Annotated in this window: 58 protein-coding genes and 1 pseudogene (1 of these 59 cut by a window edge); 27 read left to right on the top strand and 32 right to left on the bottom strand. The window is 65.9% G+C overall.

Annotated features, from left to right (window positions below; all coding sequences use genetic code 11):
• Positions 1-369: 369 nt before the first annotated feature.
• Entirely contained in the window at positions 370-981 is a 612-nt protein-coding gene (locus ABEI27_RS02660) for a PspA-associated protein PspAB (protein ID WP_375797864.1), read from the bottom strand.
• On the bottom strand, positions 981-1,850 hold the full coding sequence (gene htpX / locus ABEI27_RS02665; protein ID WP_375797865.1) for a zinc metalloprotease HtpX: 870 nt from the start codon (positions 1,848-1,850) through the stop codon (positions 981-983). The genes ABEI27_RS02660 and htpX overlap by 1 nt, the downstream gene beginning before the upstream one ends.
• A gap of 111 nt (positions 1,851-1,961) precedes the next feature.
• On the opposite strand from htpX, the gene ABEI27_RS02670 reads away from it, so the two are divergent.
• A complete protein-coding gene (locus ABEI27_RS02670; RefSeq protein WP_375797866.1) occupies positions 1,962-3,086 on the top strand; it encodes a 60S ribosomal export protein NMD3 in 1,125 nt (374 codons plus the stop codon).
• Between the two features lie 24 nt (positions 3,087-3,110).
• Here the strand turns inward: ABEI27_RS02670 and ABEI27_RS02675 are convergent, their stop codons facing one another.
• From ABEI27_RS02675 to ABEI27_RS02685, 3 genes are all read right to left on the bottom strand, one after another.
• Positions 3,111-3,299 (bottom strand): UPF0175 family protein, encoded by a 189-nt coding sequence (locus ABEI27_RS02675; RefSeq protein ID WP_375797867.1) that lies wholly within the window; start codon positions 3,297-3,299, stop codon positions 3,111-3,113.
• Positions 3,300-3,678: 379 nt separating this feature from the next.
• On the bottom strand, positions 3,679-4,083 hold the full coding sequence (locus ABEI27_RS02680; protein WP_375797868.1) for a sterol desaturase: 405 nt from the start codon (positions 4,081-4,083) through the stop codon (positions 3,679-3,681).
• Positions 4,084-4,131: 48 nt separating this feature from the next.
• Positions 4,132-5,994 carry a helicase C-terminal domain-containing protein gene (locus ABEI27_RS02685; RefSeq protein WP_375797869.1) on the bottom strand — a complete coding sequence of 621 codons (1,863 nt, stop codon included), beginning with the start codon at positions 5,992-5,994 and terminating at the stop codon, positions 4,132-4,134.
• A 160-nt stretch (positions 5,995-6,154) separates the two neighbouring features.
• On the opposite strand from ABEI27_RS02685, the pseudogene ABEI27_RS02690 reads away from it, so the two are divergent.
• Positions 6,155-6,235, top strand: a pseudogene (locus ABEI27_RS02690) (hypothetical protein); the annotation flags it as partial.
• A gap of 252 nt (positions 6,236-6,487) precedes the next feature.
• On the opposite strand, the gene ABEI27_RS02695 reads toward ABEI27_RS02690, so the two are convergent.
• Entirely contained in the window at positions 6,488-6,691 is a 204-nt protein-coding gene (locus tag ABEI27_RS02695; RefSeq protein WP_375797937.1) for a hypothetical protein, read from the bottom strand.
• Between the two features lie 102 nt (positions 6,692-6,793).
• Between ABEI27_RS02695 and ABEI27_RS02700 the strand changes: the two genes are divergently transcribed.
• Together ABEI27_RS02700 and ABEI27_RS02705 are read left to right on the top strand one after the other, a co-directional pair.
• Positions 6,794-7,054: a hypothetical protein gene (locus ABEI27_RS02700; RefSeq protein ID WP_375797944.1), complete on the top strand. Its 261-nt coding sequence runs from the start codon at positions 6,794-6,796 to the stop codon at positions 7,052-7,054.
• 6 nt (positions 7,055-7,060) lie between these two features.
• Positions 7,061-7,942 carry a YkgJ family cysteine cluster protein gene (locus ABEI27_RS02705; protein WP_375797870.1) on the top strand — a complete coding sequence of 294 codons (882 nt, stop codon included), beginning with the start codon at positions 7,061-7,063 and terminating at the stop codon, positions 7,940-7,942.
• Between the two features lie 117 nt (positions 7,943-8,059).
• Here ABEI27_RS02705 and ABEI27_RS02710 read toward each other — a convergent pair whose 3' ends face one another.
• The 5 genes from ABEI27_RS02710 to ABEI27_RS02730 form a co-directional block, all read right to left on the bottom strand.
• Positions 8,060-9,130: a PhoU domain-containing protein gene (locus ABEI27_RS02710; protein WP_375797871.1), complete on the bottom strand. Its 1,071-nt coding sequence runs from the start codon at positions 9,128-9,130 to the stop codon at positions 8,060-8,062.
• A gap of 15 nt (positions 9,131-9,145) precedes the next feature.
• Positions 9,146-9,592: a hypothetical protein gene (locus ABEI27_RS02715; protein ID WP_375797872.1), complete on the bottom strand. Its 447-nt coding sequence runs from the start codon at positions 9,590-9,592 to the stop codon at positions 9,146-9,148.
• A gap of 2 nt (positions 9,593-9,594) precedes the next feature.
• On the bottom strand, positions 9,595-10,386 hold the full coding sequence (locus tag ABEI27_RS02720) for an energy-coupling factor transporter transmembrane component T family protein (RefSeq protein ID WP_375797873.1): 792 nt from the start codon (positions 10,384-10,386) through the stop codon (positions 9,595-9,597).
• Complete coding sequence (locus ABEI27_RS02725) at positions 10,383-12,185, bottom strand: ABC transporter ATP-binding protein (RefSeq protein ID WP_375797874.1); 1,803 nt, start codon at positions 12,183-12,185, stop codon at positions 10,383-10,385. The genes ABEI27_RS02720 and ABEI27_RS02725 overlap by 4 nt, the downstream gene beginning before the upstream one ends.
• 67 nt (positions 12,186-12,252) lie before the next feature.
• Positions 12,253-12,843, bottom strand: coding sequence for a hypothetical protein (locus ABEI27_RS02730; protein WP_375797875.1), 591 nt, complete (start codon positions 12,841-12,843; stop codon positions 12,253-12,255).
• Positions 12,844-13,047: 204 nt separating this feature from the next.
• On the opposite strand from ABEI27_RS02730, the gene ABEI27_RS02735 reads away from it, so the two are divergent.
• The 3 genes from ABEI27_RS02735 (at position 13,048) to ABEI27_RS02745 (ending at position 15,070) form a co-directional block, all read left to right on the top strand.
• Positions 13,048-13,185, top strand: coding sequence for a hypothetical protein (locus ABEI27_RS02735; protein ID WP_375797876.1), 138 nt, complete (start codon positions 13,048-13,050; stop codon positions 13,183-13,185).
• A 239-nt stretch (positions 13,186-13,424) separates the two neighbouring features.
• Positions 13,425-14,357: an NAD(P)H-binding protein gene (locus ABEI27_RS02740; protein ID WP_375797877.1), complete on the top strand. Its 933-nt coding sequence runs from the start codon at positions 13,425-13,427 to the stop codon at positions 14,355-14,357.
• Between the two features lie 14 nt (positions 14,358-14,371).
• Positions 14,372-15,070, top strand: a complete 699-nt coding sequence (locus ABEI27_RS02745; protein WP_375797938.1) for a hypothetical protein — start codon at positions 14,372-14,374, stop codon at positions 15,068-15,070.
• Positions 15,071-15,088: 18 nt separating this feature from the next.
• Here ABEI27_RS02745 and ABEI27_RS02750 read toward each other — a convergent pair whose 3' ends face one another.
• A complete protein-coding gene (locus ABEI27_RS02750) occupies positions 15,089-15,259 on the bottom strand; it encodes a DUF5786 family protein (protein WP_375797878.1) in 171 nt (56 codons plus the stop codon).
• A 117-nt stretch (positions 15,260-15,376) separates the two neighbouring features.
• Between ABEI27_RS02750 and ABEI27_RS02755 the strand changes: the two genes are divergently transcribed.
• Complete coding sequence (locus ABEI27_RS02755) at positions 15,377-16,366, top strand: DUF5784 family protein (RefSeq protein ID WP_375797879.1); 990 nt, start codon at positions 15,377-15,379, stop codon at positions 16,364-16,366.
• 38 nt (positions 16,367-16,404) lie between these two features.
• Here ABEI27_RS02755 and ABEI27_RS02760 read toward each other — a convergent pair whose 3' ends face one another.
• Complete coding sequence (locus ABEI27_RS02760; protein WP_375797880.1) at positions 16,405-16,689, bottom strand: DUF2795 domain-containing protein; 285 nt, start codon at positions 16,687-16,689, stop codon at positions 16,405-16,407.
• Positions 16,690-16,846: 157 nt separating this feature from the next.
• On the opposite strand from ABEI27_RS02760, the gene ABEI27_RS02765 reads away from it, so the two are divergent.
• The gene (locus ABEI27_RS02765) at positions 16,847-17,677 is read left to right on the top strand and encodes a PHP domain-containing protein (protein ID WP_375797881.1); all 831 of its coding nucleotides are present in this window, start codon (positions 16,847-16,849) and stop codon (positions 17,675-17,677) included.
• A 65-nt stretch (positions 17,678-17,742) separates the two neighbouring features.
• Positions 17,743-17,907: a DUF6757 family protein gene (locus ABEI27_RS02770; RefSeq protein ID WP_175454563.1), complete on the top strand. Its 165-nt coding sequence runs from the start codon at positions 17,743-17,745 to the stop codon at positions 17,905-17,907.
• A 214-nt stretch (positions 17,908-18,121) separates the two neighbouring features.
• On the opposite strand, the gene thsA is transcribed toward ABEI27_RS02770, so the two are convergent.
• Complete coding sequence (thsA, locus tag ABEI27_RS02775) at positions 18,122-19,780, bottom strand: thermosome subunit alpha (RefSeq protein ID WP_375797939.1); 1,659 nt, start codon at positions 19,778-19,780, stop codon at positions 18,122-18,124.
• A gap of 205 nt (positions 19,781-19,985) precedes the next feature.
• Between thsA and ABEI27_RS02780 the strand changes: the two genes are divergently transcribed.
• Complete coding sequence (locus tag ABEI27_RS02780; RefSeq protein ID WP_375797882.1) at positions 19,986-20,759, top strand: DICT sensory domain-containing protein; 774 nt, start codon at positions 19,986-19,988, stop codon at positions 20,757-20,759.
• Between the two features lie 17 nt (positions 20,760-20,776).
• On the opposite strand, the gene ABEI27_RS02785 is transcribed toward ABEI27_RS02780, so the two are convergent.
• The 3 genes from ABEI27_RS02785 to eif1A form a co-directional block, all read right to left on the bottom strand.
• Positions 20,777-21,319, bottom strand: a complete 543-nt coding sequence (locus tag ABEI27_RS02785; protein ID WP_375797883.1) for a pre-rRNA-processing protein PNO1 — start codon at positions 21,317-21,319, stop codon at positions 20,777-20,779.
• A gap of 62 nt (positions 21,320-21,381) precedes the next feature.
• Entirely contained in the window at positions 21,382-22,314 is a 933-nt protein-coding gene (gene rio1, locus ABEI27_RS02790; RefSeq protein ID WP_375797884.1) for a serine/threonine-protein kinase Rio1, read from the bottom strand.
• A 43-nt stretch (positions 22,315-22,357) separates the two neighbouring features.
• On the bottom strand, positions 22,358-22,648 hold the full coding sequence (gene eif1A / locus ABEI27_RS02795) for a translation initiation factor eIF-1A (RefSeq protein WP_089765603.1): 291 nt from the start codon (positions 22,646-22,648) through the stop codon (positions 22,358-22,360).
• Positions 22,649-22,781: 133 nt separating this feature from the next.
• Here eif1A and ABEI27_RS02800 point away from each other — a divergent pair, with 133 nt between their 5' ends.
• The 3 genes from ABEI27_RS02800 (at position 22,782) to ABEI27_RS02810 (ending at position 26,423) form a co-directional block, all read left to right on the top strand.
• Positions 22,782-24,089 carry an amidohydrolase gene (locus tag ABEI27_RS02800; protein ID WP_375797885.1) on the top strand — a complete coding sequence of 436 codons (1,308 nt, stop codon included), beginning with the start codon at positions 22,782-22,784 and terminating at the stop codon, positions 24,087-24,089.
• Between the two features lie 3 nt (positions 24,090-24,092).
• Positions 24,093-24,689, top strand: a complete 597-nt coding sequence (locus tag ABEI27_RS02805) for a DUF192 domain-containing protein (protein WP_375797886.1) — start codon at positions 24,093-24,095, stop codon at positions 24,687-24,689.
• A 450-nt stretch (positions 24,690-25,139) separates the two neighbouring features.
• Positions 25,140-26,423: an adenosylhomocysteinase gene (locus ABEI27_RS02810; RefSeq protein ID WP_375797887.1), complete on the top strand. Its 1,284-nt coding sequence runs from the start codon at positions 25,140-25,142 to the stop codon at positions 26,421-26,423.
• A gap of 36 nt (positions 26,424-26,459) precedes the next feature.
• Here ABEI27_RS02810 and ABEI27_RS02815 read toward each other — a convergent pair whose 3' ends face one another.
• A complete protein-coding gene (locus ABEI27_RS02815; protein ID WP_375797888.1) occupies positions 26,460-26,882 on the bottom strand; it encodes a GtrA family protein in 423 nt (140 codons plus the stop codon).
• 2 nt (positions 26,883-26,884) lie between these two features.
• Positions 26,885-28,345, bottom strand: a complete 1,461-nt coding sequence (locus tag ABEI27_RS02820) for a sulfatase (protein WP_375797889.1) — start codon at positions 28,343-28,345, stop codon at positions 26,885-26,887.
• Between the two features lie 156 nt (positions 28,346-28,501).
• Here ABEI27_RS02820 and hjc point away from each other — a divergent pair, with 156 nt between their 5' ends.
• Together hjc and ABEI27_RS02830 are read left to right on the top strand one after the other, a co-directional pair.
• A complete protein-coding gene (gene hjc / locus ABEI27_RS02825; protein WP_375797890.1) occupies positions 28,502-28,936 on the top strand; it encodes a Holliday junction resolvase Hjc in 435 nt (144 codons plus the stop codon).
• Positions 28,937-29,018: 82 nt separating this feature from the next.
• Complete coding sequence (locus tag ABEI27_RS02830; protein ID WP_375797891.1) at positions 29,019-29,213, top strand: hypothetical protein; 195 nt, start codon at positions 29,019-29,021, stop codon at positions 29,211-29,213.
• 26 nt (positions 29,214-29,239) lie between these two features.
• Here ABEI27_RS02830 and ABEI27_RS02835 read toward each other — a convergent pair whose 3' ends face one another.
• Entirely contained in the window at positions 29,240-30,427 is a 1,188-nt protein-coding gene (locus ABEI27_RS02835; RefSeq protein WP_375797940.1) for a DNA primase, read from the bottom strand.
• Positions 30,428-30,533: 106 nt separating this feature from the next.
• Here ABEI27_RS02835 and ABEI27_RS02840 point away from each other — a divergent pair, with 106 nt between their 5' ends.
• Positions 30,534-31,124, top strand: a complete 591-nt coding sequence (locus tag ABEI27_RS02840; RefSeq protein WP_375797941.1) for a hypothetical protein — start codon at positions 30,534-30,536, stop codon at positions 31,122-31,124.
• Between the two features lie 31 nt (positions 31,125-31,155).
• Here the strand turns inward: ABEI27_RS02840 and ABEI27_RS02845 are convergent, their stop codons facing one another.
• Both ABEI27_RS02845 and ABEI27_RS02850 read right to left on the bottom strand, forming a co-directional pair.
• Positions 31,156-31,899 carry a DNA polymerase sliding clamp gene (locus ABEI27_RS02845; RefSeq protein ID WP_375797892.1) on the bottom strand — a complete coding sequence of 248 codons (744 nt, stop codon included), beginning with the start codon at positions 31,897-31,899 and terminating at the stop codon, positions 31,156-31,158.
• 128 nt (positions 31,900-32,027) lie between these two features.
• Positions 32,028-34,232: a DUF3488 and DUF4129 domain-containing transglutaminase family protein gene (locus ABEI27_RS02850; RefSeq protein WP_375797893.1), complete on the bottom strand. Its 2,205-nt coding sequence runs from the start codon at positions 34,230-34,232 to the stop codon at positions 32,028-32,030.
• A gap of 459 nt (positions 34,233-34,691) precedes the next feature.
• On the opposite strand from ABEI27_RS02850, the gene ABEI27_RS02855 reads away from it, so the two are divergent.
• A complete protein-coding gene (locus tag ABEI27_RS02855) occupies positions 34,692-35,468 on the top strand; it encodes a 23S rRNA (uridine(2552)-2'-O)-methyltransferase (protein ID WP_375797894.1) in 777 nt (258 codons plus the stop codon).
• A 79-nt stretch (positions 35,469-35,547) separates the two neighbouring features.
• Here ABEI27_RS02855 and ABEI27_RS02860 read toward each other — a convergent pair whose 3' ends face one another.
• From ABEI27_RS02860 to ABEI27_RS02870, 3 genes are all read right to left on the bottom strand, one after another.
• Positions 35,548-36,261, bottom strand: coding sequence for a queuosine precursor transporter (locus ABEI27_RS02860; RefSeq protein ID WP_375797895.1), 714 nt, complete (start codon positions 36,259-36,261; stop codon positions 35,548-35,550).
• Positions 36,254-36,430, bottom strand: a complete 177-nt coding sequence (locus ABEI27_RS02865; RefSeq protein WP_375797896.1) for a ribbon-helix-helix domain-containing protein — start codon at positions 36,428-36,430, stop codon at positions 36,254-36,256. The genes ABEI27_RS02860 and ABEI27_RS02865 overlap by 8 nt, the downstream gene beginning before the upstream one ends.
• Positions 36,431-36,550: 120 nt before the next feature.
• Complete coding sequence (locus ABEI27_RS02870) at positions 36,551-38,788, bottom strand: twin-arginine translocase subunit TatC (RefSeq protein ID WP_375797897.1); 2,238 nt, start codon at positions 38,786-38,788, stop codon at positions 36,551-36,553.
• Between the two features lie 156 nt (positions 38,789-38,944).
• Here ABEI27_RS02870 and ABEI27_RS02875 point away from each other — a divergent pair, with 156 nt between their 5' ends.
• Entirely contained in the window at positions 38,945-40,459 is a 1,515-nt protein-coding gene (locus tag ABEI27_RS02875; RefSeq protein WP_375797898.1) for a twin-arginine translocase subunit TatC, read from the top strand.
• Between the two features lie 150 nt (positions 40,460-40,609).
• Here the strand turns inward: ABEI27_RS02875 and larE are convergent, their stop codons facing one another.
• Positions 40,610-41,527, bottom strand: coding sequence for an ATP-dependent sacrificial sulfur transferase LarE (gene larE, locus ABEI27_RS02880; RefSeq protein ID WP_375797899.1), 918 nt, complete (start codon positions 41,525-41,527; stop codon positions 40,610-40,612).
• A 113-nt stretch (positions 41,528-41,640) separates the two neighbouring features.
• Between larE and ABEI27_RS02885 the strand changes: the two genes are divergently transcribed.
• Together ABEI27_RS02885 and ABEI27_RS02890 are read left to right on the top strand one after the other, a co-directional pair.
• Complete coding sequence (locus ABEI27_RS02885; protein WP_375797900.1) at positions 41,641-43,653, top strand: MutS-related protein; 2,013 nt, start codon at positions 41,641-41,643, stop codon at positions 43,651-43,653.
• A 62-nt stretch (positions 43,654-43,715) separates the two neighbouring features.
• A complete protein-coding gene (locus ABEI27_RS02890) occupies positions 43,716-45,311 on the top strand; it encodes a stage II sporulation protein M (protein ID WP_375797901.1) in 1,596 nt (531 codons plus the stop codon).
• Positions 45,312-45,364: 53 nt separating this feature from the next.
• Here the strand turns inward: ABEI27_RS02890 and ABEI27_RS02895 are convergent, their stop codons facing one another.
• A complete protein-coding gene (locus ABEI27_RS02895; RefSeq protein WP_375797902.1) occupies positions 45,365-46,231 on the bottom strand; it encodes a sulfurtransferase in 867 nt (288 codons plus the stop codon).
• A 253-nt stretch (positions 46,232-46,484) separates the two neighbouring features.
• On the opposite strand from ABEI27_RS02895, the gene ABEI27_RS02900 reads away from it, so the two are divergent.
• Entirely contained in the window at positions 46,485-47,273 is a 789-nt protein-coding gene (locus ABEI27_RS02900; protein ID WP_375797903.1) for a sulfurtransferase, read from the top strand.
• A gap of 52 nt (positions 47,274-47,325) precedes the next feature.
• A complete protein-coding gene (locus ABEI27_RS02905; protein WP_375797904.1) occupies positions 47,326-48,117 on the top strand; it encodes a hypothetical protein in 792 nt (263 codons plus the stop codon).
• Between the two features lie 2 nt (positions 48,118-48,119).
• On the opposite strand, the gene hisB is transcribed toward ABEI27_RS02905, so the two are convergent.
• Complete coding sequence (gene hisB / locus ABEI27_RS02910) at positions 48,120-48,737, bottom strand: imidazoleglycerol-phosphate dehydratase HisB (RefSeq protein WP_375797905.1); 618 nt, start codon at positions 48,735-48,737, stop codon at positions 48,120-48,122.
• A gap of 173 nt (positions 48,738-48,910) precedes the next feature.
• Between hisB and hisG the strand changes: the two genes are divergently transcribed.
• A complete protein-coding gene (gene hisG / locus ABEI27_RS02915; protein ID WP_375797906.1) occupies positions 48,911-49,756 on the top strand; it encodes an ATP phosphoribosyltransferase in 846 nt (281 codons plus the stop codon).
• A 29-nt stretch (positions 49,757-49,785) separates the two neighbouring features.
• On the opposite strand, the gene ABEI27_RS02920 is transcribed toward hisG, so the two are convergent.
• Together ABEI27_RS02920 and ABEI27_RS02925 are read right to left on the bottom strand one after the other, a co-directional pair.
• The gene (locus tag ABEI27_RS02920; protein ID WP_375797907.1) at positions 49,786-50,169 is read right to left on the bottom strand and encodes a hypothetical protein; all 384 of its coding nucleotides are present in this window, start codon (positions 50,167-50,169) and stop codon (positions 49,786-49,788) included.
• A 15-nt stretch (positions 50,170-50,184) separates the two neighbouring features.
• On the bottom strand, positions 50,185-50,748 hold the full coding sequence (locus ABEI27_RS02925) for a TATA-box-binding protein (protein ID WP_375797908.1): 564 nt from the start codon (positions 50,746-50,748) through the stop codon (positions 50,185-50,187).
• A gap of 194 nt (positions 50,749-50,942) precedes the next feature.
• Here ABEI27_RS02925 and ABEI27_RS02930 point away from each other — a divergent pair, with 194 nt between their 5' ends.
• The 3 genes from ABEI27_RS02930 to ABEI27_RS02940 all read left to right on the top strand — a co-directional run bounded on the left by ABEI27_RS02930 (position 50,943) and on the right by ABEI27_RS02940 (position 53,299).
• Positions 50,943-51,926, top strand: coding sequence for a THUMP domain-containing protein (locus ABEI27_RS02930; RefSeq protein WP_375797942.1), 984 nt, complete (start codon positions 50,943-50,945; stop codon positions 51,924-51,926).
• A 215-nt stretch (positions 51,927-52,141) separates the two neighbouring features.
• Complete coding sequence (locus ABEI27_RS02935; protein WP_375797909.1) at positions 52,142-52,630, top strand: universal stress protein; 489 nt, start codon at positions 52,142-52,144, stop codon at positions 52,628-52,630.
• A 225-nt stretch (positions 52,631-52,855) separates the two neighbouring features.
• Positions 52,856-53,299, top strand: a complete 444-nt coding sequence (locus tag ABEI27_RS02940) for a DUF6653 family protein (protein ID WP_375797910.1) — start codon at positions 52,856-52,858, stop codon at positions 53,297-53,299.
• Between the two features lie 63 nt (positions 53,300-53,362).
• On the opposite strand, the gene ABEI27_RS02945 is transcribed toward ABEI27_RS02940, so the two are convergent.
• Together ABEI27_RS02945 and ABEI27_RS02950 are read right to left on the bottom strand one after the other, a co-directional pair.
• Positions 53,363-53,968, bottom strand: a complete 606-nt coding sequence (locus tag ABEI27_RS02945) for a protein sorting system archaetidylserine decarboxylase (protein WP_375797911.1) — start codon at positions 53,966-53,968, stop codon at positions 53,363-53,365.
• Positions 53,969-53,971: 3 nt separating this feature from the next.
• On the bottom strand, positions 53,972-54,735 hold the 3' portion of the coding sequence (locus ABEI27_RS02950; RefSeq protein ID WP_375797912.1) for an AAA family ATPase. The gene runs 331 nt beyond the window's last position; 764 of the gene's 1,095 nt are visible here — the last part of the coding sequence; its start codon lies off the right edge, out of view — the gene reads right to left on this strand; it ends in the stop codon at positions 53,972-53,974.

The raw sequence follows: 54,735 nt of genomic DNA on the forward strand, positions 1-54,735 counted from the left end.
GTCTCGCTCACGACGTTCGGCTCCGTCGCGGATCCGCGGAGCCTGACGTGTGGTGGATTAACTAGTGCGTCTTCGGGTGGAGTAACTCCGGGCCCCTCGCGAGAGGACCGAGAAACACCGGAACTGGAGGTACCGCTACCACACCCGGCAAGCGCAGTCAGGCCCAGCGCGGCCGCCACAGACGCGACGAGCCGACGTCTGGTTGCCCGCTGTGTGTTGGAGGGCATCGTTACGGTGTTCCTCGTCCACCGGTATATAGACCGCGAACGGTCAAGGGGCCATTTCAGCGTTCGACGAGCGCGCTACGGGTAGACAGGTGAGCGACTGCAGCGTTCATCCCAAGAGAGGACGCACGCGCGACCGCAGCACTCACTCCCAAGGGTGGCCGCCGCTGCGGTCGGGCCACATCGGGTACCAGTAGGACTCGTCGTCTTCGAGCGTTAGTTCGCCGTCGAGAACGGATTCGAGTTTGAACTCGAGTTGTTGGTTTCGATCCTTGCCCCGCTCGGGCGCGAAGGGATAGTACGCCCCGCGACGGAACGAGTAGATCCAGTACGCGCGGTCGCCGTCGCTCGGCCGCTCGAAGCCGAACACGGCCGCGAGCAGTCGGGAGCCGTAGCCCCGCTCGACGAACTCGTCGGCCGCGAAGTGGATCGACGTCACGAGATCCTCGGGGTCGTTGTCGCGGAGGACGACCCACTCCCAACCGTGGCTGTCCTCACGGACGTCGAACTCGGTCCCCGTCTCCTCTTCGCCGGCACGGAGGATGGCTTCGACTTCCCCGACGGTTTCCTCGAAGTCCGTGCTGTCGACGCCGGAGAAGCAGAGCGCCGCCGCGCCGATCGGGTTGAGGCCGAGGTCGGCCTCCATCGTAACGTAGGCGGTGCTCATCCCGAAGAGGTCCTCGGGGTCGGCATCACGCGTCGCGTCGGCTTCGGCGCTCGTGCCGATGACGGCCCGGATCGTATCGAGGAGTCCCATCAGCGAGTCTCCATCTCACGTTCGAGTTCGCGGAGGCGCTCGACGCGCGTTTCGGTGGCAGGGTGGGTGCTGAACAGCTTCCCGATGAAGTCGCTCTTCAGCGGGACGATGAAGAACGCGTTCATCTCCGACTGCTCGCGGAGGTCGTCGTCGGGTACGCGATCCATCCGGCCGTCAATCGAGAGCAGCGCCGACGCCAGCGCCGAGGGCTTGCCGGTAATGAGCGCACCGCCGCGGTCGGCGGCGAACTCGCGGTACCGCGAGAGCGCTCGGATCAGGAAGAACGAGATGATCCAGACGAGTAGCGAGGCGACGATAGCGACGATGATGCCGCCGCCGCCCTGGCGCTCGCGGCCGCCGCCGAACCAGAAGCCCATCCGGACGATCATAAACGCGACCGTCGAAAGGAACGACGCGATCGTCATCACCATAACGTCGCGGTTCTTCACGTGCGCGAGTTCGTGCGCGATGACTCCTTCAAGCTCGTCGCGATCGAGCGTCTGGAGAAGTCCCGTCGTCACGCAGACGGTTGCGTTCGTCTGCGAACGACCGGCGGCGAAGGCATTCGGAACCCGCGAGTCGGCGACGGCTACCGTCGGCTTCGGCAGGTCGGCCTGCTGGCTGAGCCGCGAGATCGTCGCGTGAAGTTCCGGATACTCCTCCTCTGTGACCTCCGATGCGCCCATACTGTACAGCGCAAGCTTGTCGCTGAAGAGGAACTGTGCGAGAACAAACACGCCCATCAGCGGGAGGAAGACGAACGAGTTCGTCCACCACAGCGCTCCCACGAACGCGATGTAGAGAGCGAAAAGGAGGAACATCGTCAGGACCATTCGGCTCCTGAGTCCCCAGTCTGCTTTCCATTCCATACTGGCCCTATGGTCTCGCGAGTATAAACGATGTTGCAGACGGGTCGCCAGTGGGGGGGTGCGTGCCGTCGCTTCGTCGCGCTTAACCGCCTCGGTCGTCTACTGAGATCGATGAGTTCGGGAGATTTCTGCCCGCGGTGTGGGGATCCGGTGCCGGCGCGCGAGGAACCGCTCCCCGGCGAACCCCGCGAGCGCGACGCCGTCCTCTGTGACGACTGTTACTTCGAGGATTTCGACCTCGTCGACGCCCCCGAGCGGATCGAGGTCCGCGTCTGCTCGCAGTGTGGGGCGGTCCACCAGGGCAACCGCTGGGTGGACGTCGGCGCGCGCGACTACACCGACGTCGCAGTCGAGCAGGTAACGGAGGCACTGGGGGTCCACCTGAAGGCGGAGGACGTCCGCTGGGGCGTCGAACCCGAACAGGTCGACGAGAACACCATCCGGATGCACTGCACTTTCGCCGGGGTCGTCCGCAACACCTACCGCGAGGAGCAGGTGACGGTGCCGGTCTTGATCTCCCGGCAGACCTGCGACCGCTGCGGGCGGATCGCCGGCGGCTACTACGCCAGCATCGTCCAGGTCCGCGCCGAGGATCGAACCCCGTCGGGCGAGGAGGAATCGCGCGCGGTGGAGATCGCCGAGGCGTACATCGCCGAGCGGGAAGCGACCGGCGACCGCAACGCCTTCATCTCCGAAATCGAGGAGAAAGACGACGGAACAGACATCAAGATATCGACGAATCAGATGGGGGCCGGGATCGCAAAGCGGATTATCCGCGAACTCGGCGGCGGCGTCGAAGAGTACCCGACGCTCGTGACCGAGGACAGCGACGGTAACGAGGTCTATCGGGTCACCTACGCCGTCCGTCTCCCGAAGTTCACGCCCGGCGACGTGATCGAACCAGCCGACGAGGACCCCGTGCTGGTCAGAAGCGTTCGCGGGAACCTGAAAGGCGTCTTACTCACGACGGGTGAACCCTACGAGGCGTCGTTCGAAGACGGCGAGACGCCCGACGCCCGGCGTCTCGGGACGGTCGAAGACGCCGAGAAGACGACTGTCGTCGCAATCGAAGACGAGTACGCGGTTCAGGTTCTCGACCCCGAGACCTACGAGTCGAAGACGATTGCGCGGCCGTCGTACGTCGACAGCGGGGCCGAAATGGTGCCCGTGCTTAAGAGTCGGGCAGGTCTGCACGTTCTCCCCGGCGACGCAGTCGAGACTGACGGGTCGACGTAGCGACGAAAGGGACCGACCGGGCGTTCAGTCGGCGTGCGTCGGTCGGTCGGCGGTTTCCGACCGAAATTGATTCTCACGAACCGTGATCCCGTGGCGCTCGAGCGCCGTTACGAACGCGTCCGGCGAGCGACCCGCGTGGGCCGCGGCCTGTGAGAGGGTCAGTGTGCCGTTCTGGTACAGGGTCATCGCCGTCTTCAGCCCGTGAGTATACATTGCGGTTCGACTACTAAAATGCGGTTAGAGGTGTTAAATATTCTGTGAGAAAGTGTATCATATACGTAGAGATATTCGACAGAAAATAATATATTAGTATTTTATTCTAATCCAATACCTTCCTATAAATATGTATTAATGTTCATTATGTATTCGTTTCGCAATTCTTGCGATTCCCGTGTACTTCCACAGTCCGCATCTGTCGCTCCGTCGCCGGCCAGCGAAAGAATTGAATCAGTGGGGTTGCTACCCTGAGTATGGATCGTCAGCAGATTCTCGCTATTATCCTCGTCGTTCTGATGATCGGATCGTCGGTCGCCTACGGGGCAGTACTACTGTTCTGAGACCGATCGAGCGTCTCGGATCCAGCGAGTAACAGTCAGTTGTCCCCCGCGTCCGGGATCGGATCGGTCGCCGACGGATCGAGTTCTGTCCGTTCGAAGACGGCGAGCGTCCCCGCCGTGCACGCGGTGAAGCCGACACCGAGCACGAGGAGGCCGAGCGCGAAGCGGAGTTCGTCCGTGACCGGCAGCATCGGCGCGACACCGAGGAGAGCCGCGAAGGTGAGCACGCCGACGGCGAGTCCCGTCCAGCGCTTGTCGACCCACTCCTCACCGGTGATGTACGTCGGATACCGGTGTCGAACGAAGAGGGTCACGCCGACGGTCCAGCACAGTCCGGTCGTAAACGCGACGCTAAAGCGACCGGTGAGGCGAGCGAGCCCGGCGGCGACGCCGATGCCGACGAGCAGCGACTCGAGTGCATCACGGGGGCGCTGCCGCATACGTCTGCCACCGTCGGGACGTAATTAACTGTTGCAGCTACGCCCCCACTATTTGTCGCCCCAAACGTCCGACAGCGGGTGGTCCGAGTCGCTGTCGTCGCCGTCGTCGCAGCCGGTGGATCGCCCTCCGGACGACCGAGTGGAACCGCCGGATCGTGACGTCGACCGGGTGGCCGTCGATCCCGCGTCGCCGCCCCTCCCGTTCGAGTCCCGGCCGTCGGAACGGCGCTCCCTCCCTCCAGAACGTCCCGCGTTCGTCCGGCCACTGGCCGCGCTCTGGTCGAACCCGGGGAGGTCCGGCGTGGAGAGTCGATCGACCTGGTCGCAGAACCACGGCGGCATCGCGTCGCGCGTCCGCTCGAACAGGTCGAGCAGCGACGAGTCGGCGAGGTACGTCGCGCCGTAGTCGTCGGGCGCGCGGACCACCCGCCCGCACGCCTGAATCACCGTCCGGAGGGCGGCGCGCCGGTACCACGACCACTGGCCCTTCTCCAGTCGGCGGGCGACGCGCGAGTCGTTGGTGTTGAGATACGGGGCCTTGCAGACGACCTGCCACCGACAGAGATCGCCCGAGAGGTCGAGCGCCTCCTCCATCTTCACCGAGAGGAAGACGTCGGGATCGTCGGTGGTCTTCCAGGATTCGAGCGTGGCGTCGCGGTCCTCGCGGTCGTGAGTACGGACGCGACCGCCGAGGCCGAACCGGGCGAGTCGCGTCCGGAGTTCGGACTGGATCGCGTAGGAGTGACAGTGGATCAGCCCTTTTTGCTCGGGGTGCTTCGCCATAATCCGGACGAGCGCGCGGGCGACCTTCGGCAGCGTCTCGTCACGTTCGTCGTAGGTCATCTTCCCCTGGGTCACGTCGTACAGCGGGCGGTTCTCGACCGGGAAGGTGTGCCCAACGTCGACCAGGGCGACGTTCGTGGGGTCCAGACCCACGCCGCGGCAGAACGCGGCCTTGTCGAGGATCGTCGCCGACAGCAGCGCGAACTTGTTACCGCGGTCCCAGACCGTGTGATGGAGGTATCTGGCCGGATCCAGCGGCTTGATCGTGAGTGCGCCGCCCTCGCCGTCCGGCTGGTCGACGACCCAGGTGGTCGGGCTCTCGGGGTTCCGGTAGTCCTCGACGAACCACTGTAATTCCGAGCGGAGTTCCTGGAGGCGGTCGCGGCGGGCAGCCTCCGCTGGCGTCAGTTCTGCCTGCCCGAAGAGTTCGTCCGTCGCACGCTCACAGACCCCTGTGAGCGTCTCAGCGAAGCGGACCGTTCGCTCCAGCGGGTCGCCGTTGGCGGCGACATCCGGGACGCCCACGTCGTCCCAGACAGGCACCGTCTGGGGGTTCAGATCGACCGTCGCGTACATCTCAGCCCACGCCGCGAGCCCGTGTGCCTCGTCGATCACCACCACGTCCCGCTTGCGGAACACGTCGGAGCCCGCGGTCTGCATAAAGTACGCCAGCGTCATCGCGGCGATCCGTCGGTTCGACGCGATCGCACGGTCGGAGAAGTACGGACACCGGTGGCGGACCGAGCAGTCGAACCCAGACTGCCGAGCGCACGGCGCGCGGTCGACCGGCGTGTCGGTCTCACCGTTCAGGATGCAGGTGTAGTTCGACTTCCCTCTGATGACGTTGAGGTCGTCGAGCAGCGGGTCCTCGGCGACGTCGTCGAGTTGGGAGACCTGCGGCGTCGTGTAGTAGGCGCCAGTCGCCTGGGCGGGCGTGACCTCGTCGGTGGTCGCGGCCGCGCCGGCCACAGAGCGCGCGAGGAGTGACTTGCCGCTCCCGGTCGGCGCGCGCACAAGGACGACGTCGTTTCCGGCCGAGAAGGCGTCGCGGATGTCCGCGAGCGCTTGTTCCTGTGCGCCGCGAAAACTCGGGGCCGGAAACGAGTCGGGGATCCGATCGGGGTCCACACCGATCCTGTGCCGTACTCGGATAAAAATCTTCAGACGCGAGCGGTTCTGACCGGTGCCCGGCAGGTAGTGTTCGTCTGTCGAGAAGCACGTACGCCGTTTGTCCATCGCTGCGTTCACCTCGCTAGTGGAGATGCCAGAGATGACCGTCTCTGAGGTAATGCGCGACGAAGTCGTGATAGCTTCCCCGGACGCGTCGGCTACCGACATCGCGTCGATGATGGGCGAGAACGGCGTCGGGAGCGTCGTCGTGGTCGAGGGCGAAGAGCCGGTCGGGATTGTGACTGACCGCGACGTCGCGGTCCGGGTCGCCGCGGACGGACTCGGTCCCGACGAGATGACGGCCGAGCGGCTAGTGAGTACGGACCTCGTGACGACCTCGCGGTGCTGCTGGCCGGCGAACTCGACAACCTCGCCGGCGTCATCGGTGCCGAAGCGCCACCCGACTGACCGGTGGGCCGCTGCCGACTCGGCGGCGACCCCCACCGCCGTTTCACAGCGACTCGACGTCCTCGGTCGTCACGTCTCGATCCTCCGGCAAGCGATCGATGCAGTCGAAACAGAGAAAGTACTCCCCGCCGTCGGCGAGTTCGAGCGTCATCCCGCCGGTGGTGTCGGTCTCGAACGACCAGAAGTCGCCGATGCCGCCGGCGATCCGGACGGACCGGCCGCAAGCCTCGCACGGTTCGCTCGTCATACTGGAACGAGGGCCCGGAGGGACAAACGTACTCCGGCGCCAACGTCGTCTGACGGGTTACCCCCACATTCTATTTCCCCGGGCGTTGATTTTTCACGTACGATGACAACTCCCGCCGAAGATGCGGTCACCAGCGGCGAGAACCGACACAGGGAGACACCGAGGAGGGAGGCCGTCTCGACCCCGGAGGGTGAAGGCGAGCGGCCCGTCGCAGAGACGTCGGTGGCGGCGACGCCGATCCGGGATGTCGTCGAACGCTCCGCCGAGGCGGACGTGATCGTGATGCGCGAGGGGACGGATTCGGTCGTGAGTGTGCTTCTCGGTGCCGACGCATCGGGCCCGACACACACTCCGGAGGGGTGAGCGCCGATGGAACTGAACTGCGAGGGCTGTGCGGGTTGTTGCCTCGATTGGCGATCGATCGCCGAAGCGCCGCTGGACCACGAGCATCGCGGCCCCGGCGAACCGCTCGACGACGTCTACAACTTCGTCCCGCTGACCCGCGATGAAGTCGCCCAGTTCGTCGAGCGGGGCCTCGGTGACGTCCTCAGGCCGCGACTCTGGCGCGTCGACGAGGACACGTTGGGGGTCGTCGTCGACGGCGTCCGCCTCGCGGCGATCGACGGCCGACCGGCGTTCTTCGTCGGACTCCGGAAGACCCCCAAGCCGGTGGCCCCCTTCGGGACCGAGGAACGCTGGCTCGACACCTGTGCCTTTCTCGACCCCGAGACGCTCCAGTGTCGGATTCACGGCGGGGATCTGTACCCCGACGAGTGCGCGACCTACCCCAGCCGAAACCTCGATCTCGACGTCGAAACGGAGTGCGAGCGCGTCGAACGCGAGTTCGGCGGCGACCGCCTCCTCAACGACGAACCTGAGGGAGACAACGGGCCGCTGCTCGGTCCACAGGCGATCGGTGCGAAGGTGTTCGCATACCCCCAGCCCGAAGAACTCTCCGGCATCGTCGCCCGGCTCTCGAACGACGGCCTCACCGCCACCGACCGGGCCGCGTTCGTCGGCGTCGCCGCGGGCTCCCGACCGGGCTCGCTCGCGGTCGACGAGGACCGCGCCGCGGCCGCCACCGCCGACGTCCTCGACGCCGACTCGTGGGTCGGCCGCGCGATCGAGGCGTGGGCCGACGCCGCGAGCGAGGTCGGAGCGCGCGCGTCCGATCCGCCGTCGGGCGACGACGTCGAGGTCGCCCGCGGCGCGCCGGAGACGCCCGGCTGGGACGCGCTCGACGAGTCCTGAACGCCGGGCTCGCGGGCGGAATGCGAGCACGGAGCCCAGACGCTGCTGACCGCTCCCGACGGAGGCGTCACCGACGCGGACGCTCACGGCCCGTGAGCGAGCAGATCGGGTCGGGAACTAGTCTTCGGCGGATGGGTTCGCATCCGGCCGGTCGAGGCGCCCCACCGTGTCTCCGCCCCAGTCCAGCGAGATCCCGTCTCCGCGCCGAATGGCCCGCTGTAACCCCAGCTCCGCGATGTTACCACCGTGTTCGGCGGTCCGCTGGATGCTGTAGAGGATCCGCGCGAGCCGATACTCGCCCGTCGCGTCCCTGAACAGGCGCCGGTCTAACTCCGCTATCTCTTCGCGGACTCGCGCCCGGCGCTGGAGCGCCCCGCGTACCCGCTCGGTCCCCACGTCGTCGACGATTCCACTCACTGCGTCTCCGACGATGTTCCGCGATCGCTCTGCGAGCCGCCGGAGCTCGGAGACGCGATCGCTCGCCGGAATCTGATCGGCCTCGCGAGCGATCCGACCGATGCGCTCTGCGTGGTCGGCGACGCGCTCTAGGTTTCGAGCCGTAGACCAGAGGTCGAACAGCTCCGGGCGCGTCGATCCGAGCGAGTCCACTTCGCTGAGTCGGGAGAGTGCCAGTACGAACGAGCGCTCGGTCAGCGCGAACAGCCGGTCCGCTTGATCGTCGCGATCGGCGAGGTCGTGGGTCGTCGTGTCGTCGGCCACAGCAGCCATCGCCTCCTCGTGCATCGACGTGGTGAGGAACGAGAGCTGTCGTACCAACTGCGGTACCGAAATCTCCTCGGAATCGAGGAGCACCCGGATCGATATCTCCCCGTCGGTCGCGCTGGTAACGGTCGCTCCCGACAGGACGCCAACCGCCTCGTTGGCGGCGGTTCGCTGCGAGCTATCGAATGCGTCCCGCGCCGTGAGCGTTATGTCGGTGTAGCCCGCGGTGTAGGCCGCCCACAGGGACTGTCGGACGCTGTCGGGATCGGCACCGCGGAGTTCGACCGTGACCTCTCCGGTCGGGTCCACCTCCCGGTCTCGCGTCTGCACGACGAGCACCCCATCGAGATGCGTATGAAGGTCGACGACGTCTCCCTGGCTGATGCCCTCTGCCTGTGCCCACTCCCGGGGCAGCGAGACGGTGAACGTCCCGCCGCTGACTTTCTGAATCTTCCGTGTTTCCATAGCGTCTCGTCGGTGCTATTTCGCTTTTACCTCGCTCTCGGGGAGGTACTTCGACTGTGCTGCCATATGCAACAACCCGAAGCCGACACCGGCAACGGCCATCGACCAGAAGTACGCGCCGTCACCGGAGCCGAACCGCGTGTGCGCGAAGTTCACCAGCAGTCCGACGACGATCACCGCGAGCAGCGACCACGTCGCCGACAGTATCAGTTGGTCTCGCGACGGGATCGGAAGGTCTCGGTAGTGGACGATCTTCCCGGCGGTGTTGAGGACGAACGCGACGGTGACGATCCCGGCGCCGCTCCACGCGAGTACCGACAGCTCGATCAGGTGTCCGACGGCGAGACACGCCAGGCCCCCGAACAGGAGCAACTGGCTCCGGCCCTCTGCCGTGCTCGGATCGATCATTCCAACCGAATCTTCGTCGGTCGAAGTCGTGACGGATTCAGTGTTGTCGGTCATACTCAGGGAGTGGGCGAGGGCAGGACGGGAACGGTGATGAGTCCGAAATTGGCGGCGAGGGTCCCGCCGAGGACGACCACTCCGGCTCCGAACAGGAGGGCGTCGCCGGCGTCGAACTGCAGTTCGTGACGGAGCTCGCGGTCCCTGTTCGAGAACGAGTACCCCCGCATCGTCAGCACTGACATCATCGTATTGGAGCGCTGGAGCACCGACATGAACATCGGTACCGCCAGACTCGGGGCGTTCAGCGCGAACTTGATCGGGTTCTTCGTCTCGATCGGGAGGCCCTTCACCTTCATGCCGTCTATGATGCGGAACAGGTCGCTGATCGTGATGTAGAACAGCAGCAGGACGTACTCGAGCGTGAAGCAGACGAGCTCCGGCACGCCCAGCCCGCGGAGCCCGTCGGTGATCTCGGTCAACTCCATCGTCGTGAACAGGCTCGCGCTGATCAACAGCGCGGCCTGCCAGGAGAGCGCGAGCTTCAGTCCGAAATCGAAGTTGCCGCCGAACGCGCTCCCGCCCGTCACCATCCGCTGTATGGCCGGGAACGCGAGTATCCCGAGGACGTTCGGGATCTGGAGGGCCAGGAGGGCACCGATCCAGAGCGGCGGGACTCTCGCAGCGACCGCCAACCCGAGGCCGACGACCACCATCGCCAGCATCCACTCCCAGGTCGGTGCGGCGTACAGGTACAGCAGCATCAACACGAACACGGCGAGCTTCGCCCGCGGATCGCGGCGGTGGAACCACGTGTCGACGTCGTTGTAAATGACCGGGACCCGCCGCTTCATTGCGACACCTCCAGCTTCGGGCCGAACGCCGCGATGAATTCGTCGGCGGTGAGCGCGTCGACGCCGACCCGCCGGGCGAGCTGGGCCGCCCTGGGCGGGCGCATGTAGTGACTCGCCAACCACTCCCAGTTGTCGGCGGCGAACACCTCGTGGGTCGGCCCCTGTACCGCCACGCTTCCCTCGTTGAGGACGGTGACCGTGTCGGCGATCTCGCAGACGAAGTCCATGTCGTGGTCGATGACGACGATCCCCTTCCCCTGACTGCGCAGTCGCTCGATCGCCCGCGTCACGTGCCTGCGGGCGGTCGCATCGACGCCCGCGACGGGTTCGTCGAGCACTAACACGTCCGGGTCCGGGGCGAGCGCGGTCGCCATCGTCACCTGTCGGCGCACGCCACGAGGCAGGAACATCGGATCCTCCCGGAGGATGTCCTCGGAGATGCCGACGATGTCGCACACCTCCGAGACTCGCTCCTCGATGAAGGCCTCATCGTAGCGCTCACGCTTCGAGAGGCCCAGCAGGCCCCTCCGTTCGTACCGACGCTTCTCGAGCGGGAAGCGGATCTCCTGCTCGACGGTCTGTTCGGACAGCTGCTCGTCCGGGTTCTGGAGCGCGATCCCGACCGATTCCGCGATCTCGCGTGCAGTCCGGCCGTCGGTGGATTCGCCGTTGACGTGCATACGGCCCTCGTCGGGCTCGAACAGCCCCACGAGCAGCTTGGTGAACGTGGTCTTTCCGGCGCCGTTGCCCCCGATAACCGCGTGTACCTCGCCCTCGCGAACGGAGAACGCGACGTCCTCTACGGCAACCGACTCCGAGGAGTACTGATACCACACGTCGTCCGCGCGGAGCAGCGGCTCCCCGAGTTCGGAGGCGGTCTCTCCCTCGACCGCGCCGTCGTGCTCCATCCCGTCCGTCCCGATGAGGGGCTCCCCGAAGCCCGCCGATTCGGCGGAAGCGCTCTCCGAACCACTATCGCTCTGGGGCAGATCGGAGTCGTGCGTCTCGAGGGCGGTGAGGAACTCTCCCGGGGTGAGAGGCGACCCGGAGAGGCCGATCTCACGAGCGATGCGAGTACACACGGGCGGGGCCACTCCGATCCCTTCGAGGAGGTCGATGTCCCGGAGGAGGTCGTCGGCGGGACCGAACGCGATCTGCTCGCCCCCCTCGAGGACGAGCAGCTGATCGGCGATCCCCACGAGCGCGTCGGGATCGTTCTCCGTCACGACCAGGGTCTTGTCGCCCTTGAGCGACGCGATGAGGTTCGCGACGTCGTCCCGGCCCTCGGGGTCGAGCATGTCCGTGGCCGTGTCGAAGATCATCACCTCGGGATCTGTCGCGAGGGCGGCGGCGATGGCGAGCCGCTGTTGTTGGCCGCCCGAGAGTTCCCACGTGAACTTCGTCTCCTCGACGTCGCCCAGCCGGACGTCGTCGAGCAGGCCGCGCGCGCGCTCGATCGCCGCCGACCGGGAGACCCCGCGGTTCACCAGCGGCGCGATCACCTCGTCGATGACGTGGACCTGCGTGAGCTGTGCGGAGTAGTCTTCGAACACCATCGCGACCGTGTTGTCCGTCGCCTCGCGGGGATCCCGGCCGGCGACGGTGAGGGATCCCTCGGTGCTCCCGCCGGTGTTTTGCGGCGCAAAACTCGCGAGCGCCATCGCGAGCGTCGTCTTGCCTCCCTCGACCGGCCCGACGACGCCCAGGACCTCGCCATCGTCGATCTCGAAGGAGAGATCTGTCAGCGCCGGCTCGTCGCGGGTCGGATACGCGAACGTGAACGCCTCAGCTCGGATCATCGTCCCTCGCACTGTCTGTCTGGTTCGTGGGCATACGGTGTATGAATGAAAGACGGGGGGACCGCGGTTACTCGGACTGCTGTGCCGCCGGCGCGAGCACCCGTTCCATCCGGCCCTGGAGCGCGCTGACGACCGGAATCAGGGGAATCGCGCCGAGGATGACCCCGTGCGTGAGGGTGTTGCCGGCGAGTGACGTCAGGTACACCGAGAGGGCGTCACCGGAGATGAGGACCAGGCTCAGCCCCTCGATGGCGAACTGGATGAACCCGCCGAGCACCGCGCCGATGGCGAGCTTGACCGTGTCGCTCGGGTCCTTCATAAAGTAGCCGGCGATGGTGAACCCGACGATGTAGCCCGCCCAGCCGAACGGCTCGTCCGGTTCGAGGCCCTCGAAGAAGTCGAGGATGCCCTCCGCCATCGTCGCGCCGACGGCCGCGGTGATGGTCGGCGTGCCCCACGGCACGAACACGATGACCGTGTACACGACGAAGAACGCCTTCCAGTCGATGTCCGGCGGAATCTCTCCGAGGCCCTCACCGATTGCCAGTGCCCCTGCGAACAGTACGGCTGTGAGCCCCGCGATCACCACGAGGTTCGTCAGATCGACGTCGGTCGTGAAGGAGGACGACTTCCCCCTTTCTGCGGTTTCCTGCGACATCACGCCCAACTCTCGGGCGGTATGAAAAGAAGACTGCTATGAGGCGTATGTTTGGCTGGATATCGGGCATAATCGGAACTACTCGAACATACCTTTGTGTTGTAATATAGGGCGATATATACTCTACATACCGAACCGACGGTGCCCGCCTCGGGTCCGACTGCCGGCGATGCGTTCTTTACATAGTGGTGTATAGCCATATATATGATACCCGAATTCGTCGTTTCCGCGATCCTCGCCGTCCTCGTCTTCGGCGGCCTCGCGTTCCACGATGCGATCGCCGACCGCGTTGCAGCCGTCTCCGTGGGCCCCGACGTGGTCGAACCCGACGATCTGGACTGACGGCGATCGCCGTGGTCCCTCGCCGGTGAACCCCGCGAACGGGACGTCGCCGGAGTTACCACAACCGTCGCGGCTGTCCGCCGCGTCTCGGGGTCGGAGCCCCGCGTTCCGCGTCCGACCCGACACGTCGTCGTTCGACGCCCGAGCGCCCGGAGACGTCGAGGCGGCGCTCCGAACCGCGCTCGGGTCCGGTGCTCCCCGGCGAGAACCGTTAACAGCCTCGGGACCTTTCGGCCGCTATGGACGTTCTCGTAACGGGTGCGACGGGCTTTGTCGGCAGCCGTCTTGTCCCCGCGCTCCTCAATGCCGGCCACGACGTGACGACGCTCGTCCGCGACGCCAGCGGTTACGACGCGCCCGACGACGTTCGCGTCGTCGAGGGCGATCTGTTAGAGCCGGGTAGTTTCGACGCCGCACTGAACGTCGAAGCAGCGTACTATCTGGTTCACTCGATGCGTTCGGGAGCCGACTTCGAGGAGCGGGATCGGCGGGCCGCGGAGAACTTCTCGGAGGCGGCCGCCGAGCACGGCGTCGAACGCGTCGTCTACCTCGGTGGTCTCGGCGAGGAGCGCGACAGACTCTCAGAGCACCTCCGCTCGCGCCGCGAGGTCGAGTCGATCCTGGAAGCGGGGGCCTACGACCTCACGACGCTCCGGGCGGCCATCCTGATTGGATCGGGATCGGCCAGTTTCGAGATGATCCGGCAACTGTCCTCGCGGCTGCCGGTGATGGTGACGCCCCGCTGGGTCGACACCAAGTGTCAGCCCATCTTCGTCGACGACGCCATCGAGTATCTCGTCGGCGTCCTCTCGGTTCCCGAGACGGCGGGCGAGACCTACGAGATCGGCGGCCCTGACGTACTGACGTACCGGGAGATCCTGCTTCAGGTGGGGGCTAAACGCGGCCGACGCCCGAGCGTCGTGCCCGTACCGGTGCTCTCGACGCGGCTCTCATCGCTGTGGGTCGGCTTCGTCACCGACGTGCCGACGTCCGTCGCACGTCCATTGATCGACGGACTCCGGAACCCTGTCGTCGTCCGCGACGACCGCATCGAATCGATTATCCACGTCGAGCTGACTCCGTTCGACGAGGCCGTCGATATGGCGCTCGCCGGTGACGGCGGATCGCCGCGCTCGGGTGAATCATCGACGGCCCGGGCGGGCGGTCGCTGATGGCCCGCTCGAACATCAAAGGATCCGAACCGTACGGCGAGACGTGGGTGTATGAGAGCATCGTCGGCGCGATTCCCGGCCTCCATCTCTCGAATCTCCAGGCGATTGCGATTCAACTGGCCATCTTTCAGACCGGCATCGTTGTCCTCGCGCTGGTGTACGGCCTCTGGGACGCCGTCCTTCCCGGTACAGTTGCCGTCCTCGTCGCCGCGGTCGGCAGCGGCGTGATGCGACAGTTCGGTCGCCGGACCCGCGAACTCGACCTCCCGGAACCCTACCGGCGACTGCTCTTCGGTTCAAGCATCGAGGTCGTTCTGGGCATCCTCGCGTTCGTCGCGCTGGTGACGCATCTGTTTATTTTCGATCCACGGGTCTCCAACCAGACGCTCCTGACGGGGCTTTTCGGGCCCAATCCACCGGTGCCTGCGGTGTTTCTGACGCTGTTGATCCTCTGGGATCTCTGCTATCGGATCGGCACGTCGTGGTGGGGGGCGGTTGTAGCGTTCTGGAGGTCCTGGCGCTATTCGTTCAACCCAGAGACGGCGAGTCGCCTCCGCCGACTCGACGCATTGAACGTCGGATTCGGTCTGATGCAACTCGTGATGGTGCCGTTTCTCCTCGACCGGCCGGTGCTTCTCGTCGCCGTTGGCGGCCACGTCGTCGCGGTCACCGTCGTCTCGCTGGCGGCGATGGCCACACTCCGGATTCGCTGAGAGCCGCGTCGGTCGCCGTCAGTCCTTGACTTCCTGGAACTGGTCGAGGAGCGCCTCCGTCGACTCGCCGATGTCGTACTCTACGGAACCCCGATAGACCGTTCGATCGTCGTCGAAATCCGTATCGACGGCACCGTTTTTCCGCTCGCGACGCTCGTGTTCGTCATCGTCGTATGCGCCCATCGACATAGTACACGTTACCGTGAGAGTGTAACCCACATATAAGTATCGCCGAATAGCCCCTCGCAGGGCGGTGATTCGGTCGCGGAGGCGACAGTATAAACCGATCCGTCCGCTAGCATCGGCGTGGCACGTCCCCTACGTTTCAGATACGCGCCCGGTCGCTGGACCGAAAACCGGGTGGTCGGCCAGATCTACCGGGACCTCGACCGGAATCTGGGTGCGACTCGTCTCGATCCGTGGTTCCGGTCGCCGGAAGGGTACACCGGCGAACGCTTCGAGATGGACAACGGCGATGTTGCGCTGTTCCTGTGGAACGACGACGAGGCTTACTGGCTCGGCAACACCGAAACGCCCGAGGCGCTCTGGCGGACCGACAAGTACAGTTTCGAATACGTCCCTGATGCGGTCTCGCGGTGGGCGACCAGAGAACTCACCGCGCAACTCCACGAGGAGAGCCCGTGGCTCGAACCGTACCCGCACCTCTCGTGGTTCTTTCTGCCCGTGTTCCTCTCGAAGGACGGCCGCGAGACGACCCGCGACTTCTTCGACGAACACGCGGCGGGCTTTCCCGACACGACCCGCGACGAGGCGCTTGAGTTCTACGAATCGTTCCTGCGGACCCGGGCACTCGACGACTGGCGGGAGGTGATGGCCGGAAAACTCGGCACGTCGGAGTACCTCGATCTTACCCGGATGACCGCGGCGATGGGCGAGTTCAACGTCGGCCACCTGCTCGTCGAAGCGGGCTACGAGATCGAACCCGAGATCGACGTCTCGACCGGGCACGCCATCGACTACCGTGCGGGAGCGAACGGCGACGGCGTACTGGTCGAGGTCACGCGGCCCACGCCGACAGTCGATCGCCGCGCAGGGACGCCGATCGCCGCCGTCCGGGACACCGCCGAGACGAAGTCCGACGGTCAGTTGGAGGAGCACGGTGGCGGCGTCGTCCTCTTCGTGGACTGCTCATCGTTCCCCGACGACGAGTGGCAGTCGATTATCGCCGAACAGCCCGAGGTGCACCACCGCCCGGCCGCGGTCTTCCGACTCAGACCGTCCGGGCGGACCGAGGGCTACACGAAGGGGTCGGTGCCGCTCGACCTACCGTTCTGATCTACGTCAAAAAATCGGGTTGTGGTCTCAGCGCAGTCTCAGAAAGAGACCTGCTGAGGTCCTTCCTCGCCGGTCGCGTAGGCGTCGCGGTCGCTATAGTACCGTCGACCGATGGCCTCGTGACCGAGACCGCAGTGGAGCGCGGACCGGGCGTCTTTCGAGTCGGTGTACGTCTCAGACCCCGCACGAGCGAGTACGTCTCCGAGGCGTGCGGACCCGTTGGGGAGTTCGATAACCTGATCGCCGTACGCCTCTATGAGTTCCTCAGTTGTAGCTGGGAACTCGTGTGCGTCAATGAGTTCGCCAGTGCGGTTCAGTCGCATCACAGTCAGTGCCATTGTCTGGAGATTCTTAATGGTTTTCTGTTATGGTATTTGAGGAAGATTAAGACGTAGTGCATCCTTATACTGCATTTTATTTCACTAATATGTACTTTACCGCCACACAAGGAATAATACGGTCTAGCGGCGACTCACAGTCGTGAGCGCTGACCGAGACGACGCCCCGAACGGCCCCGCGCCGGCGGCGGATCTCCACGTGCACACGACCGCCTCGGATGGCGTCCTGACGGTTCCCGAACTGCCGGCAGCGGCACGGGCCGGCGGCGTCGACGTCGTCGCCGTCACCGATCACGACCGGATCCACCCCGAACTCGACGCGCCCGTGACGACCCACGACGGCGTGAGCGTGATTCGGGGAATCGAACTCCGCGTCGAGAGCGACGAGCAACGGCTGGACCTGCTCGGCTACGGCGTCGAGGCGGCCGACGAACTCCAGTCGGTCACCGAGCGAATCCAGGCGGACCGGAAGCGCCGCGGCGCGGCGATGGTCCGCCAGGTGGAAGACCGACTCGACATCGAACTCGACGTAGAACTGCGTGAGGGGTTCGGTCGACCGACCGTCGCCCGCGCCATAGACGAGAGCGAGGCTCCCTACGACTACAACGGGGCGTTCGAACACCTGATCGGCGACGACGGCCCGTGCTACGTCCAGCGATACGTCCCGACGTTCGACGAGGGCGTCGAAGTACTCCGCGACTCGTGCGCGCTCGTCGGCCTGGCGCATCCGTTCAGATACCCCGAGCCCGAGCGGGCCCTCGACCACGCCCGTGATCTCGATGCAGTCGAGCGGTATTATCCGTACAGTGGGGCGAGTGCAGAGCGCGAGGAGACGGCGCTCGTCAACGAGGTTGCGGCCGAAGCTGGGCTCCTCCGCACGGGCGGATCGGACGCGCACAATCGCACACTCGGGGTCGACGGACCGCCGGAATCGGATTTCGCGGGGGTCGCCGAGAGACTGCCGGATCAGTGACGATGTTCTCGGCACCGATAGCTGGGAGCACAGAGTTAAATCCCATCGAGCACCTAGCATCGAGTATGAAGTGCCACTACTGCGACCGGGACGCCGCGTACGCAGCGGAGAAGGACGGGATCAAGGTCGGGCTGTGTGAGCGGCACTTCCGGACGCAGGTCGAGGCGCTCGCGGACTCCGAGGAACTGGCCGCCATCCGCGAGCAGATTGACATCGATCGAACCGAGTGAGCCGTGGTCGCCGACGACCCCCAGGGTCGCGCGCCACTGACTGACTGTCTCCGCTCTGGACCTGCCGTCGCGTGTTGCCGACTTCGCGATCGACGCCACTGAGCGACAGCGCCGGCGCTGTCCGGTTTCGCGTCGAAAAAATCGGATCGGAACGTTCGGTGAGCGGTGCTGCGCTGCGGTCGGTGGGGAGTTGGTGTGGCGTCTGAAGCCGCGCTTACATTGCGCCGCCCATACCGCCCATACCGCCCATACCGCCCATACCGCCGCCGGGGCCGCCGGCTCCAGGCGCACCGCCCTCGTCGCCGCCGTCGTCGCTGCTGCCGCCCTTGAGGTCGCCAGCAGCGATGACGTCGTCGATGCGGAGGATCATCACGGCCGCCTCGGTGGCGGACTCGATGGCCTGCGTCTTCACGCGGAGGGGTTCGACGACACCGTCGTCTTCCATATTGACGATGTCACCGGTGTAGGCGTCGAGACCGGCACCGAAGTCGCCGTCGGAGTGCTCCTTGCGGAGGTTGACGAGCGACTCGATGGGGTCGAGACCGGCGTTCTCCGCGAGGGTGCGCGGGATGACGTCGAGCGCCTCGGTGAACGCTTCGATTGCGAGCTGTTCGCGGCCGCCGACGGAGCTGGCGAACTCGCCGAGTTCCATCGACAGTTCGGTCTCGCTGGCGCCGCCGCCGGGCAGGACCTGACCGTCTTCGAGCGTCGTCTTGACGACGCCGAGCGAGTCCTCGATGGCGCGCTCGAGTTCGTCGACGACGTGCTCGGTGCCGCCGCGGAGGATGAGCGTGACGGACTTCGCGTCCTCGACGTCCTCGACGAAGATGCGCTCGTCGCCGCCGATGTCCTTCTGGGCGACGGAGCCGGCGAAGCCGAGGTCGTCGGCCTCGATGTCGTCGAGCGAGCCGACGACGTTGCCGCCGGTCGCGCGGGCGAGCCGGTTCAGGTCGGAGGACTTCGCGCGGCGAACCGCCAGAATGCCCTCCTTCGCGAGGTAGTGCTGGGCCATATCGTCGATGCCGTCACCGACGAAGACGACGTCGGTGCCGACGTCGACGAGCTGGTCGACCATCTCTTTGAGCTGCTCTTCTTCCTGGTCGAGGAACTGCTGAAGCTGGTCGGGATCGGTGACGTTGACTTCGGCGTCGATCTCGGTTTCGCGGACTTCCAGCGCGCCGTCGAACAGCGCGACGTTGGCGTCCTCGACGCCGAAGGGCATATTCTCGTGGACGCGCTCTTTGTCCACGATGACGCCCTCGACGAGTTCGGAGTTGTCGATCGAGCCGCCGACGACCGTCTCGACGGAGACGTTGTCGGTGTCGATGCTGTCCTCGTCGGCGACCGCGAGCACGGCGTCGACGACGAGTTCGGCGAGGAGGTCCTTCGAGGACTCGGCGCCCTTGCCGGTCATCGCCGTCTCGGCGATCTTGACTAGCGTGTCGTGGTCCTCTTCGGAGACCTCGATGGCGTTCTCGTCGAGGATTTCCTTGGCTTTCTCTGCAGCCTGGCGGTAGCCCTGTGCGATGGTGGTGGCGTGGACGTCCTGCTCGATGAGTTCCTCGGCCTGATCGAGGAGTTCACCGGCTACGACGACAGCGGTCGTCGTTCCGTCGCCGACCTCGTCTTCCTGGGTCTCGGCGACTTCGACGATCATATTCGCTGCCGGGTGGTCGATGTCCATCTCTTTAAGAATGGTTACGCCGTCGTTCGTGACGACGACAGACCCGCCGGAGTCGACGAGCATCTTGTCCATTCCTTTCGGACCGAGCGTGGTCCGAACGGATTCGGCGACGGCTTTGCCGGCCGAGATGTTCATCGACTGCGCGTCTTTGCCCTGTGTACGCTGGGAGTCCTCGCCCAGAATGATCATAGGCTGGCCCTGCTGCATTCGCTGACTCATATACACCGAAGGATTGTTTGTGATTCTATATAAAAGTATCGCTATGGGTGGCCAGATACCCGCTCACGGCCACAAAATGTGTGTCAACTTCTCTCACATCGAGGCCATTTATATGTTATATGGGGTTCGGTATCGGTGCAAAGCGCTAATGCGTAAAGTGTGCATAGACCTGATGATGGCACTCCGGGAGTTCGTTGAGGAGTTTACCGCCGGAGAGCAACAGGTTTCTCTATCAATTGTGAACAGCGATCAGCCCCCGATGGTGGAGGAGATGCTCGACTCGCTGTTCACTGAGCAGCCAATCTCCGTCTCGGAAGCGACTCGAGTTCTCTCCGACGCCGACGTCGTTCAACTCCGACGTGACGGAAGCATCGTCGCAGAGTCGTCGTTCACCGACGTTCGGAACTCGGTTCTGGCGGTCAACTCCGACATCTATGTCACCGGCGCTCGCCCGCTCGAAGAGGTCCGGACGCCCGAAGTCATTCAGAACCTCGAGGGGACGCCGTTCCACGTGCGCGGCTATCCCGCGGGGACGAAAGGCAAACTCCTGCTCATCGAAATTTCCCGGTACATCGAGTCACTGGCGCTCCAGCACGGGCGTGGTGAACTCCACACCGGGTTCCAGCGGCTCTCGCGGATCGTCGACGAGCGGGGCACCGAGCGCGCGTACGAGCGCCTGACCGACACTGACCTCGACATCCACGTGTACGGGACCGGCGATCCGGATCGAGTACGGCCACAGGCACTGACCGCCCACAGCGAGAACGCTCCGGAGATCAAAAACGGGTGGTTCGTGGTCTTCACGCCCCCACCCGAGGCCGACGTCGAGGGCGCGGCGCTCGTGGCGGTCACCGACGATAACGACGAGTGGAACGGCGTCTGGCGGATCGGAACCGAATTCGCCGAGCGGGTTCGGACGCATCTGACAGAGCGATACGGCTCGGCCTGAATCCGCGCCCGGAGAAGTCAGCCCGATTGCCGAACGTCGAAGCCGCGGGTGAGTTCGTTGTGCTTCCGTTCGAGGAACGAGTAGACCGCACCGTGTGGGGCCCCATCGAGGATCATCCCCACCGCGCGACGGACCGCATCGACCTCCTCGGGCTGGCCGATTACACCGAGCGTCGTTCCCTTGATGACGACCTCCGCGCCGGTGAGTTCTTCCATCAACTCTCGGGTTCGGCCGTCTTCGCCGATGAGTCGACCCTTCTGTCGCTGGAGATCGTTCTTGTTTCTGGTGTGCGATTCGAGGTCGACGAGTTCGAACGTCCGGAGCTCGTCGTCCAGCAGAGAGAGCGCGGATTCGGGCGTGAAGCCCCGACCGATCGCCCGCACCACGTCCGGGGCGAGCATCCCCGACACGGGGTCGCCGACGTCGTCGATCGCAACCGATCCGCTCTCGGAGTCGATATCGAGTCGCACCTCCGCGCGACGTTCGATCTCCCGCATCGTCTCGCCGCCCTCGCCGATGAGAACGCCGATCCGATCCTGCGGTACCTTCACGTGTTTCATACGCTCCGCTACCCGGCGAAGCGGTTTAAGCGTTCCCTCGCGGGATCACGAGCAGTACGGGCCTACGTGTCCGAGTCGCCCGTCGGGTCCGGCCCGTCCGGCCCGTCTGGCGTGCCGCCGGGGTCGGGTTCGACCTCGGTGACGAACTCGTGGAGGTCCCGCCAGTCCCGTTCGAGGCCCTGCCGGCCGAAGAATCCAGCCACGTTCCGGCAGTCCCGCCGGAGGAACTCCTCGGCGTTGGGGTGGTGGACCGTCACCGCCTGGCCGAGGTCGATCACGACGAGTTCGCCGTTGTGGATGATCATATTGTACTCCGAGAGGTCGCCGTGGACTAAGCCCGCCGCGTAGAGTCGGCGCATATACTCGCGGACGACCTCGTAGGCCGTCTGAGGGTTTTCGACGTCGACTTCAACCAGGCGGCGTGCCCGTTCTTCGACGAGGCCGACGAGTTCCATCACCAGAACGTTCCGCTCGACGGCGATGGGTTCCGGCACTCGTACCCCCGCCTGTCGGGCCCGCATAAGATTCGCGTACTCCTTTTGCGTCCACGCCAGCACGACCTGTTTCTTGTCGCTACCGAGACCCTCGAATCGCGGGTCGCCTTCGAGGTACTCCCGCATCTGCCGGAAGTTCGAGGCGTTGATCCGGTAGATTTTGATGGCGACGTCCCGGTCGTGCCCGTCTTCGTTCCCGAGCGCCTCGTAGACGTTCGCCTCCTTGCCGGTCGATATCGGCCCGCCGAAGGCGTCGACGTGGCCGTCCTGGACGAGTTTGTAGATCGCCGCGAACGTGGCGTCGTCGAAGACCGACTGCTCGACTTTGAACTGGTCGGCGTCTTTCAACCGCTCGCGAAACTGGCTGAACTCTCGGTCTCGCTGCCGGGCGATCCGGTCGGCTTCGGTGTCGGTGACGTCGATCTCTTCCCACTCGTCGCCGGGGCCTGCCGCTTCTTCGGGTTCGAGAAACCCGAACTCCTCGGGGTCAGAATCAGTCATCGACGCAGCCTCGGTCGGCGAACGGTGCGCCCGCGAACTCGGTTCACTGGATGTGTCCTTCCTCGCGGAGTTGATCGGCCTCTGATTTTTCGTACCGCCAGACGACGTCGGCCTTTTCATCCTGCCAATCCCACGGTTCCACGAGGACGACGTCGTCCTCGCGGATCCAGATCCGCTTTTGCATCCGGCCGGGGATACGCGCGGTCCGTTCGACGCCGTCGGCACACCGGACCTTCACGCGGTTCGCTCCGAGCATATTGGTGACGACGGCGAATACCTCGTCGTCGTCGGGCATCCGGAGGTCACGTCGCCCCCCATTCTCGTCGTCGCTCATACGCGGGCGTTCGTCACGGCCCGGTTTAAGTTCTGCGAGAAACGCTGTGAACGGCGTTCTGACGTGCGGCGGTGACGTGCCAACGCTCGTGGACAGACAACACTCTCATACCCCCGCCGTCAGTACGGCGCGTATGGCTACGAACACGCTTCTCGTCGCCGACGGTCGGGTCCTCACCCCAAGGGTCGACGTCGTCGACGCGGACGTGCTGCTCGACCGCGATGCAGGAACCATTCTCGCGGTCGGCAAGGACGTTGCGACAGGCGCCGACCCCGACGCCAGGCTCGACGCGTCGGGTGGCCTGGTGATCCCCGGACTCGTCAACGCGCATACGCACGTCGCGATGACGCTGCTGCGGGGCTACGCCGACGACAAACCGCTCGACGCGTGGCTCCAAGAGGACATCTGGCCGGCCGAGGCCGAACTCACCGCGGCAGACGTCCGGGCCGGTGCCGAGTTGGGCATCGTCGAGATGATCCGCTCGGGAACGACGGCGTTCGGCGATATGTACTTCCACGTCCCCGAGGTCGTCGAGGCCATCGAGGCTGCGGGCTTGCGCGCGCGAGTCGGTCACGGCGTCGTCACTGTCGGTAAGGACGAAGCGGCGGCCCGCGCCGACGTTCGAGAGAGCATCGAGGTCGCTCTGGAGTACGACGGCGCGGCCGACGGCCGGGTGCGGACGGCCGTGATGCCGCACTCGCTCACCACCGTCAGGGAGTCGCTCCTCCGGGAGGCCGTCGACGGCGCGCGCGACGCCGGCGTGCCGATACACACACACGCCAACGAAACGCGAGACGAAGTCGACCCGATCGTCGACGAGCGAGGCGAGCGACCAGTGGAGTACGCCGACGACGTCGGCCTCCTCGCGGAGTCGACGTTCCTCGCACACGGCGTTCACCTTGATGAGCGCGAGATCGACCTCCTCGCGGCGCGCGACACCACGGTCGTCCACTGCCCCGCGTCGAATATGAAACTCGCCTCCGGGATCGCCCCGGTACAGCGACTCCACGACGCGGGCGTGACGGTCGCACTCGGCACCGACGGGGCCGCCTCGAACAACGACCTGGATCTCTTCGACGAACTCCGCGACGCCGCGATGCTCGGGAAACTCGGTGCCGACGACGCCGCGGCGGTTCCGGCAGCGGCGGCGGTCCGGATGGCGACCAGCGGCGGCGCGGACGCGCTTTCGCTCCCGGGCGGTCGGATCGAGGCCGGCGCGGCCGCCGACCTCGCCGTCGTGGACCTCGACGCGCCGCACCTCGCACCGGCGCACGACCTCGTGAGCCACCTCGCGTACGCGGTCCGAGGGTCTGACGTTCGCCACACTGTCTGTGACGGCCGCGTTCTGATGCGGGATCGAGAGGTACTGACGCTCGATACGGAGCGCGTCGTCGAGACGGCACGGAAGCGCGCAGTCGATCTCGCCGCCCGGACGGAGTGAACAATGGATCGGCGCACGTATCTCGGGCTGGTCGGGGCCATTGCCGGGCTCTCCGGCTGTCTAAGCGATACGTTCGGTGGCGACACCGACTCCGGGAGCGGGACCGTGCCGCCGACCGACGCGGCCGCGACGTCTGCCACGAGGACGACGACAGACGCGGCCGCCACGGCGTCAGCGACGCCCACCGGAACCCCAATTCACCCGGAGTACGAGACCACCGAGGTTCGGATCCAGACCCCCGACGGTGAACGGCTCGGATCGGTCACGGCAGCGATCGCCGACACCGGGGCGCTGCGCTACCGCGGACTCAGCGACACCGAGTTCCTCCCGGAAGATCGCGGGATGCTCTTCGTCTACGAGAACGTCGGCGATCATACGTACGTGATGCGGGGGATGGACTTCGGGATCGACATCGTCTACGCCGACGCCGACGGCACGATCACCCGAATTCACCACGCGCCCGAACCGGGCCCCGACGAGAACGGCGAAGCGCAGCGCTACCCGGGACGCGGCCAGTACGTGCTCGAGGTCGGGTACCGCTGGACGACCGAGCGCGGGATAACCGAGGGGGGCCGACTGGTGTTCACGCTTCCCGAGTGAAGCCGGACACCCCGGTACCTGTCGTGGGCATCGACCGATTACCACAGTGCCCGTCTTGAATACCGACCGGTCACTTCGGCATCCGTCTCGGGCGTCGATCGGGCACCCAAGCACCCGTCTTGCGCACCGACCAGTCACCTTCCGCGGACCGTTTCCGCGCACGCCAGCGACCTCGTCACCCACACAGAGTGAATTGCCCGTCCGCCGCATCGATCCGGAAGGCCTCCTCGATCAGTGTGGCCCCGGCGGGTTCGCTCGTCTCGCAGTAGACAGCCGGTAGCGGGACGCACAAGTGACTTGGGAGGCTCCAGCGTCGAGATCACGAGGTGGGCGGTGCGAGCCCCACAGACATTTTTGTCCAGCGTTCTGCGAGGCGGATGTGAGATGTCTATCTGATAGACGAGGAGGGTGCTTCGGCAGGGTTTTCTTCCGCCTCCCGTTATCGAACGTATGAGCACGTACCCCCCGATCAGCGAGCACCTCAACGACTTCGAGGTCGCTCGCTCCGAGGGTCGTCGGAAGATGGACTGGGCGCTCCAGCATATGCCGATACTCCAGGAACTCCGCGAGCAGTTCCGCGAGGAACAGCCGCTGGCCGGAGAGACGCTCGGGATGGCGATGCACGTCGAGGCGAAGACGGCCAATCTCGTCGAACTGCTGGCGCTCGGCGGCGCGGACGTCGCGATCACCGGATGTAATCCGCTCTCCACCCACGACGACGTGAGCGCGGCGCTCGACGCAAACGACAACATCACCTCCTACGCCAAGCGCGGCGTCGACGACGAAGCGTACTACGCCGCCATCGAGTCCGTCGTCGCCCACGAGCCGACGATCACCGTCGACGACGGGATGGATATGGTCTACGCCATCCACGAGGAGTACCCCGAACTCATCGACACCATCGTTGGCGGCGCCGAGGAGACGACCACGGGCGTCCACCGCCTGCGCGCGATGGACGAAGACGGCGAGCTGGAATACCCGGTGTTCGCCGTCAACGACACGCCGATGAAGCGGCTCTTCGACAACGTCCACGGGACCGGTGAGTCTTCGCTGGCGACAATCGCGATGACGACGAATCTCTCGTTCGCAGGAAAGAATATCGTCGTCGCGGGCTACGGCTACTGCGGGCAGGGCGTCGCGAAGAAGGCGGCCGGACAGAACGCGAACGTCATCGTCACCGAGGTCGAACCGCGCCGGGCGCTGGAGGCGCATATGGAGGGCTACGACGTGATGCCGATGAATGAGGCCGCCGAAATCGGCGACGTGTTCATCACGACGACGGGCAACCGTGACATCGTCACTCACGAAGACTTCCAGGCGATGAAAGACGGCGTGCTCCTCGCAAACGCCGGTCACTTCGACATCGAGATCGACCTCGACGCGCTCTCGGACCTCGCGGTCGACGAGTACGAGGCCCGCGACGGCGTCCGTGCCTACGAGATGGACGACGGCCGTCGACTCAACGTCATCGCGGAGGGCCGACTGGTCAACCTCGCCGCGCCAGTCGCGCTCGGTCACCCCGCCGAGGTAATGGACCAATCGTTCGGTATCCAGGCCGTCTGCGTGCGTGAACTCGTCGAGAACGCTGCGGAGTACGACGCTGGCGTCCACCACGTCCCCGACGCGCTCGACCGCGAGGTCGCAGAGATCAAACTCGACGCTGAAGGAGTCGAGATCGACGCGCTGACAGACGCACAGGCCGAGTATATGGATAGCTGGAGCCACGGAACCTAATCCAGTCGGCTCCGCAGTCCGGCGCTACGTCTCGGGTTACTGTCCCCACGTCCACTTGGCGTCGAGCACGTAGCGGTAGATACCACTGAGCAGGATCGCGGCGGCGTTCGCGAGGAGATAGAAGATCGACAGCCACTCCACGAGTCCGTAGAGGATGCCGATCTGGATCGGAATCGCGGTCCCTCTGACGACGTTTGTCCGCACCAGCCCGTAGAAGAACTCCGCACCGGTATTCGGCGTCGCCTCGAACGTCCATGCGTTGTTCAGCACGTACGAGAGCACGATCGTAATCTCGATCGAAAAGAGCGCACCGACGAGATAGTAGAGACCGGAGATGTCGACGAACAGCCACAGCAGCAGCATCTGAACGCCCGAAGTGGCGGCGCCGACGATCACGAACCGGCGAAGTTGCAGCGCAAGCGGACCGCTATGGAGGTTGCGAAGAAAGCTCCGAAGCATCGTTACTTGTATCCGAGCGCCTCCAACCGCGCGTCGAGTCCCGCATCGATGTCTGTGTTGGGACCCTCAGCCCCCTCATTGCCGGCGACTCTGTCGTGTCCACGAAGCAGTTCGACGTGGGCGTCGACGAGCGGCCGGAACCGGTCGATTACTGCTCGCCCCGCGCTGTCGGCGTCGAGGTCGGCGGCCGTCAGATCCGTCTGCTGGTCGGGGTCGTCGGGCCGGCGGTACAGTTCCTCGGTCTCGCTGTCGATGTTCCGGATGTAAGTCCAATCGCAGTCACGAACGCTGATGAGCAGGTCGCCGTCGGACAGCGATCGGGGAATCGGCTGTGCGGTCACCTCCTCGCCCCGGACAGTGACCGAAACGACAGGATGGTCGAGGGGTGCATCGCCGTTCTGCACCGTCGGTGCCAGCGAGGATCCGGCCCAGGAGTCCGGGGCGTCGACGTTCAGGAGGGCAGCCACGGTCGGCGGCACGGCGTCGAGTCCGACTGGCCCCTCTACACGTCGACCCGGTGTCCCGGGGACGTCGACAATCAGCGGCACGCGGATCAGTTCGTCGTACAGTTTCGGGTAGTGTGCGAGATGCCCGTGCTCCTGGAACTCCTCGCCGTGGTCGCCCGCCACCACGACAGCCGTCTCGTCGTCAAAGCCGTTGGCCGAGAGCGATTCGAGCAGGCGGCCGACGCTGGCGTCGACCTGCCGCGCGGCGGCCTGATAGAGGGTCCGGAGGTCCGAGAGGGTGCGTTCACCGACCTCCCACCCCAGTCCCGTCCGCGTGTGGGCGTGGAGCATCCGGTGGGTGCCGACGCGGTTACCGGAGACCTCGCGAATGTAGCGCGGGGCGGGAACGTAGGGCGTGTGTGTATCCATATAGTGCACCCACAGGAAGAACGGTTCCTCGACCGTGTCCAGAAACGCCGCGGCGGCGTGTTCGACGTCGAACATCCGCGAGGTGTCCAGAAACGGCCGGTCGTCGACGTCACCCGCCAGCCGCGACCGGATCCGACGAAACGGCGACGTGGCGAGTTGGATCCACGCCTCGACGGTCGGGTGTGTAGCGAGATAACGGCTGTATATGCTGCCGCCGACGCTGGCGACGAACGGTTCGAACTCGTCGAAACCGTCGTCGTAGCCCCAGTGAGACGTCAGAAAGCCGTTAGCGGCGTTGAACCCCCCGGTCGCGACGCCGGCCTCCGAGAGCACGCTGGCGAGCGTCGGGACCGCGTCGACGCCGATTTCGCCCGAATCAGCGAAGACCGGGCGGGACGCCAGAATCGAAGGGAACGAGAAGGGCGTCCAGTTCCCGGTCGCGAAGGCCCGCTCGAACACTGTGCCCCGGTCGCCGAGACCGTCGATGACGGGAGTGTGTCGATCCGAGTCATACGCGCCGAGTGCGTCCGCTCGCAGTGAATCCACCGTGACGAGCACGACGTTCGAGACCGTAGTGTCTGCGTCCATAGGCCTTCCGTAGTATGGGGATCCCGGCGCGGCGACGGCTGTCGGGGAGCCCGTTATCAATCGAATCAAGGGTCGGTTCGGTATTTATACCCGTGGATTTCCGTGTCGGCATCGCGGGGTCGTCCGGTTTAAGACGCTCACTCACCGAGAGGGGGTATGTCCTCGAATCGGAAGGGTGACCGGCGCGAGCGGGAACTCGTCAATCGCCTCGACGAGGCCGGCTTCGCCGTGATGCGTGCGCCCGCGTCCGGCTCGGCGACGGAGCGGGAGTTGCCGGACGTACTGGCGGGAGACGGCGACACTTTCTACGCCATCGAGGCCAAATCCAGTTCCGGTCGCCCGATCTACCTCACCGGCGAGGAGGTCGAGGCGCTGATCTACTTCGCGCAGAACTTCGGCGCAAAGGCCCGCATCGGCGTCCGCTTCGACCGCGAGTCGTGGTACTTCTTCCACCCCGGCGACCTGCACGTGACCGATGGCGGTAACTACCGCGTGAAGAAGGAGACAGCGCTCGCGGAGGGCGAATCCTTCGAGTCGTTCGTCGGGGGCCCCGAACAGGCCCGCCTCACCGACGTCGAAGACGAGTCGTGATCGCGCCGCGGCCGAGGTGCGGCCGGAGGACCGCGAACTCGGCATCGAAGCGCTTTTAGAACGGCCACGGGAAGTCGGAGGTATGGATATCGACGCGGAGATGCGGCGAAAGATCGTCGTCTCTATCGTCTCTGTCGGCGTTTTCTTCGCCGTGTTCATCGGCATCGGCGCTACCTTCGGGCCCGACCTCGGAAGCACCGGCGGGCTGGCGCTCGTTGGATCGGTGGCGCTTTTCATTATCGTGATGGCGGCGACAGGCATCTTCCTCAGCGACTAATTCGCGTCAGTCCGACGTACCGTCCCTCAGTCTCCGCTCGCCGCGTCCCGCCAGTCTCGAACGTCGCCAGCCTCGCTCACTGCATCGGTGTAGTACGACAGCGGATGTGAAATCGTCTCACAGCGCTCGTCGGGGTCGACACAGGTTCCGTAGGACTGCATCGTCGTACAGGAGGGCGGCGGGAACTGGGTGCTGTCGGCGTCCGCGAGATACTCAACGCGGGCGCGGATCCGCTCGGTGGGTGAGCGGTCCTCGTCCGCCGAGCTGTCGTTCCCGGAGTCCCCGTCATCGTCGGGGCTGCTCTCGGCGACGTTTAGGAGTGTCACCACGTCCTCGCCGTCCATCCCGAACGCGACGAGGAAGGAGACAAGCGAGAACTCCGCGTGGGTCGACAGCGACTCCCCCTCCCTAGCTCGGCGGACCAGCGCTTTCATACACGGCGGGAACAGTGCCGGAACGACCGCCTCGACCTCCGTTTCACCGGCCGCATCGTGATCGTCGAGAAGCGATTTGAGCGCTGCGACGGTCGGCTCGAGCGCGTCCGCGATGGCGTCGCCGCCGTCGGTTCCGCGCACCTCGAACGGGAGCCCCGCTCCCACCCGGGCCTCGACGGCGGCCTCGAGGAGTCGATACAGGTGATCGGCGGCGACCCGGACCTCGCCGTCTGTGACTTCGCGGTTGACGAGTCGCCAGCGACTTCCCCAGCCGGAGTCGGCGAGGTCGAGGTACGGCCCCAGCGCGACCCAGTAGTGCGACGCGGATCGCCCGGTGGCCGTTCGGTCGCGGCGACCGCCCGGTCCGTCGCCTCGGTCCGGATGGACCGTTCCATCGAGGTCGAACTCGCGGAGAACCGTCTCCAACGAGGCTGTCCGCCGGCCCGCGGGGCCCTCGTCCGGTTCCGAGAAGTCAGCCCGGAACCGCTCGCGCGCGGTCGTCGCCTCCGCCGTCGCGTACTTGTCCACCGCAGCGGGCGTGTCAATCAGCGAGACGAGGATACGCGCAATCGGGTACGAGAGCAACTGTTCACGACGACTCCACCGTTCCGGTTCCTCGGCCGCGACGGTTCCGTTCATCAGTGCGCGTTCGACCCGCTCGCGGCCGCGTTCGACAGCGGGCGCGTCCTCGGCGATGAGTGCCGCCGGGGAGATGTCCGCCTCGCGAACGGCCTCGCGCGCCCCGTCGAAGAAGGGATAGCGGGCGTAGAGCGGGTCGATCGGCATCACCTGGTCGTTTCGAGCGCCGCCGAATAAACACGGCGGTCGGGGGAGAAACGGCGGAGACACCGTGGCACCTAAGAGCGCAGGCGGCGTTCTCGTGGCTGTGCCGCAGTTCGACTATCCGTGCCCCGACTGCCGGGCCACGAACAGCCTCCACGACGCCGGTTGCGAGTTCGAGGGGACGCCCTGGCCGGACGTCGAGAAGGCGTACACCGACGTCATCGCGGAGTTGTCGGCCGGTCCGCTCGAAGAGACGGCGCTTTACGACGCCGTCGATGGCGGGTGGGGGTCGCTCCACCGCGCGGCACTCGATCGCCTCCAGCGCGACGAGCGCGTCACGAAGCGCAACGACGTCCTCAGGCTTCGGACCGCCGCGGAGTTCCGCGAGCAGGTCTCCGAGCCGACCAGAGAACCGATGCGGATCATATACGCCAAGGGGAGCGTCCCCGGCTGCCACGACAACGCGGTGTTCGCGATGATCGCGTGGTACGAGATGGTCGGGCTCTCGTGGTCGGAGACGAGAGCGAACGTGATCGAATGGCTCGAAGAGAGCGGTGCGTGGGCTCGCGGCGGCTTCGAGGAGTCGTCGCCCGGGGCGCTCGTTGACGCGAAGCGTCACGTCTACGAGGCGGGGTACGGGTGGAAGGAGAAAGCCGAGGCGGCAAAGCGCGTCATCGATCGCCACCGCGGGTGAGCGGTCGAGTCGGTGCCGGCTGCCAGGACGCTTACTCGCTCTGGATACGCGGCGCGAGCATATACGTGACGTTGCCCTGCCCTTCGGCGACCGCGTAGTGGATCTTCACCGGGAACTCCTCGCCAAGTTCGATTGTCACCTCGGCGTCTTTCGGGATCGCCTTGTTCATATCCTTCAGGTAGTCAAGCGAGAACAGCGAGTCGGCCGACCCGGCGGTGAGCGCGATCAGGTCCCCGGCTTCGAGTTCGAAGTCGACGTCGTCGGTGTCTCCCTCGGCCTCGATGTGGAAGGCCTCCTCGGCGGCGTCGACCCGGAGGCGGACGTGATCGGAGACCATATCGGCGGCCTTGATCCCGCGGTCCAGTTGAGCGCCTTCGAGAACGATCTCTGCGGAGAGGTCCAGATCCGGGATGTCTGGCTCCTGGCGGATCGAGTCGGGATCGATGAGCGCCAGCGTCGAGGAGAGGCCGTCCATCCGGATGTTGAGCTTCCGCGTCTCCTCGTCGAGTTCGAGTTCGACCAGTTCGTCACCCGAGGCCATCCCGACGAAGTCTTCGAGTTTCGCGAGGTTGACACCGATGACGCCCCCGTCAGCCTCGTAGGATTCGAACGCGGCCGCATCGAGCGAAAGATCCACCATCCCGACGTTCGCAGGGTCCACCGCGCGAATCGACAGTTCGTCCTCGTTCAGTCGGATCTTGCACTCGTCGACCAGCACGCTCACGGAATCGAGTGCGTCCTGGAGCGTGGACGCGCCCACGATGGCCTTGAACATATGCGCGCAGGTACGACAGCGGGCTTAAAAATACTCCTGATTCTTCTTCACGCGCGCGATGCACCTCGGGGGGATCCGGGTGTCGTATCGGGTCCGGAGGGAACCCGCAGGTGCAGTCTTGGCGCGGACTATCGGTTCGTCTCGGTACGCAGTTTCGGCAGTAGAGAGTCTTCACGACCGATCTGCGTCGCGATCTCGCGCGCTTCGTCAGCACGCTGTCGCGAGACGTCTCCTCTGTACACTGCGTGTTCGTAGAGGTCGACCAGGCGGTCCAAGCGGTCGTCCTGCGTGCCGCGCTGCTGGACGGCTGCGACGTACTCTCGGCGGGTTTCCCCGTCCCGTCGCGAACGATACTGCCGTGCGAGGACGGCCTCGACCCGGTCAAACGCCCGTTCGACATCCTGTCGAGGCGAGCCCGTGGGAGGTTGCCAGTAGCGATCGACGGCCCGGCGACCGCGCTGCAGGAGGCCGAACTTCGACGCACCGAGAGCCAGACCGGCGGCTCCCGCCACGAGCGCCAGTCCATTGGGACCGGAGAGGTCTGCGAGGAGCGAGCGTCGAGTGACGGCGGACTCCGACTCGGGATCGGTCAACGAGTCGGGGGTAACTGCGCCCGCGTCAACCGTGACCGTGCCCCGGCGCTCGTCGACCTGGCTCTGGTTCGAGGATGGGGTCGCCGGGGGTGCGCCGGTGGAGCCGTTGGCCGCCGGTGGAGCCGTCGCGTTGTCTGGCGTTGCGGCCGTCGATCGTGCCGCACTGAGGCGCGTGCGAGCAGTGTCGACGCCGGTCAGGTTCGACTGCCGGACCGTCTGCAACCGACGCCGTCGGACCGCTTGCCGTGGCGCGCTGGGCGTCGGATCGAACGACACCCACCCGATTTCGGGGAAGTAGACCTCCACCCACGCGTGGGAGTTGAAGCCGCGAACCACCCACTCGGTGTCGCTCACCGGCTGGCCCGTCGAATACCCCACGGCGAACCGCGCGGGGACGTCGAGCGTCCTGAGCATAACCGTCATCGCCGTCGCGAAGTAGACGCAGTAGCCGCGGTCCATCCGGAAGACGAACGCGTCCGCGACGTTCCCATCCGGACGATTGACGTCGAGCGAGTACTCCCGGTTGTTCTCGAGCCACTGCTCGACTGTCACCGTCTTCTCGAACGCCGTCTCGGTGTCCGCGGTGAGTTCGGCCGCGAGTCGTCCGATACGGGCCGGCGTGCTGGCCGGGAGTTCGAGGTAGCGCTCGCGGATCGCGTCGGGGATCGATCCCGTGGCCTCTCGGAGCGCGGCGGCGTCCCGGACCGGCCGTTCGCTCGTGACCGAGTACGACTCCCCCGCGTCGAACGGCTGCCCCGGTTGGAGGCTGCCCAGGTCCGTGACGCGCGTTCGGGCGGCGACGTCGGACCCGACGCTGACCGGGTTCCAGGCGGCCGGCATCGTCTCGACCGACGCCTCGGCCACGAAGGTCTGCTCGATGTTCTCGGTCTTGCCGGGAGGCGACCCCAGCGAGCCATCGTAGTCGTTGGAATCGCCCGAGCGGACCCAGCCGTCGCCAGTAAATCGGTCGTAGGCGGCGGCGTGCCAGAGCGCGGCGCGATCCGCCGTCACGGTGAACCGGACCGTCGACGAGAGAGAGATCGACCCCTGGATGTCGATCCGACCCGGTGCGTCGTGGAGACTTCCTTCGATCGTCGCGGCCCCGGACGGTCCCGATTCGCTGGAGAACGACGCGTCGCCGGCCGGCGAGAACACCTCGGCGGTGACGGGGCGAGCCAACCGTGCGAACACGACGGCGGCGGCCAGCACGATTCCGAGGTCGCGGATCTCGCTCCACGACGCTCTCGAGCGATCGAGCGTCCCAAAGCCCAGCACCGCGAGTGCGCTTGTGACGCCACAGAGCGCGACGGCACGACTGGCATCGCCGGTGATGAGGAAGAACCCGAGCGTGAGTCCGCCAACCCAGGCACCGAAAGCGTACTTCCGCCGAAGCAGGAGATACCACGTGACGAAGACCGGGGCGGGAGCGATCCCGATCGCCCAGAGGTCGGCGCGGACGATCCGCAGCAGGGTGAGGTCGCCGAAGACCAGAGCAGCGAGGTCCCGCAGGACGCGGAGAGACGTGACTGCGGCGGACGTGTTCGGCAGTGAGAGGAGATGTCCACTGACTCCGAGTGCGAGCAAGAGGCCGCCCACCCCGAGTCCGGTCCTGAGCGGGAGGGTCCGCGCCGCCGTCGCACCGACGAACGCGAGCAGGGCGGCGACAGTCAACCACTCGGTCCCCCCGACGACGTTCGTGATCTCATATAGAACGGAGAGCCCGGAGCCGAGAAGCCCCACACCAGCCAGTAACGCCAGTGCTCGAGGCCACTCGGGTCGGGCGGCCACGAGCGTCCGGTATCGTAAGCGTAGCGTTCTCGGGAGACGGGGGACTCTCATAGGGGTCAGCGACGTCGACAAAGCGTACCATAGGACAGTGAGAGAGTAAAGATTGTGACCGTCAGAACAGAGCGTTCGCGGCCGCCGTGGCGATGACCCCGCGACGAGCGTTCAGTGCCTCTCTCGTGTCGGGTGATCAGTGACACAGATATAGTAGCGTTTGCAACTGATTACACAGCCGATCGCACGTAGCCGTGCGATCGAGTGAGCAAAGACTTGCAAACGCTACTATCACAAGCCGGGACCGCTACAGACACCATCCGATGTACCTTTCCGGTTCGACGGCGTCCAGTGATGTATGAACGCGAATTCGCTGGCAGTTTTCGGGGAGAATATGTCAAGGAATTTGGTGAGGTATGTATGACAGGTCGGGACGAGTACTACAACAGGGCCAAACAGGAGGGCTACCGCGCCCGTTCGGCATACAAACTGAAACAACTGGACGAGAAAACCGGTCTGTTCGGTCCCGGTAACACCGTCGTCGACCTGGGCGCGGCCCCCGGCGGCTGGCTTCAGGTCGCCAGCGAGGCGGTCGGCGAACAGGGGACTGTCCTCGGCGTCGACTTCCAGCGGATCCGGGACCTCGACGTGGTGAACGTCGAGACGATCCGCGGCGATATGACCGACGAGGAGACGAAGGCCGAACTCCGCAAGCGGGTCGGCGAGGACGGAGCCGACGTGGTTATCTCGGATATGGCTCCGAATATGACGGGCGAGTACTCCGTCGATCACGCGCGCTCGGTGCACCTCGCGCGACAGGCGCTGGAGGTAGCCATGGAGTTGCTACCGGCCGGCGGCGACTTCGTTGCGAAGGTGTTCGACGGGCAGGACCTCGACGGCCTGAAAGCCGACGTCGACGACGAGTTCGAGTACGTCCGCTCGGTCCGCCCCGAGGCCTCGCGGGATTCTTCCTCCGAACTGTATCTCGTCGGGAAGCACCGCATCACGGCCCCGGTTTCGGAGGGCGACGAACGGGACGTTGTCGTCGACGACGTCGGCAGCGAGGGCGACGGCGTCGTGAAACTCGACGGGTACACGCTGTTCGTCCCCGAAGTGGAGACGGGCGATTCGATCCGAATCCGTATCACGGACGTCAAATCGAACTACGGGTTCGCCGAGATCGTCGACGGCGAGTAGTGCAGCCAGTTACCTGAATCAAGGCGTCAAAGCCCCTTCCGCAACGAGCGGGCGGAGCGAGCGAGTAGGGAGGGGGAGTTCACTTGGCGGCCCAGGCGTCCTCGCCGCTCGAAATCTGTGAGCCGCCGAGCGCGCCGACGACGGCGTAGACGAACGGGGTATCGACCAGCGCGATGAGCAGTTTCAACAGATACTGCCCGGCGATCAGCGAGAGCACGACCGAAACGGGGAGCGGATTTCCGAGGCCGAGCACGCGCGGCGCGACGTAGAACGCGACGGTGACAAAGAGGACCGTGTCGATCGCCTGGCTCGTGGCCGTTGAGGCGACGTTGCGGAGCCACAGCATCGACTCGCCGGTGGCGTCGCGGATCCGGTGGAAAACGAGGACGTCCCAGTTCTGACTCACGATGTACGCCAGCAGACTCCCGAGGACGACGTTCGTGCCCGGGGCGAGCACCGCGCGGTACTGCGAAGCGGCCTCCGGATTCGCCGCAGGCGCGAGGATCGTGCTCCACACCAGCGCCAGGAGGACGAAGTTCATCACGAATCCCACGTTGACCATCACTTGCGCGGCGCGGCGCCCGTACAGTTCAGAGTAACAGTCCGAGGCGAAGAACGTCAGCGCGTACGCCAGCGCGGCCCCGGGCAGAATGATCGTTGCCCCGGTCACGGGCAACTCGACGGGGAGCCCGAAGGCCAGGAGTTTCGAGGCCGTCAGTTGCGCCGTCGTCAGCGCCGTCACGAACAGCGCGACGAGTGCCGCAGAGCCGACTTGGCTTCGCGTCTCACTCATTTTCGTCCAGGCGGCCGTGCCGAGAATCTATCTGATCGAGGAGGTCCAGTGTCTTCCGTATCGACGCCCGGACGGCATCGCTCCGGTTCACGAACTTGCCGTCGTCGCCGACGTGCTCGTCGAGATCAGCGAGAAGCTCTTCGGGGATCTCGACGCTTATCTTGGGCATACTCAAAGATTATCTCGAGAATATTTAGATATTGGCTCTCGCCGCTGGGTGTGCGATGACTCCGCACAGCCAGGGTTGAGAGCGGCGGGTCGCAGACGGATCCCGGTCTGCAGAGGGTCGTCAGATCTCGGCACCGCGCGACGGCGCGAGGTCCCGACGGCCGCCGAGCGTAATCACGAACAGGACCCCGAGTCCGATCGTGTACGCGGCCATCAGCGGGATCGTCACCAGGAACATCGTGAGGATGTCCGCCGGTGTGAACACCGCCGCGATCGCGAGGATGCCGACGGTCACCTCGCGCCAGCGGCCTCGCATCCGCTCGTAGCCGATCCCCGCGCTGTTGAGCAGGATCATCAGGATCGGCACGTCGGCCAGGAGACCGATGCCGGCGGTCGTGAAGAAGATGAGCCAGAAGAAGTTGGTGATGCGGTAGGCGATCACCATATTCGCTCGGACGGTGTCGTTGACGAGCCAGGAGATGACCGACGGCGCGATGGTGGTGTAGCCGAGTACGAACCCGCCGAGCAGGCCTGCCACGAGCGCACCGGTCCACACGAAGACGGCTCGGCGGCGTTGACGGATGATGTTCCGCTCTCTGAGCGCCGGCCAGGCGTAGTACGCCACGAGCGGCAGCGTCACGAGCGCTGCGATGATCGTCGAGAACTTCACCTCGAAGACGAGCGCCTCCATCGGGTGCAGCGCGACGACGTTGAGGACTTCCTCGGGCGTCACCTGTGCGGGTAGTCGGCGGAGGAAGTCCTCGTAGACACGCTTGATCCCGCCGGTGTAGAGCCAGCCGAACGTGAGTGCCAGCACGGTCATAAAGACGGCCACGATGCGGAACGCGTTCGACGTGACCGAGTCGAGGATGAACCGGAGGTCGGTGTAGTACCCTTCGATCTCGCCTTCGTCGCTCCCGTCGTCCCCGTCTCCGAGGTCGGCGGCCGCCTCCGCATCGGCGGCATCGTCGTCGGTGAACTCCTCGAAGAACGTGCTGCCGGCCCGGCGGGCCCGGTCGCTGATCGATCCGCCGCCAGCGGTGTCGGTGCCAGCGGCGGCGGCGTCAGATGCGGTTGCCGCCCCCTCGGTCGCGTCGACGGAACCGCCGTCGGCGTCGAAGCGGTCGACGATGGCCTGGGCTTTCGCTTTGTCGCCCGCATCCAGCGCATCACCCGCAGCGTCCATTGCCTCGTCTTCGTCCAGCGCGCCGAATACTTCCGGCGGCGCGGCCCGGACCCCGGCGGCGTCGAGGTCAGCCAGATCGATTGCGGCAGGGTCACCGACGCCGGCCTCGACGACGGCGAGGTCGTCGAGGTCACGGTAGACGAAGTAGCCGATCGCTACGACCGCGGCCAGGATCGCCGCGAAGAGGACGTACGCGCCGAGAATGACGAACGACGACGGCGCGTACACGGAGTAGTTGCTCCCGATCACGGCCAGTCCGTCGTTGAAGAGTTCGATGCCGCCGCGCTCGAAGAACGCGTAGGTCGCGAGCGCGCCGACGATGCCCACACCGGCGACGGCGTTCCAGTGGGCTCGAGCGGTGCCGACGACGTCCATCCGTTCGCTCCCCCGCCGCGCGACGGTGACGACCTTCGCGAGATAGAGGCTGAAGCCGTAGAGCGCCATCACCGGGATCGCCCACATAATCTGGGTGAACGGGTCCGGCGGCGTGAACAGGGCGCCGACGGCGAAGACGCCGACGACGGCGTGCCGCCACTTGTCCCGGAACGTCTCGTAGGGAACGATCTCCGCGTACGAGAGCGCGGTCATCACGAGCGGGAGTTGGCTCGCAAGCCCGAACGAGACGGTGAGCAGGAAAATGAACTGCGCCCACTTGACGATCGAGTACGTCGGCGCGAAGCCGGCGGCGATGGCGTTCCGTGCGAGGAACGAGAACGTGAACGGGAAAAAGACGTAGTAGCCGTAGCCGATGCCGAGCCCGAAGAGCAGCGCCATTCCGGCGACGACGAGTGCGCCCTTCCAGATCGGGATCGACGCAGACGGCCACAGTCCGCGCTCGATGAGTGCGTCTTTCGCGAAGTAGAGGAAAATCGGCAGCGCGAGGAGGATGCCGACGACGAGGCCGATCTTCGCCTGCAGGAGGATCACGTCGAACGGCGTCTGCGCGATAATCGAGACTTCGCCGCTCACCTGCGACGACATCTGCGCGCGAGTGACTCCCTTGAAGAAATCCCAAATGAAGAGCCGGAGAGCGTAGAAGGAGCCGAGAAATCCGATCAGGAAGACGATGAATACCTTCTGGAGGTCCTTCTGCGCGGCTCGAAGCATCGCGCCGGCGGTCTCACGACCGGCGTCGAGCGTCTCTCTGGTATCGTCGTCGAGCGCGCTGGACATAGGTAACGTGAACTGGCTCGCAGTTATCAATCTTTTCGACACGACCGCTCGCTGTCGGCGAAGCCGGTGGTCCGGCCCCCGTCGGCGGATCAGCCGAACGCGCCAGCGAGACGATGCGGAAAGGCCTATAAGAACCCGGAGGCGAACGTCAGGTGAATGGCCGACGACTCGGAGGACGCAGATCGGACGCCCGACGACGCGCCTGCGTCCAGCGCTCCTGAGTCCGACGCGGAGCAGTCCGAGCCAGAGCAGACGGACGCCAAACCGAACGGAGCCGAGACGGGCACGGCAGACTCGACGTCCGAGCAGCCGTCGTCCGGGGACGAGCCCATCGAGGTCGACTCGTCCGCTGGCGACACCGATAGCGACGCGTCACCCGAGTCAGCGGACGAGAGCCGAACCGGTGACGAGTCGCCCGCAACTGAGGGATCGCCGTCGGATTCGACGGATGACACCGAGGCCGATTCGGAGCAGCCGGACGTCTCAGACGGTGACTCCGAATCCGGCGACGAGGCGACGACTGACGCCAACGACGAGACCGAATCGGTGCAGGCGCCCCGAGCGGAGGCTTGCGAGGCCACTGCAGTCGACGTGGAGTTCGGCGACATCGACCCCGACGTCCTGGCAGGGACTGACGACGACTCGCCGGCTGACGGCGAAAGCGACCCGGCGGCGGACGACGACCGCACCGACGAGAAGCCGGCGACCGAGGGACTCGATCCGGCTCCGACGGGCGTCGACGTCACTGAGGCGGCCGACGCCCCGGCTGTCGACGCCGGTCCGGAGACGGGCGGCGACGTCGTGACCGGGACGGACGGCGGCGCGTCGATGGGTGCCGGCGGTGCCGGCGAGGTCGGCGTCAACGACCCGATGATCGACGATGGAATCGTCTCTGAGGGCCCCGAGAGCGACGAGGAAATGCCATTGGCGGCGCACATCGAGGAGATGATCCGCCGGCTGGCGGTCGTCCTCGGCATCGGCGGTCTCGTGACGCTGCTGTTGTACCCCGGTGCGGACCTCGTCAACTCCGCGTTCGGGGTCGACCTCGTCAGTTCGACGCAGGTCATCGACTTCCTGTGGAACAAGCACATCCCCGGCGCGCCGGAGATGGTCGACCGGCGACCCCGCGTGTACGGCCCGCTCGAACTGGTGTTGACCGAGCTGAAAGTCGCCGCCCTCGGCGGCCTCGTCGTCGGATTACCCGCGTTCGTCTACGAGACGTATCTGTTTATGCGGCCGGGGCTGTATGAAAAAGAGCGCCGGTACTATCTCGCGGCAGTCCCGACAAGTCTGATCCTCGCTTTCATCGGCATCTCGTTCGCGCACTTCATCGTCCTGCCGGCGATTTTCGCGTACTTCACCTCCTACACCACCGGGACGGCACTGGTGGCGTTCGGGCTGAAGGAGACGTTCAATCTCATCCTCATCCTGATGGGCTATAACGCCATCATCTTCCAGATTCCACTTTTCGTGATGCTGGCGATTATGATGAATCTCGTCACGCGGCAGTGGATGGTCGACCGGCGGCTGCTCTTCTGGGGGACGTTCCTCGGACTGGCGTTCCTCGTCAGCCCCGACCCGACGGGGATGGCTCCGATCATCATCGCGTTGACGATGATCGTCCTCTTCGAGGGGACCCTCCTGGCGCTGCGGTGGACGGGTACCGAGTAACCGGTGGGGAGGCTGTCCCGTACGGAAGGCGAGTGATCCTGCGCGACCGGTGGATGGTCCTGTGCGGCCAGCGGATGATCCCGCGCGACCAGTGAGCGGCCCCACACGGCAGATAGGTCGTCCGTCGCTTGCGACCCGGTCTCTCCGCCGTTACTGGGTCGGATACTCGGCGTCGAACACGTCGTCGACGACCGTCTCACTGTCTTCGGATGCGTCACCCTCGGAGTCGGGGCTGACGCTCCCGGTCCGATAGCCGTGGAGATCGAGCGTCACGTGCTCGAAGCCCAGGTCCGAGAGGTGTTCGCGGGCCGCGACGACAAAATCGTGATTCAGCGCGCCCGCAAATTCGTCGGGGGCGATCTCGATTCGCGCGAGGCCGTCGTGGTCGCGCACTCGGAACTGTGAGAAGCCCCATTCGCGCAGCACGCGCTCGGCCTTCTCGATCCGCGTGAGTCGTTCGTCGGTCACTTCCAGTCCCGTGGGGATCCGCGAGGAGAGACACGCCATTGCGGGCTTGTCGGCGACCGACAGGCCGTGGGACTCGGCGATCTCGCGGACCTCGTCCTTCTCGACACCGGCCTCCAGCAGCGGCGAGCGAACGTCCAGTTCCTCGACCGCGCGGAGACCAGGGCGGTGGCCCTCGCCGGGATCGGAGGCGTTGGTCCCGTCGCAGACCGTCTCGATGCCGAGTTCCGCAGCCGCGTCGTACATCCGCCCGAGACGCATCGTTCGGCAGTGGTAGCACCGGTCCCCGTCGTTTTGCACGAAGTTCGGGTCGTCGAGTTCGGAGAATTCGACGATCTCGTGTGGGATCCCGATCTCCCTGGCGACGCGTCGAGCGTCGTCGAGTTCGGCGTCGGGGAGCGTCTCGGATTTGGCAGTGCACGCGACGGCGTCGTCTCCGAGCACGTCGTGCGCGAGTGCGGCAACGACTGAGGAGTCGACGCCGCCCGAGAACGCGATCAGGACGCCGTCGCAGTCGGCCAGCGAGTCGCGGACGGCAGCCGTCTTGGTGGCGACGCCGGCGTCGTGGGCCGTCTCGTCGCCGGTGTCCGGTCGGGTGGGCATACGCGCCATTTCTGTCGCAGTCGCAAAAGCGCGTTGTCGTGTGACGCTGCGGGCCCTTACGTATCCCCGGCACCCGTAACGTTATGTCGGATGGCGAGCCAACCCCTCCCCGAATGGAGTTCGAGGCGATTCCGGGCGTCGGCGAGAAGACGGCGGCGGCGCTGTCGGAACTCGACGACGCCGAGCGGGCCCTCAGAGCGGGCGATGTAGCCACATTGGCCAGTGCACCCGGACTCTCGGAGGGGCGGGCCGCCGCGGTCGCGCGCGGAGCGATCCGTCGGCGCCACGACGACGACGGCGGATTTCTCGCGACCGATCGAGCCAGGGAGGTCTACGGCGACGTGCTCGGCCTCCTCCGCGAGCGGACCGTCACCGACTACGCCGCTCGGCGGATCGAGACGTTCTACCCGACGCAGTCGGCGTCGCGGATCGCGGAGGTGCGGGAGTTCGTCGAACGGGCGACCGACCGCGACCCCGACTCCGATGTGCTCGATGCTCTCGACGGCGTGGAACCGGTCGCACCGCCGTCGACGCGGCGGGTTCGGGACCGCTGTCTCGCAACAGCCGACGCCGAGCGCTACGCCGAAGCGGAGGAGGCGTTCCCGGAACTCTCCGTCGAAGTCGTCGAGGACGCCCGGGGCCTCGCCGAACTCGCCCGCTCGTACGCGACGGTTGTCGTCCTCGACGAGCAGTTCGCCGGTGTCGACATTGCGGGCGACGTCCGCGTCCGGCCCCACGCGCTGGAGGCGCAGGCGGAAATCGTTCCCGAGCGAGTGTTGGCGCGGTTCGCCGAGAACCGCGACCGCATTCTCGCGGCCGCAGAAGTCCACGAGACGGCTGAAATCGAGCCGCCGTGCGATCTGTCGGCGTTGCGTGACGCGCTGGGCCGGTTGGACGAGGACGGTACAATCGTCGGGGACGCGGAACTCGATCGGCTCTCGACAGCGGTCGACGACCTCGACGCCACCGTCTCAACCGCCGAGTCGGTCGCAAACGACCGCCTCCGCGACGCGATCCGGGAGCGCGACGTGACCATCGAGGGCACAGATTTTCTCTCGCTCGTCGAACAGGGGGCGCGCGTCGACTCGCTGCTCGACCGCGAACTCGCCGACGAGTACGACAACGCAATCGCGGCCGCCCGCGAGCACCTCGTGGAGGCGCTGGAGTTGCGACCCGAGGAGGCCGATTTCGCCGAGCGCGCGTTCCCCGACGGCCCCTCGTTTCCCGTCGAGCACGAGGAGGCCGTGATCTCGCGGCTCCGGACGGAACTTACCGCTGGACGCGACCGTCGAGCCGCGCGGCTGAAACGCGAACTCGCCGCGGATCTCGCGGCCCTTCGCGAGCCCGTAGAGACGCTGGTCCGCGACGCGCTCGAACTCGACGTCGAACTCGCAGTCGCGCGGTTCGCGGCCGATTTCGACTGCACGCTTCCCGCGTTTCTCGACGCGGCGGCGGAGGACGATGCGGCCGACGCCGACGTTCCCGGCTTCGCCATCGAGGGGGGCCGTTCCCCCCTGCTCGACGTTTCCTTCGAGGCAGTCGATCCAGTCGACTACGAAGTTTCAGGCGCAACGCTGCTCTCGGGCGTCAACTCCGGCGGGAAGACGTCGACGCTGGACCTCGTCGCGCTCGTGGTCGTCCTCGCGCAGATGGGGCTCCCCGTGCCCGCCGAGCGCGTCGAACTCCAGCGCTTCTCTGAACTGCACTACTACGCAAAGACCCAGGGCACGCTCGACGCTGGCGCGTTTGAGAGCACGCTCCGCGACTTCCGCGGGTTGGCTGACGGCGCTGCCGATCGCCTCGTCCTCGTCGACGAACTCGAGAGCATCACCGAACCGGGCGCGTCTGCGAAGATCGTCGCCGGGATCCTCGAAGCGCTCGCCGAGCAGGACGCGACGGCCGTTTTCGTTTCGCACCTTGCGGGCGAGATCCGCGAGGCCGCCGACTTCGACATCGCGGTCGACGGCATCGAAGCGCTCGGCCTCGAGAACGGCGAACTGGTGGTGGACCGCTCGCCGGTGAAAGACCACCTTGCGCGCTCGACGCCCGAACTCATCGTAGAGAAGTTGGCCGACGCCGACGGATCGGACTCAGCGTTCTACGAGCGCCTGCTTCAGAAGTTCTGAGCCTCGAGCGGCGAGTCGATTCCGGCCGAACCCCTATGCCGCTCGGCCCCCACCTGCCTATCGTGAAGCCCTCCAGCGCCCTCCGGACCAGTTGGCGACTGCTCTCCGAGCGGTCGGCGTCGGTCCTCCCGGTGTATCTCCTCGTGAGCGGTCTCTACGGCGTCGCCCGCGTCCCGGTACTGCTAGCCGGCCTGTTCGCAGTCTGGCTGGCGGCCGCGAGCGGACGGTTGGATCCGTTTATCGACCAGTTACGTCAACTGCAGAGCGCGCCGAGTGGTGGAAGCGGTGGAAGCGGCATAGGCGACCCCAGCACGTTCGACCCGCAGATGATCGGTGCCGGTCTCGGTGAAGCCGTCGCCGGCCTCCTGACGCCCGAAATCGTCGCCCTCGTGGCCGTCGGCGCACTCACAGCAATCGCGCTCGCACTGCTCGCATCGGCGCTTGGAAGCGCGGCCGCGATCGGTGGGATCTTCGGCCTGCTCCGCGGCCGCGACGGCGTCAGAGCGGCCGTGGAAGGTGCGCGGACGCACTGGCGCTCGGTTCTCGGCGTTCGAGTGCTGTTCCTCCTCGCGCTCGCCGCGGTCGTCGTCCCGGTGGGTGGGGTCGTCGCGGGCGTGGCTGGGGCCGTCTTCAGCGCGTCTGCGTCGGCGGGCGGTTCAGCCGCAGGCGCACCGTCAGTCGGGGGATCGCTCCTGGGTGTCGGCGTCGCCCTGCTCGGGACGCTCCTCGGCGCGCTGCTCGTCCTCGCGGTCGTGCTGCTTTTCGCCTTCGCCGAGCAGGCGGTCGTCGTCGACGACGCCGGCGCGTTCGCCGCGGTCCGAAAGAGCGCCGGGTTCCCGATCGATCGGCCGGTCGCGTTCCTCGGCTACGTCGCCGTCGCGGCGGGCGCCGTCGTCCTGATCGGGACTGCCACCGCCATCGGCTCGGTCGTGGGGGCGAACCGCGTGACCGGACTCCTCGGTGTCATCATTATTCCACCAATTCTGGACGGGGTCAAGACATCGCTGTACGCCGAAACGACGCTCCCCGCCGACCCGGACCCGACGCCACTCGATGCCCGAGCGCGTGCGGCGTTCAGCGGCGGCCTGCGAGCCGTCGGTGAGTTCGTGCGTGACCGTCCGGGCGCAAACTTCGTCTCACTCGGTTGCGTCGCCGCGGGCGGCGTGATCGGCTGGCTCGCGACCTCCTCTGTCGGCGTCACGCTGCCGGTCAGCGGGGACGTAGGCACCATCTTCGGCGGTGGGGCGTTCGGCCCCCTCGGGACCGCCGCAAACCTCGCGGTGAACAACTGGCTGGTCGCGGTGGGGCTGGCGTACAGCGGCCTCGCTGCCGGGATCCCAGCGGTCGTGAACCTCGGATTCAACGGGCTCATCGTGGGCGCGGTGGGCGGGGTCTTCGAGCCGGTGGCGTTTCTGGCGCTGGTCGCGCCGCACGGCGTGATCGAGATCCCCTCGATCGTCGTCGGTGGGGCCCTGGGACTCCGGTTGGGCCTCGTCGGGGTGGGTGCGCTTCGCGGGCGTCGCACCGACGACGAAATCGCCCGGGCCATCCGTCACGCCTATCGGGTGCTTCTGGGTCTCGTCCCGCTGTTCGTCGTTGCAGCGCTCGTGGAGGCATTCCTCACGCCCGCAATCGCGTCGCTCGTGCTCGGTGGATAGTCAAAAAAGAGACGAGAGGGTGGCTGCCGGTGCGTCAGCGGCTGTTCCCGCGGTTATTCGGCGTCGCCGGTCTCGATCGGCGCGCCCACGAGGTTGCCCCACTCGGTCCAGGAGCCGTCGTAGTTGACGACCTCGTCGTAGCCGAGCAGTTCGTGCAGCGCGAACCACGCAATCGAGGAGCGCTCGCCGATCCGGCAGTAGGCGACGGTCGTCTCGGAGCCGTCGATACCCTGGTCGGCGTAGAGTTCTTCGAGTTCGTCGGCGGACTTGAACGTCCCGTCGTCGTTGACGGTCGCCGCCCACGAGATGTTCTGCGCGCCGGGGATGTGGCCGCCGCGCTGGGCCGTCTCTTGCAGTCCCGGCGGGGCGAGGATGTCGCCGCGGAACTCCTCGGGCGAGCGGACGTCGACGAGCGGGAGGTCCTCGCCAACGGCGTGCTCGACGTCGTCGCGGTAGGCGCGGATGGACTCGAACGGGCCCCGTGCCGAGTACTCGACGGAGGAGAAGTCGGGGATCTCGTCGGTGGTCGGATAGTCGTTGTCGATCCAGTAGTCGCGACCACCGTTCAGGAGTCGGACGTCGTCGTGGCCGTAGTACTTGAACTGCCAGTAGGTGTAGGCAGCGAACCAGTTCGAGTTGTCGCCGTAGAGGATTACCGTCGAGTCCTCGGAGATTCCGTGGCTACCCAGCAGGTCCTCGAAGTCGTCCTTGTCGAGAATGTCGCGGTTGGTCTGGTCCTGGAGTTGGCTCTCCCAATTGAAGCCGATCGCGCCGGGCGCGTGGCTCTCGTCGTACGCCTCGGTGTCTACGTCGACCTCCACCAGTCGGTGTTCGGGGTCGTCGCTCTGGAACTCATCGAGTCGCTCCTCTACCCACTCAGGGGAGACGAGCACGTCTTTCGCGTAGCCGTCGTCTGTCATTGCGTTCTCCTTTACGGCCTCATCCGGTATAATCCCCACAACTACGGCGCGTACTGCCCGTCCTCCCATTATACAGAAAATTTTGCCGGTTAAAACCGCTGGACCGTCTCCCGGCGGCGGATGGGCGTCGCCTCGGAAGGCCACGGTGAGTACGTCTAGGGAATAGTGCGCAACATTTGCTGGTTTCTCTGACACCGGGCGAGCGGTGGCCGAATCGACCACGTTGAAGACCGGGCCTCTCGAACGAGCACGTATGTACAGAAATGCCGTCGTGTCGGCCGCGTGGCTCGCCGACCGGCTCGAAGATGAGGAGACGAGCGTAATCGACGTCCGCGACGCCTGGGAGTTCGACGGCATCGGCCACGTCCCGGGAGCGGCGTCGATACCGTTCGGGGAGTTCCGCAGCGAGACGGGCGATGAAGGGATGCTTCCCGGCGCGGAGATCTGGGAATCACTCCTGTCTGCTGCCGGCATCGGCCCCGACGACCATCTCGTCGCCTACGACGACACCCACGGCGTCTTCGCCGCCCGTTTTCTGGTCACCGCCGAACTGTACGGTCATCCGCCCGATCGGCTGCATCTGCTTGACGGCGACTACAGCGCGTGGAATCAGGCACACGAGACGACCTCGGACGCGCCGTCGCACGCGACGACCGACTACGCGGTCCGGGAACCCGCGCACTCGCCACTCGTCGATTACGGGACCGTCTCCGCCGCGCTGGACGACGACAGCACGGTGATCGTCGACACGCGCGAACCCCGCGAATACGACGAGGGGCACCTGCCCGACGCGGTCAACGTCGACTGGCGCGACCTCGTCGACGACGAGACGCGCGGTCTGAAGCCCGAGACCGAGTTACGATCGATTCTCGAAGCCGCCGAGATAACGCCCGACCGGCGGGTGTTGCTGTACTGTAACACCGCGCGGCGGATCAGCCACACCTACGTCGTCCTGCGGTCACTCGGGTACGAGGACATCGGCTTCTACGAAGACAGCCTGACGGGGTGGACCGACCGCGGCGGACCCGTCGAGACCGCATAGTCGGGAGCGCTTGCCAGCGGGTTTTATCGGCGCGCCGGAAGAGAGACCACGTATGCCGATGCGTCAACTCCGAACGTGCGATTTCTGCGACGGCGAAGCGGCCGGCGTCTACGAGGTGGTGCCGCCAGAACTGTCGCCGACGGAGGCCGAACAGCGGCGCGTTGTTCTCTGTGATGACTGCCTCGATACCTTAGAGACCGTTCTGACGCCGCTCTTGTCCCGGCTCGGCGTCGAACAGCACGCGGGCGAACACCAACCCGAGAGCGAGGCCGCGCCGACCGGCGGTTCGGTCGGGTCGGAGTCGGACGTGGATCCGACGGACTCGTTCGCAGACGACGACCCGCGCGGGACGTCGATATCGGAGGGGACGGGCAGGATGCCCGACGTCGGATCCGGTAACGAGAGTGACCGTCAAGCGAGCGAGGAGTGGGAAGGCCCGGACGACGGCTCCCACGCCGAATCCGGAGGCCAGAGTGACGAACCGGGAGAGCCACCCAGCGGACGGCCGCGATCGACGACAGACGAGCCAGCGGGAATCGGTGGCGGAGAGTCGGGGGACACCACACCGGGGAGTGCCGACCGGGAGGGAGACGTCGCCCCGAGCGGCGAGGAAACCGACACGCCGGTCCCCGAGGACGGCGCGAGCGACGCCGACGAACCGGAGGACTTCCGCACGGTGATGCGGCTGCTCGGGAATCGCGAATTCCCCGTCGAGCGGCACGAACTGGTCGAACTCGCCACGAGCGCCTACGAACTGGAGGCGGGCCACGTCGACGAGATCATCGCGTACGCGGTCGAGCGCGACCTACTCGAGGACGACGGCGAGAAGCTCTACCGGGTGTAGCGCTACAGTTCGCCTTTTGTGCTCGGGGTGTCGCTGCGCCGGGGATCGAGCCGCGTAGCGTCGTCAAGCGAACGCGCGAGCGCCTTGAACAGCGCCTCGGCCTCGTGGTGTGCGTTGACGCCGTCGACCTCGGCGTGCAACGTCAGGCCCGCGTTCATCGACAGCGAGTACGCGAAGTGCCGCGCCATATCGCTCGTGAAGTCGCCGATCTCGGGCTGTGAGAACGAGCCCTCGAACTCGAAGTGGGGCCGGCCGCTCACGTCGACGACGACGCTGGCGACCGCCTCGTCAAGCGGGACTCGTCGGTCAGCGTACCGAACGATGCCGCGCTTGTTCCCGAGCGCCTCGGCAAAGGCCTCGCCCAGCACGATCGCGACGTCCTCGACAGTGTGGTGGTCGTCGATCTCCAGGTCGCCATCACAGCGGATGGTCAGATCGAACAGCCCGTGCTTGGCGAAGGACGCCAGCATATGATCGAAGAAGCCGACGCCTGTCTCGACCGCGCTGTCGCCGTCGCCGTCGATCGCGAGCGTGACGTCGATAGTCGTCTCGGCCGTCTCGCGCGAGACGGCGGCCTCACGGGTCGGGCCGCCCTCCTCGTCGCCGTCGGTGTCGGTCATAGTGGCGAATCGACGCGTGCGCCTATGATCGTTGTGCCTCGGCAGCACGCGTGGTCGTCCCCGTGGCGGAGATACAGTCGTGCTCGTGGAGCGCGCGTTCGCGACGCCGGAGCAGCGGAGCGGCGGCGACCGGGGAGCGAAAGTGGTACGTCGTGGGCGCGTGAGGCGCAGGTATGCGCATCGCCGTCCCCAACAAGGGTCGCCTGCACGAACCGAGCGTCGACCTGCTCGAACGCGCCGGACTCCACATCGAGAGCGCCGCGGACCGGAAACTCTACGCCGACACCGTCGATCCCGAGGTGACCGTCCTGTTCGCCCGTGCGGCGGACATCCCCGAGTACGTCTGGGACGGGGCCGCCGCGGTCGGGATCACCGGCCGCGACCAGATCGTCGAATCCGGCCGCGACCTGGTCGAACTGGTCGATCTGGGCTTCGGCCGCTGCCGACTCGTCCTGGCCGCGCCGGAGGGCGGGTCGATCGAGGATCCCGCGGACATCGCCGGCGGGAGCGTTGCGACCGAGTTCCCACGGATTGCCCGGCAGTACCTTCAGGAACACGGGATCGACGCCGACGTGGTCGAGGTGACCGGCGCGACCGAACTGACCCCGCACGTCGAGATGGCCGACGCCATCGTCGACATCACCTCGACGGGCACGACGCTGCGGATGAACCGGCTCGGCGTGATCGACGAGGTGCTCGAATCGTCGGTCCGGTTGTACGCCCATCCGGACTACGCCGACGACCCGAAGGTGACCCAACTCGTGACCGCCTTCGAGTCCGTCCTCGACGCCGAGGACAAGCGCTACGTGATGATGAACGTCCCGAACGGGAAACTCGACGACGTCCGCGAGGTCATCCCGGGACTTGGCGGCCCCACGGTGATGGACGTCGCCGGCGACGACACTGTCGCGGTCCACGTCGTCGTCGACGAGCGCGACGTTTTCGAGGTCGTCAACGACCTGAAGGAAGTCGGGGCGTCGGGGATCCTGGTTACCGAGATCGAGCGCCTCGTCGAGTGAGGCGGGAGAACTAGGGGGGCGCGAGCACCTCACCCGGGTGCGCTCTGGAAGATTGCTAGAATCCCGAACAGGACCGTCCCGAGGATGACGCTCACGACGAAGTGGATGACGGTGATGTACGCCGAGAGCCGCGGCGCGCGGTCGTACAGGTAGTGGATCGCGATTCCGTCGAGGACGAGCGCGAGGCCGAGGCCGAAAAAGAGCACCGGCGTGTTGGTGCGCGCGAACGTCGTAATAAGGAAACTTACGGCCGCCGGGACGGGTCCGATGACGAACGCGTTCCGGACGGGAACGTCGCCGAGGACGTTTCGAGCGGCGATGTGCACCGTGATGGAGAGAAAGATCGCGAGCGAGGCAAACGTGCCGGCGATCGCCAGCGGCGTCCCCGGCGTAGACTGGAGCGGAAGCGACATCGAGGAGTGAGCGCCTCAGTCCTCGAGCAGGCCGAGTTCACTCAGTCGAGACGTAATGACGTCGACGGCCTCGCGGGCATCGTCGGGCGCCTTGCCGCCGGTAATGACGAGTTTGCCGGAACCGAACAGAAGAGCGACGACGGAGGGCTCATCGAGACGGTAGACCAGACCGGGGAACTGTTCGGGCTCATACTCGATGTTTTCGAGGCCGAGACCGATAGCGATAGCGTTGAGGTTGAGATTTCGGCCCAGATCGGCGGAAGTGACGATGTTCTGGACCGTGATTTCGGGGTCGTCGTCGACGGGGATTCGGAGATCGCGGAGTTCGTCGAAGACGATGTGGAGGCTTTCGTGAACGTCGTCGGTGGATTTCGCCCCGGTGCAGACGATCTTGCCGGAGCGGAAGATGAGGGCCGCCGACTTGGGGTTCTGAGTCCGATAGACGAGGCCGGGGAACTGCTCTGGATCGTAGTCCGCGCCTTCGAGGTCCATCGCGACACTCTGGAGGTCGAGCTCCTGGCCGATCCCCGTGGAGGCGACGACGTTTTCGATGTTGATTGTGTCCTTGGGATCGCTCATAGACGACTTAAACGACGTATTTAAGGTTTAAAAAGATTGGTGCGCCGCGTCGGCGACTCGGTCGGTCGTACGAAAGGCACCGAACACGGGCCCGAGCGGCGCAGTGTAGGCCGGGCAACCCACCACCTGGCAGCGGACGGGCCACGTTCCGATACCCTGATTGACAGCGAGGGTGAGATTCGGGCGTGTACTACTTGGAACTGGCGGGGGAGGCGACCGACGAGCGATTCGCCGCCCTCGAGGCCGAACGGGCCGCCGCCTCGGCCGTCGAGCGCGTCGCGCCAGGACTCGCGACCGCCCGCGGGATCCGTCGCGGTCGTCTCCCGACACTCGCGTACACTCGCGGCGCGTCCGAACTGGTGGGCCAGGCGGACGCAGACGTCGCGAGCGCCGTCGCGGTGCTCGAAGCGGCGTCGTTCGATCGCGCTGGGACGGTTGCGGTCCGGGCCCGGAATGTCCGGTCGAGCACCGACGTGAGCACGGCTGACGCCGAGCGGGAACTCGGCAGCGTTCTCGTCGATCGCGGCTTCGCGGTCGACCTCGACGACCCCGACCACGAACTCCGGGTCTGCTTCGCCGAGGACGTCTGTCTCGTCGGGTGGACGGTGGCCGAGCGCGAGACGTCGTTCGGGTCGCGCGCACCGACCGACCGCCCGTTCTTCCAACCGGGGAGTATGGCCCCGATGGACGCCCGGGCGTACGTCAACCTCGCCGCGGGGCCCGCGCTTCCGGACGCAACAGTCCTCGATCCGATGTGCGGGACCGGCGGCCTGCTCGTCGAGGCTGGACTCGTCGGCGCACGCGCCGTCGGCTCCGACGCGCAGGCGAAGATGGCAACTGGGGCAGCGGAGAATCTCGGACACTATCTCGACGCCGACGGAGACTGGGGCGTCGTCCGCGGCGACGCCACCGATCTTCCGGTCGCCGCCGAGGCCATCGACGCCGTCGTCTTCGATGCGCCGTACGGCCGGCAGTCGAAGATCGCCGGACACGAACTCGCCGATCTTGTCGCGGGCGCGCTGGAGGAGGCGGTGCGAGTCGCACCGTCGTGCGTCCTCGTCGCCGATCGCTCGTGGAGCGCCGAGGCGGAGGATGCCGGGTGGACGGTCGATACCCGCTTCGAGCGGCGCGTCCACCGGTCACTCGACCGCCACGTCCACGTCCTCAGGCGTGCGTGAGCGGATCCGGGTCGAAATGGGGATATTAACTAGCGTTTGCAAGCCTTCGCTCACTCGATCGCACGACTGCGTGTGATCGGCTGTGCAATTAATTGCAAACGCTACTAGAGCCTATTGTCGGTTGTTCGTCTCCGAGGGTTGTCGGAGACTCGATGGTCACGAACGTGTGCGAACTGAGCAATACATTTAATTATTGTATTGTTGAAAAGATATCTATGAGCTACGACAATCTCCTGATCCCAACCGACGGGAGCGAACAGGCGGCGAACGCGGTCGAGGAGGGGATCAAACTCGCAGACGAAATCGGTGCAACGGTCCACATACTGCACGTGGTGGACGAGTTCGAGGCGAAGATCGTCCCGATCACCGGAGAGGAGGAATCGAAACGGGCGGAGTACGTCGAGTACGGCGAGAAAATCACCGAGGAGGCCGCACAGGTAGCGAGAGACGCCGGCCTCGACGTCGAAACGGCGGTCGTCATCGGAATCGCGCACAAACAGATTCAAAACTACGTCGAGGAGAACGACATCGACCTCGTGGTGATCGGCTCTCGTGGGCTCGGTGGCGTCGAAGAGATGCTACTCGGCAGTACCGCCGACAAGGTCATTCGGCTCGTCAACAAGCCGGTTACGGTCGTGTATCAGCAGCCCGTCGAGGAACTTCGGTGGATGCTCCCGTCCGCTGAGGACACGGTGCACCGGTAAGCGACCGGCGTACCGTCCGATCGCGACCGGGCGACGGAGGCGATGACTACCTCCGTTGTGTTCGGAGTCAGAGCAAGGGGTAGCGACGGTGCTGCCGGGCGATACGCCTCACTTATGCAACTGGAGTTCCCCTCGCTGCCCGGAAATCCGCCTGCAGCCGACTGCTGAGTAGGTAGGCCTCCGATTCCGCCCAAGATTATGTGTGCGGCCGCCGAAGCGTCGAGTATGATGAGTGGTATCACAGAGCAGTTCGACGAGCGGTTCTGGGCCCGTCACTCGAACCCGAAGAGCGGGTGGACCCGGGTCCCGTTGGGCGCCCTGATCGTCTCCGCGATCTATCGCCGCAGTTGGCGGCTGCTCGGGGCCGCGCTCGTGTGGACGGTCGTCAATCCGTTCCTGTTCCCGCCGCCCGAAACCGAAGACGCGTGGATGACTCGCGCCGTCCTCGCCGAGCAGTGGTGGATCGAGGAGGAAACGAACCGGACGGTCGGACTCGGCCACCCGAACGTGTACAACACTGTCGGTGCGCTCGGATTCGTGTACGCGCTGTACGCTGCGTGGCGACAATCGCCGGGAGGAGCGACGCTCGGCGTCGCCGTCAGCGTCGGCCTGAAACTCTGGTGGCTCCAGGTGTTGGTCGAGCGCTACGATCACCAAGCAGGCCGCTGATACGCCCTCTGTGTGCTGGGCCATCTGAGCGGAGCTCGTCCAGCAGCGCGCCCGGTTCGTCGGCTATCGATCCGTCGCGGCGACGATCGACTCGCCGGCGCGGACGCGGTCACCCTCTGCGACGAGGAGGTCCTCGCGGTCGTACGCCGGCGGCAGCAACACGTCGGCGCGCGAACCGAAGTCGATGTGTCCGATCCGCTGGGCGCGGGCGAGGTCGTTGCCAGCCTGAACGTACGGATGGATGCGCCGCGCAAACGCGCCGGCGATGAGCGAGACTTCGGCGGGGCCCGCTTCGGTCGCGATGGTGACGTCGACGCGCTCGTTGCGCTCCGATTCCTTCGAGAAGGCCGGCAGGTGCTTGCCCGGTCGATGGGTGACGCTCTCGACGGTCCCGTCGAACGGGGCGCGGTTCACGTGAACGTCGGTGACGTTCATAAACACGCCGACGCGGAACTGGTCGCCCTCCACACGGACGACAGAGATACGACCATCGGCCGGTGAGACCACGCCCGGTCCCGAGGGTCGCCGCTCCGGATCGCGGAAGAACCAGCCAACGAATCCGCCGATCGCGAGCGCGAGAAGCGACAGCGGGAACGCCACCGGTGCGAGGAGCGCGGCCGCTGCGAACGCGGGGATCGCGAGTCGGCGCGCACCCGGAGCGAACCGCATCACTCAAATCAGCGCCTCCCCGTCGAGTTCGTCTCGTCCCCCGGCCCACGCCGCCAGCAGGTGGGTGATGTGAAGCCGGCCGTCGTTGCCCTCCGCGAGGTCGAGGTCGACCGCTCCCGCCAGTCGGTGGAGCCGGATCAGATTCGCCTCCCCGTAGGACTCCGGGTAGGTGTCGGCAACCCGGAGGAGTTCCGACAGCAACTCCTGGCCATCGAAACCGTCGTCGTCGATCAGTTCGGTCAGCTGATCGCGGGCGTCGCTGATCTCGCCCGCCGCCGCGGCGTCGAGGACGGCCTTCAGGTCGTTCTCGTGGCCTACCTCCGAGAGCGCAGCATCCGCCGAGTCGACGGTGATTTTCCCGTCGCCCTCGACGGCCGCGTGCTGGGCAGCGAGCACGGCGTATCGGAGGTCGCCGCCGGCCTTCGAGGCGACGAGATTCAGCGCCATCGGTTCAGCATCGACCGCCTCACGGTCGGCGATCCGTTCGAGAACCGATTCGATCTCGTCGGTCGTCGGCGCACGGACCGGGACGGGGAAGCACCGCGAGCGGATCGCCGGGATCAGCTTCGATGGCTGACGGGTCGCGAGCACGAACTGGGTGTTCTCGTGGAACTGCTCCATCACGCGGCGGAGCGACTGCTGGAAGTCCTCGCGGATCGTCTCGGCGTTGTCCAGCAGGACCGTTTTGTAGGTCCCCGATGCGGGTTTGTAGGAGGCGAGTTCCTGCATCACGTGCGAGATCATATCGCGCTTGGACCACTGGCGTT

Origin of the sequence: Halobellus sp., from assembly GCF_042218505.1 — an archaeon.
Lineage (GTDB): Archaea > Halobacteriota > Halobacteria > Halobacteriales > Haloferacaceae > Haloquadratum.

Bases quoted from the DNA above. Each gene is read 5' to 3' on its own strand.
- ABEI27_RS02660 (WP_375797864.1), bottom strand. From the start codon at position 981: ATGGGACTCCTCGATACGATCCGGGCCGTCATCGGCACGAGCGCCGAA.
- htpX (WP_375797865.1), bottom strand. From the start codon at position 1,850: ATGGAATGGAAAGCAGACTGGGGACTCAGGAGCCGAATGGTCCTGACG.
- ABEI27_RS02670 (WP_375797866.1), top strand. From the start codon at position 1,962: ATGAGTTCGGGAGATTTCTGCCCGCGGTGTGGGGATCCGGTGCCGGCG.
- ABEI27_RS02675 (WP_375797867.1), bottom strand. From the start codon at position 3,299: ATGTATACTCACGGGCTGAAGACGGCGATGACCCTGTACCAGAACGGC.
- ABEI27_RS02680 (WP_375797868.1), bottom strand. From the start codon at position 4,083: ATGCGGCAGCGCCCCCGTGATGCACTCGAGTCGCTGCTCGTCGGCATC.
- ABEI27_RS02695 (WP_375797937.1), bottom strand. From the start codon at position 6,691: ATGACGAGCGAACCGTGCGAGGCTTGCGGCCGGTCCGTCCGGATCGCC.
- ABEI27_RS02700 (WP_375797944.1), top strand. From the start codon at position 6,794: ATGACAACTCCCGCCGAAGATGCGGTCACCAGCGGCGAGAACCGACAC.
- ABEI27_RS02705 (WP_375797870.1), top strand. From the start codon at position 7,061: ATGGAACTGAACTGCGAGGGCTGTGCGGGTTGTTGCCTCGATTGGCGA.
- ABEI27_RS02710 (WP_375797871.1), bottom strand. From the start codon at position 9,130: ATGGAAACACGGAAGATTCAGAAAGTCAGCGGCGGGACGTTCACCGTC.
- ABEI27_RS02715 (WP_375797872.1), bottom strand. From the start codon at position 9,592: ATGACCGACAACACTGAATCCGTCACGACTTCGACCGACGAAGATTCG.
- ABEI27_RS02720 (WP_375797873.1), bottom strand. From the start codon at position 10,386: ATGAAGCGGCGGGTCCCGGTCATTTACAACGACGTCGACACGTGGTTC.
- ABEI27_RS02725 (WP_375797874.1), bottom strand. From the start codon at position 12,185: ATGATCCGAGCTGAGGCGTTCACGTTCGCGTATCCGACCCGCGACGAG.
- ABEI27_RS02730 (WP_375797875.1), bottom strand. From the start codon at position 12,843: ATGTCGCAGGAAACCGCAGAAAGGGGGAAGTCGTCCTCCTTCACGACC.
- ABEI27_RS02735 (WP_375797876.1), top strand. From the start codon at position 13,048: ATGATACCCGAATTCGTCGTTTCCGCGATCCTCGCCGTCCTCGTCTTC.
- ABEI27_RS02740 (WP_375797877.1), top strand. From the start codon at position 13,425: ATGGACGTTCTCGTAACGGGTGCGACGGGCTTTGTCGGCAGCCGTCTT.
- ABEI27_RS02750 (WP_375797878.1), bottom strand. From the start codon at position 15,259: ATGTCGATGGGCGCATACGACGATGACGAACACGAGCGTCGCGAGCGG.
- ABEI27_RS02760 (WP_375797880.1), bottom strand. From the start codon at position 16,689: ATGCGACTGAACCGCACTGGCGAACTCATTGACGCACACGAGTTCCCA.
- ABEI27_RS02770 (WP_175454563.1), top strand. From the start codon at position 17,743: ATGAAGTGCCACTACTGCGACCGGGACGCCGCGTACGCAGCGGAGAAG.
- thsA (WP_375797939.1), bottom strand. From the start codon at position 19,780: ATGATCATTCTGGGCGAGGACTCCCAGCGTACACAGGGCAAAGACGCG.
- ABEI27_RS02780 (WP_375797882.1), top strand. From the start codon at position 19,986: ATGGCACTCCGGGAGTTCGTTGAGGAGTTTACCGCCGGAGAGCAACAG.
- ABEI27_RS02785 (WP_375797883.1), bottom strand. From the start codon at position 21,319: ATGAAACACGTGAAGGTACCGCAGGATCGGATCGGCGTTCTCATCGGC.
- rio1 (WP_375797884.1), bottom strand. From the start codon at position 22,314: ATGACTGATTCTGACCCCGAGGAGTTCGGGTTTCTCGAACCCGAAGAA.
- eif1A (WP_089765603.1), bottom strand. From the start codon at position 22,648: ATGAGCGACGACGAGAATGGGGGGCGACGTGACCTCCGGATGCCCGAC.
- ABEI27_RS02800 (WP_375797885.1), top strand. From the start codon at position 22,782: ATGGCTACGAACACGCTTCTCGTCGCCGACGGTCGGGTCCTCACCCCA.
- ABEI27_RS02805 (WP_375797886.1), top strand. From the start codon at position 24,093: ATGGATCGGCGCACGTATCTCGGGCTGGTCGGGGCCATTGCCGGGCTC.
- ABEI27_RS02810 (WP_375797887.1), top strand. From the start codon at position 25,140: ATGAGCACGTACCCCCCGATCAGCGAGCACCTCAACGACTTCGAGGTC.
- ABEI27_RS02815 (WP_375797888.1), bottom strand. From the start codon at position 26,882: ATGCTTCGGAGCTTTCTTCGCAACCTCCATAGCGGTCCGCTTGCGCTG.
- ABEI27_RS02820 (WP_375797889.1), bottom strand. From the start codon at position 28,345: ATGGACGCAGACACTACGGTCTCGAACGTCGTGCTCGTCACGGTGGAT.
- hjc (WP_375797890.1), top strand. From the start codon at position 28,502: ATGTCCTCGAATCGGAAGGGTGACCGGCGCGAGCGGGAACTCGTCAAT.
- ABEI27_RS02830 (WP_375797891.1), top strand. From the start codon at position 29,019: ATGGATATCGACGCGGAGATGCGGCGAAAGATCGTCGTCTCTATCGTC.
- ABEI27_RS02845 (WP_375797892.1), bottom strand. From the start codon at position 31,899: ATGTTCAAGGCCATCGTGGGCGCGTCCACGCTCCAGGACGCACTCGAT.
- ABEI27_RS02855 (WP_375797894.1), top strand. From the start codon at position 34,692: ATGACAGGTCGGGACGAGTACTACAACAGGGCCAAACAGGAGGGCTAC.
- ABEI27_RS02860 (WP_375797895.1), bottom strand. From the start codon at position 36,261: ATGAGTGAGACGCGAAGCCAAGTCGGCTCTGCGGCACTCGTCGCGCTG.
- ABEI27_RS02865 (WP_375797896.1), bottom strand. From the start codon at position 36,430: ATGCCCAAGATAAGCGTCGAGATCCCCGAAGAGCTTCTCGCTGATCTC.
- ABEI27_RS02870 (WP_375797897.1), bottom strand. From the start codon at position 38,788: ATGTCCAGCGCGCTCGACGACGATACCAGAGAGACGCTCGACGCCGGT.
- ABEI27_RS02875 (WP_375797898.1), top strand. From the start codon at position 38,945: ATGGCCGACGACTCGGAGGACGCAGATCGGACGCCCGACGACGCGCCT.
- larE (WP_375797899.1), bottom strand. From the start codon at position 41,527: ATGCCCACCCGACCGGACACCGGCGACGAGACGGCCCACGACGCCGGC.
- ABEI27_RS02885 (WP_375797900.1), top strand. From the start codon at position 41,641: ATGGAGTTCGAGGCGATTCCGGGCGTCGGCGAGAAGACGGCGGCGGCG.
- ABEI27_RS02895 (WP_375797902.1), bottom strand. From the start codon at position 46,231: ATGACAGACGACGGCTACGCGAAAGACGTGCTCGTCTCCCCTGAGTGG.
- ABEI27_RS02900 (WP_375797903.1), top strand. From the start codon at position 46,485: ATGTACAGAAATGCCGTCGTGTCGGCCGCGTGGCTCGCCGACCGGCTC.
- ABEI27_RS02905 (WP_375797904.1), top strand. From the start codon at position 47,326: ATGCCGATGCGTCAACTCCGAACGTGCGATTTCTGCGACGGCGAAGCG.
- hisB (WP_375797905.1), bottom strand. From the start codon at position 48,737: ATGACCGACACCGACGGCGACGAGGAGGGCGGCCCGACCCGTGAGGCC.
- hisG (WP_375797906.1), top strand. From the start codon at position 48,911: ATGCGCATCGCCGTCCCCAACAAGGGTCGCCTGCACGAACCGAGCGTC.
- ABEI27_RS02920 (WP_375797907.1), bottom strand. From the start codon at position 50,169: ATGTCGCTTCCGCTCCAGTCTACGCCGGGGACGCCGCTGGCGATCGCC.
- ABEI27_RS02925 (WP_375797908.1), bottom strand. From the start codon at position 50,748: ATGAGCGATCCCAAGGACACAATCAACATCGAAAACGTCGTCGCCTCC.
- ABEI27_RS02935 (WP_375797909.1), top strand. From the start codon at position 52,142: ATGAGCTACGACAATCTCCTGATCCCAACCGACGGGAGCGAACAGGCG.
- ABEI27_RS02940 (WP_375797910.1), top strand. From the start codon at position 52,856: ATGATGAGTGGTATCACAGAGCAGTTCGACGAGCGGTTCTGGGCCCGT.
- ABEI27_RS02945 (WP_375797911.1), bottom strand. From the start codon at position 53,968: ATGCGGTTCGCTCCGGGTGCGCGCCGACTCGCGATCCCCGCGTTCGCA.